This is a genomic window from Micromonospora sp. NPDC003241 (genome assembly GCF_053589795.1).
The window spans coordinates 115,343-169,905 of sequence record NZ_JBSFSO010000001.1; the positions used below are offsets into that span (position 1 = coordinate 115,343).

64 protein-coding genes, 3 tRNA genes and 2 pseudogenes (2 of these 69 running past the window's edge) are annotated in these 54,563 nt (G+C 68.4%); 4 read left to right on the forward strand and 65 right to left on the reverse strand.

The genetic code is table 11. From position 1 onward, the window contains the following. Positions 1–23 carry the start of a class I SAM-dependent methyltransferase gene (locus ACWDVW_RS00495; protein WP_449943021.1) on the reverse strand. 580 nt of this gene lie to the left of the window's left edge, so the window shows 23 of its 603 coding nt (coding positions 1–23); the start codon lies at positions 21–23; the stop codon falls past the left edge of the window. Positions 24–137: 114 nt separating this feature from the next. Between ACWDVW_RS00495 and ACWDVW_RS00500 the strand changes: the two genes are divergently transcribed. Continuing rightward, a complete protein-coding gene (locus ACWDVW_RS00500) occupies positions 138–1,334 on the forward strand; it encodes a hypothetical protein (RefSeq protein ID WP_449943024.1) in 1,197 nt (398 codons plus the stop codon). Positions 1,335–1,343: 9 nt separating this feature from the next. On the opposite strand, the gene truA is transcribed toward ACWDVW_RS00500, so the two are convergent. From truA to rplJ, 43 genes and pseudogenes are all read right to left on the reverse strand, one after another. Next, positions 1,344–2,174: a tRNA pseudouridine(38-40) synthase TruA gene (gene truA / locus ACWDVW_RS00505; protein WP_449943026.1), complete on the reverse strand. Its 831-nt coding sequence runs from the start codon at positions 2,172–2,174 to the stop codon at positions 1,344–1,346. A gap of 67 nt (positions 2,175–2,241) precedes the next feature. Continuing rightward, positions 2,242–2,802 (reverse strand): 50S ribosomal protein L17, encoded by a 561-nt coding sequence (gene rplQ, locus ACWDVW_RS00510; protein ID WP_449943028.1) that lies wholly within the window; start codon positions 2,800–2,802, stop codon positions 2,242–2,244. 34 nt (positions 2,803–2,836) lie between these two features. Beyond that, positions 2,837–3,859 (reverse strand): DNA-directed RNA polymerase subunit alpha, encoded by a 1,023-nt coding sequence (locus ACWDVW_RS00515; protein ID WP_074472529.1) that lies wholly within the window; start codon positions 3,857–3,859, stop codon positions 2,837–2,839. Positions 3,860–3,957: 98 nt separating this feature from the next. After that, positions 3,958–4,584 (reverse strand): 30S ribosomal protein S4, encoded by a 627-nt coding sequence (gene rpsD / locus ACWDVW_RS00520; protein ID WP_350692864.1) that lies wholly within the window; start codon positions 4,582–4,584, stop codon positions 3,958–3,960. A gap of 14 nt (positions 4,585–4,598) precedes the next feature. Next, on the reverse strand, positions 4,599–5,006 hold the full coding sequence (gene rpsK / locus ACWDVW_RS00525) for a 30S ribosomal protein S11 (protein ID WP_007073011.1): 408 nt from the start codon (positions 5,004–5,006) through the stop codon (positions 4,599–4,601). 132 nt (positions 5,007–5,138) lie between these two features. Continuing rightward, a complete protein-coding gene (gene rpsM, locus ACWDVW_RS00530; RefSeq protein WP_117226239.1) occupies positions 5,139–5,519 on the reverse strand; it encodes a 30S ribosomal protein S13 in 381 nt (126 codons plus the stop codon). Positions 5,520–5,733: 214 nt separating this feature from the next. After that, on the reverse strand, positions 5,734–5,847 hold the full coding sequence (gene rpmJ, locus ACWDVW_RS00535; protein ID WP_012184307.1) for a 50S ribosomal protein L36: 114 nt from the start codon (positions 5,845–5,847) through the stop codon (positions 5,734–5,736). A 91-nt stretch (positions 5,848–5,938) separates the two neighbouring features. Continuing rightward, positions 5,939–6,160 carry a translation initiation factor IF-1 gene (gene infA, locus ACWDVW_RS00540; RefSeq protein WP_007073013.1) on the reverse strand — a complete coding sequence of 74 codons (222 nt, stop codon included), beginning with the start codon at positions 6,158–6,160 and terminating at the stop codon, positions 5,939–5,941. A 414-nt stretch (positions 6,161–6,574) separates the two neighbouring features. Further along, positions 6,575–7,120, reverse strand: a pseudogene (locus ACWDVW_RS00545) (DUF1707 SHOCT-like domain-containing protein); the annotation flags it as partial. Positions 7,121–7,366: 246 nt separating this feature from the next. Then, a complete protein-coding gene (gene map, locus ACWDVW_RS00550) occupies positions 7,367–8,218 on the reverse strand; it encodes a type I methionyl aminopeptidase (protein ID WP_449943033.1) in 852 nt (283 codons plus the stop codon). Positions 8,219–8,307: 89 nt separating this feature from the next. Then, positions 8,308–8,961, reverse strand: a complete 654-nt coding sequence (locus ACWDVW_RS00555) for an adenylate kinase (protein ID WP_449943035.1) — start codon at positions 8,959–8,961, stop codon at positions 8,308–8,310. Further along, the gene (secY, locus tag ACWDVW_RS00560) at positions 8,962–10,287 is read right to left on the reverse strand and encodes a preprotein translocase subunit SecY (RefSeq protein WP_350692868.1); all 1,326 of its coding nucleotides are present in this window, start codon (positions 10,285–10,287) and stop codon (positions 8,962–8,964) included. It lies immediately after the preceding gene. A 232-nt stretch (positions 10,288–10,519) separates the two neighbouring features. Continuing rightward, a complete protein-coding gene (gene rplO / locus ACWDVW_RS00565) occupies positions 10,520–10,963 on the reverse strand; it encodes a 50S ribosomal protein L15 (protein ID WP_449943038.1) in 444 nt (147 codons plus the stop codon). Next, positions 10,963–11,145, reverse strand: coding sequence for a 50S ribosomal protein L30 (rpmD, locus tag ACWDVW_RS00570; RefSeq protein WP_117226245.1), 183 nt, complete (start codon positions 11,143–11,145; stop codon positions 10,963–10,965). Before rpmD ends, rplO begins: the two co-directional genes overlap by 1 nt. Further along, positions 11,145–11,759, reverse strand: a complete 615-nt coding sequence (gene rpsE / locus ACWDVW_RS00575) for a 30S ribosomal protein S5 (protein WP_093403623.1) — start codon at positions 11,757–11,759, stop codon at positions 11,145–11,147. Before rpsE ends, rpmD begins: the two co-directional genes overlap by 1 nt. Positions 11,760–11,793: 34 nt before the next feature. Continuing rightward, entirely contained in the window at positions 11,794–12,183 is a 390-nt protein-coding gene (gene rplR, locus ACWDVW_RS00580) for a 50S ribosomal protein L18 (RefSeq protein ID WP_350692870.1), read from the reverse strand. Beyond that, positions 12,180–12,722 carry a 50S ribosomal protein L6 gene (gene rplF / locus ACWDVW_RS00585; protein WP_449943042.1) on the reverse strand — a complete coding sequence of 181 codons (543 nt, stop codon included), beginning with the start codon at positions 12,720–12,722 and terminating at the stop codon, positions 12,180–12,182. Before rplF ends, rplR begins: the two co-directional genes overlap by 4 nt. 16 nt (positions 12,723–12,738) lie before the next feature. Beyond that, positions 12,739–13,146: a 30S ribosomal protein S8 gene (gene rpsH, locus ACWDVW_RS00590; protein WP_093403619.1), complete on the reverse strand. Its 408-nt coding sequence runs from the start codon at positions 13,144–13,146 to the stop codon at positions 12,739–12,741. A gap of 96 nt (positions 13,147–13,242) precedes the next feature. After that, complete coding sequence (locus tag ACWDVW_RS00595; RefSeq protein WP_007073023.1) at positions 13,243–13,428, reverse strand: type Z 30S ribosomal protein S14; 186 nt, start codon at positions 13,426–13,428, stop codon at positions 13,243–13,245. Between the two features lies 1 nt (position 13,429). Next, positions 13,430–13,999, reverse strand: coding sequence for a 50S ribosomal protein L5 (rplE, locus tag ACWDVW_RS00600; protein ID WP_350692874.1), 570 nt, complete (start codon positions 13,997–13,999; stop codon positions 13,430–13,432). Further along, a complete protein-coding gene (gene rplX, locus ACWDVW_RS00605) occupies positions 13,999–14,319 on the reverse strand; it encodes a 50S ribosomal protein L24 (RefSeq protein ID WP_350692876.1) in 321 nt (106 codons plus the stop codon). The genes rplE and rplX overlap by 1 nt, the downstream gene beginning before the upstream one ends. Further along, positions 14,316–14,684, reverse strand: a complete 369-nt coding sequence (gene rplN, locus ACWDVW_RS00610; protein ID WP_023358185.1) for a 50S ribosomal protein L14 — start codon at positions 14,682–14,684, stop codon at positions 14,316–14,318. Before rplN ends, rplX begins: the two co-directional genes overlap by 4 nt. 96 nt (positions 14,685–14,780) lie before the next feature. Then, entirely contained in the window at positions 14,781–15,059 is a 279-nt protein-coding gene (rpsQ, locus tag ACWDVW_RS00615) for a 30S ribosomal protein S17 (RefSeq protein WP_449943046.1), read from the reverse strand. After that, positions 15,056–15,292, reverse strand: coding sequence for a 50S ribosomal protein L29 (rpmC, locus tag ACWDVW_RS00620; protein WP_007073028.1), 237 nt, complete (start codon positions 15,290–15,292; stop codon positions 15,056–15,058). The genes rpsQ and rpmC overlap by 4 nt, the downstream gene beginning before the upstream one ends. Next, positions 15,292–15,717 (reverse strand): 50S ribosomal protein L16, encoded by a 426-nt coding sequence (gene rplP, locus ACWDVW_RS00625; protein ID WP_007465292.1) that lies wholly within the window; start codon positions 15,715–15,717, stop codon positions 15,292–15,294. Before rplP ends, rpmC begins: the two co-directional genes overlap by 1 nt. A gap of 3 nt (positions 15,718–15,720) precedes the next feature. After that, a complete protein-coding gene (rpsC, locus tag ACWDVW_RS00630; RefSeq protein WP_131052671.1) occupies positions 15,721–16,575 on the reverse strand; it encodes a 30S ribosomal protein S3 in 855 nt (284 codons plus the stop codon). Further along, positions 16,575–17,030: a 50S ribosomal protein L22 gene (gene rplV, locus ACWDVW_RS00635; protein WP_350692880.1), complete on the reverse strand. Its 456-nt coding sequence runs from the start codon at positions 17,028–17,030 to the stop codon at positions 16,575–16,577. The genes rpsC and rplV overlap by 1 nt, the downstream gene beginning before the upstream one ends. Before the next feature lie 40 nt (positions 17,031–17,070). Next, positions 17,071–17,352: a 30S ribosomal protein S19 gene (gene rpsS, locus ACWDVW_RS00640; protein WP_067359615.1), complete on the reverse strand. Its 282-nt coding sequence runs from the start codon at positions 17,350–17,352 to the stop codon at positions 17,071–17,073. Between the two features lie 12 nt (positions 17,353–17,364). Continuing rightward, positions 17,365–18,204, reverse strand: a complete 840-nt coding sequence (gene rplB, locus ACWDVW_RS00645; protein ID WP_117226254.1) for a 50S ribosomal protein L2 — start codon at positions 18,202–18,204, stop codon at positions 17,365–17,367. Between the two features lie 12 nt (positions 18,205–18,216). Next, positions 18,217–18,519: a 50S ribosomal protein L23 gene (gene rplW / locus ACWDVW_RS00650; protein WP_093403611.1), complete on the reverse strand. Its 303-nt coding sequence runs from the start codon at positions 18,517–18,519 to the stop codon at positions 18,217–18,219. Then, positions 18,516–19,166 carry a 50S ribosomal protein L4 gene (gene rplD, locus ACWDVW_RS00655; protein WP_449943054.1) on the reverse strand — a complete coding sequence of 217 codons (651 nt, stop codon included), beginning with the start codon at positions 19,164–19,166 and terminating at the stop codon, positions 18,516–18,518. The genes rplW and rplD overlap by 4 nt, the downstream gene beginning before the upstream one ends. Then, entirely contained in the window at positions 19,163–19,828 is a 666-nt protein-coding gene (gene rplC / locus ACWDVW_RS00660; protein ID WP_350692884.1) for a 50S ribosomal protein L3, read from the reverse strand. Before rplC ends, rplD begins: the two co-directional genes overlap by 4 nt. Positions 19,829–19,839: 11 nt before the next feature. Next, complete coding sequence (rpsJ, locus tag ACWDVW_RS00665; RefSeq protein WP_007073037.1) at positions 19,840–20,148, reverse strand: 30S ribosomal protein S10; 309 nt, start codon at positions 20,146–20,148, stop codon at positions 19,840–19,842. A 349-nt stretch (positions 20,149–20,497) separates the two neighbouring features. Continuing rightward, the gene (tuf, locus tag ACWDVW_RS00670; protein ID WP_117226257.1) at positions 20,498–21,691 is read right to left on the reverse strand and encodes an elongation factor Tu; all 1,194 of its coding nucleotides are present in this window, start codon (positions 21,689–21,691) and stop codon (positions 20,498–20,500) included. Positions 21,692–21,903: 212 nt separating this feature from the next. Beyond that, complete coding sequence (fusA, locus tag ACWDVW_RS00675) at positions 21,904–24,000, reverse strand: elongation factor G (RefSeq protein WP_396741700.1); 2,097 nt, start codon at positions 23,998–24,000, stop codon at positions 21,904–21,906. 75 nt (positions 24,001–24,075) lie between these two features. After that, complete coding sequence (gene rpsG, locus ACWDVW_RS00680; RefSeq protein ID WP_350692887.1) at positions 24,076–24,546, reverse strand: 30S ribosomal protein S7; 471 nt, start codon at positions 24,544–24,546, stop codon at positions 24,076–24,078. Between the two features lies 1 nt (position 24,547). After that, positions 24,548–24,922: a 30S ribosomal protein S12 gene (rpsL, locus tag ACWDVW_RS00685; RefSeq protein ID WP_014440718.1), complete on the reverse strand. Its 375-nt coding sequence runs from the start codon at positions 24,920–24,922 to the stop codon at positions 24,548–24,550. A 508-nt stretch (positions 24,923–25,430) separates the two neighbouring features. After that, the gene (locus tag ACWDVW_RS00690) at positions 25,431–25,805 is read right to left on the reverse strand and encodes a hypothetical protein (RefSeq protein WP_449943500.1); all 375 of its coding nucleotides are present in this window, start codon (positions 25,803–25,805) and stop codon (positions 25,431–25,433) included. A 572-nt stretch (positions 25,806–26,377) separates the two neighbouring features. Then, entirely contained in the window at positions 26,378–26,743 is a 366-nt protein-coding gene (locus ACWDVW_RS00695; RefSeq protein WP_396741704.1) for a hypothetical protein, read from the reverse strand. A gap of 102 nt (positions 26,744–26,845) precedes the next feature. After that, entirely contained in the window at positions 26,846–30,733 is a 3,888-nt protein-coding gene (locus ACWDVW_RS00700) for a DNA-directed RNA polymerase subunit beta' (protein ID WP_449943503.1), read from the reverse strand. Positions 30,734–30,835: 102 nt separating this feature from the next. Continuing rightward, positions 30,836–34,267 carry a DNA-directed RNA polymerase subunit beta gene (rpoB, locus tag ACWDVW_RS00705; protein ID WP_449943057.1) on the reverse strand — a complete coding sequence of 1,144 codons (3,432 nt, stop codon included), beginning with the start codon at positions 34,265–34,267 and terminating at the stop codon, positions 30,836–30,838. Between the two features lie 571 nt (positions 34,268–34,838). Further along, the gene (gene rplL, locus ACWDVW_RS00710) at positions 34,839–35,225 is read right to left on the reverse strand and encodes a 50S ribosomal protein L7/L12 (protein ID WP_449943060.1); all 387 of its coding nucleotides are present in this window, start codon (positions 35,223–35,225) and stop codon (positions 34,839–34,841) included. A 53-nt stretch (positions 35,226–35,278) separates the two neighbouring features. Then, positions 35,279–35,827: a 50S ribosomal protein L10 gene (rplJ, locus tag ACWDVW_RS00715; protein ID WP_131054310.1), complete on the reverse strand. Its 549-nt coding sequence runs from the start codon at positions 35,825–35,827 to the stop codon at positions 35,279–35,281. A 499-nt stretch (positions 35,828–36,326) separates the two neighbouring features. On the opposite strand from rplJ, the gene ACWDVW_RS00720 reads away from it, so the two are divergent. Continuing rightward, positions 36,327–36,464 carry a hypothetical protein gene (locus ACWDVW_RS00720; RefSeq protein ID WP_449943063.1) on the forward strand — a complete coding sequence of 46 codons (138 nt, stop codon included), beginning with the start codon at positions 36,327–36,329 and terminating at the stop codon, positions 36,462–36,464. A 132-nt stretch (positions 36,465–36,596) separates the two neighbouring features. Here ACWDVW_RS00720 and rplA read toward each other — a convergent pair whose 3' ends face one another. The 11 genes from rplA to ACWDVW_RS00775 all read right to left on the reverse strand — a co-directional run bounded on the left by rplA (position 36,597) and on the right by ACWDVW_RS00775 (position 43,672). Continuing rightward, positions 36,597–37,313 (reverse strand): 50S ribosomal protein L1, encoded by a 717-nt coding sequence (gene rplA / locus ACWDVW_RS00725; protein WP_131052803.1) that lies wholly within the window; start codon positions 37,311–37,313, stop codon positions 36,597–36,599. A gap of 83 nt (positions 37,314–37,396) precedes the next feature. Beyond that, complete coding sequence (rplK, locus tag ACWDVW_RS00730) at positions 37,397–37,828, reverse strand: 50S ribosomal protein L11 (RefSeq protein WP_131052802.1); 432 nt, start codon at positions 37,826–37,828, stop codon at positions 37,397–37,399. A gap of 214 nt (positions 37,829–38,042) precedes the next feature. Further along, the gene (gene nusG, locus ACWDVW_RS00735; protein WP_131052801.1) at positions 38,043–38,765 is read right to left on the reverse strand and encodes a transcription termination/antitermination protein NusG; all 723 of its coding nucleotides are present in this window, start codon (positions 38,763–38,765) and stop codon (positions 38,043–38,045) included. 38 nt (positions 38,766–38,803) lie between these two features. Further along, positions 38,804–39,202, reverse strand: coding sequence for a preprotein translocase subunit SecE (gene secE, locus ACWDVW_RS00740; protein ID WP_449943069.1), 399 nt, complete (start codon positions 39,200–39,202; stop codon positions 38,804–38,806). Positions 39,203–39,415: 213 nt separating this feature from the next. Next, positions 39,416–39,488: transfer RNA gene (locus tag ACWDVW_RS00745), tRNA-Trp, on the reverse strand. Positions 39,489–39,614: 126 nt separating this feature from the next. Beyond that, a complete protein-coding gene (locus tag ACWDVW_RS00750) occupies positions 39,615–40,007 on the reverse strand; it encodes a MaoC family dehydratase (RefSeq protein WP_449943072.1) in 393 nt (130 codons plus the stop codon). Position 40,008: 1 nt separating this feature from the next. Next, positions 40,009–40,455, reverse strand: a complete 447-nt coding sequence (locus ACWDVW_RS00755) for a MaoC family dehydratase N-terminal domain-containing protein (RefSeq protein WP_350692903.1) — start codon at positions 40,453–40,455, stop codon at positions 40,009–40,011. 123 nt (positions 40,456–40,578) lie between these two features. Further along, a complete protein-coding gene (gene rpmG / locus ACWDVW_RS00760; protein WP_007073056.1) occupies positions 40,579–40,746 on the reverse strand; it encodes a 50S ribosomal protein L33 in 168 nt (55 codons plus the stop codon). A 131-nt stretch (positions 40,747–40,877) separates the two neighbouring features. Then, positions 40,878–40,950, reverse strand: a tRNA-Met gene (locus ACWDVW_RS00765). A gap of 25 nt (positions 40,951–40,975) precedes the next feature. After that, a tRNA-Thr gene (locus ACWDVW_RS00770) sits at positions 40,976–41,048 on the reverse strand. Between the two features lie 92 nt (positions 41,049–41,140). Next, a complete protein-coding gene (locus ACWDVW_RS00775; protein ID WP_449943076.1) occupies positions 41,141–43,672 on the reverse strand; it encodes a putative bifunctional diguanylate cyclase/phosphodiesterase in 2,532 nt (843 codons plus the stop codon). 982 nt (positions 43,673–44,654) lie between these two features. Between ACWDVW_RS00775 and ACWDVW_RS00780 the strand changes: the two genes are divergently transcribed. Next, positions 44,655–45,161, forward strand: a complete 507-nt coding sequence (locus ACWDVW_RS00780) for a hypothetical protein (protein ID WP_449943078.1) — start codon at positions 44,655–44,657, stop codon at positions 45,159–45,161. A gap of 42 nt (positions 45,162–45,203) precedes the next feature. On the opposite strand, the gene ACWDVW_RS00785 is transcribed toward ACWDVW_RS00780, so the two are convergent. Next, positions 45,204–45,827 carry a hypothetical protein gene (locus ACWDVW_RS00785; protein ID WP_449943080.1) on the reverse strand — a complete coding sequence of 208 codons (624 nt, stop codon included), beginning with the start codon at positions 45,825–45,827 and terminating at the stop codon, positions 45,204–45,206. Positions 45,828–46,195: 368 nt separating this feature from the next. After that, complete coding sequence (locus ACWDVW_RS00790) at positions 46,196–46,891, reverse strand: hypothetical protein (RefSeq protein ID WP_449943083.1); 696 nt, start codon at positions 46,889–46,891, stop codon at positions 46,196–46,198. Positions 46,892–47,258: 367 nt separating this feature from the next. Between ACWDVW_RS00790 and ACWDVW_RS00795 the strand changes: the two are divergent. Further along, positions 47,259–48,080, forward strand: a pseudogene (locus ACWDVW_RS00795) (IS5 family transposase); the annotation flags it as partial. Positions 48,081–48,295: 215 nt separating this feature from the next. Here the strand turns inward: ACWDVW_RS00795 and ACWDVW_RS00800 are convergent. From ACWDVW_RS00800 to ACWDVW_RS00835, 8 genes are all read right to left on the reverse strand, one after another. After that, the gene (locus ACWDVW_RS00800) at positions 48,296–49,822 is read right to left on the reverse strand and encodes a PIN-like domain-containing protein (RefSeq protein ID WP_449943086.1); all 1,527 of its coding nucleotides are present in this window, start codon (positions 49,820–49,822) and stop codon (positions 48,296–48,298) included. A 137-nt stretch (positions 49,823–49,959) separates the two neighbouring features. Further along, the gene (locus ACWDVW_RS00805; RefSeq protein ID WP_449943089.1) at positions 49,960–51,396 is read right to left on the reverse strand and encodes a tyrosine-type recombinase/integrase; all 1,437 of its coding nucleotides are present in this window, start codon (positions 51,394–51,396) and stop codon (positions 49,960–49,962) included. Continuing rightward, positions 51,393–51,578 (reverse strand): helix-turn-helix transcriptional regulator, encoded by a 186-nt coding sequence (locus ACWDVW_RS00810; RefSeq protein ID WP_126711246.1) that lies wholly within the window; start codon positions 51,576–51,578, stop codon positions 51,393–51,395. The genes ACWDVW_RS00805 and ACWDVW_RS00810 overlap by 4 nt, the downstream gene beginning before the upstream one ends. Further along, entirely contained in the window at positions 51,575–53,332 is a 1,758-nt protein-coding gene (locus ACWDVW_RS00815; RefSeq protein ID WP_449943093.1) for a replication initiator, read from the reverse strand. Before ACWDVW_RS00815 ends, ACWDVW_RS00810 begins: the two co-directional genes overlap by 4 nt. Continuing rightward, positions 53,329–53,874, reverse strand: a complete 546-nt coding sequence (locus tag ACWDVW_RS00820) for a DUF2637 domain-containing protein (protein ID WP_449943095.1) — start codon at positions 53,872–53,874, stop codon at positions 53,329–53,331. The genes ACWDVW_RS00815 and ACWDVW_RS00820 overlap by 4 nt, the downstream gene beginning before the upstream one ends. Continuing rightward, positions 53,871–54,062, reverse strand: coding sequence for a hypothetical protein (locus tag ACWDVW_RS00825; protein WP_449943098.1), 192 nt, complete (start codon positions 54,060–54,062; stop codon positions 53,871–53,873). Before ACWDVW_RS00825 ends, ACWDVW_RS00820 begins: the two co-directional genes overlap by 4 nt. A 5-nt stretch (positions 54,063–54,067) precedes the next feature. Further along, positions 54,068–54,316: a hypothetical protein gene (locus ACWDVW_RS00830; protein ID WP_176094967.1), complete on the reverse strand. Its 249-nt coding sequence runs from the start codon at positions 54,314–54,316 to the stop codon at positions 54,068–54,070. Then, on the reverse strand, positions 54,313–54,563 hold the 3' end of the coding sequence (locus ACWDVW_RS00835) for an FtsK/SpoIIIE domain-containing protein (RefSeq protein WP_449943102.1). The gene runs 1,342 nt beyond the window's last position; only the last 251 of its 1,593 coding nucleotides appear in the window; its start codon lies off the right edge, out of view; its stop codon occupies positions 54,313–54,315. The genes ACWDVW_RS00830 and ACWDVW_RS00835 overlap by 4 nt, the downstream gene beginning before the upstream one ends.

Consider the following 54,563-nt stretch of genomic DNA (forward strand, 5'->3'; position numbering starts at 1 on the left):
GTGAAGTAGTGGTCCCCGGTCACGCCGGCCATTCTCGCACCGAGCCGGAACCGACCGGACCGACGGGAGTGGTCCGGGCCGTCGGCACATCCGGCAAAATGCCCACTAATGGGGTAAAAATCCTTACTCTGGTCACCATGTATCGGTACGACTCCGATGAGGACGCATACCTCCAGTACGGCGACGACGATGCCGAGTCAGTTCCGGCCGGCGACGCCCGCCGTCCGGGTGGTCCCTCCCCGTCGCGCTTCCCCACACCGTCGCTGACGCGCCCCAACCAGCTCCTGCTGCCCTCGGCGGCAGCGGCCCCCGACGCGGAACCCCCGCCTCCGCCGGAGCTGGCCACACCGCCCGAGCTGGCCACACCGCCCGAGCTGGCCACACCGCCGGAGCCGATCGGCCCGCGGGCGCCCCACCCGCCGGAGCCCGACCCGGTCCTGCCCCCCGGGGTGTACGCGTCGAGCACCGCCGCAGCGGCCTCGACGTCTCTCACCGGGTACGAGCAGACTGCCGCCACGCCACCGTCCACACCGGTGAGCCCGCCGCCGCGCGTCGGCGGCAACCGCACCTGGCAGGTGCTGATCGGCGGTGCCGCCGCGCTCGTGCTGCTCGGGCTCTGCGGCCTCACCGCCGGCGCCCTGATGGACGGTGGACAGTTCATCGGCCAGCAGGCGGCACCCACCGCCGAGCCGCAGGACACCCCGGGCAGCGAGCCCGCCGCCAGCGACCTGGACTCGCGGGACACCGACTCCACGCCGCTGTCCGCCCGCGAGGTCTTCCCGGCCAGCACCCTGACGATCGACGGCAGCAACGCCGACTACGAGGTCCTGCGGACCCAGTCCAGCGCGAGCTGCGCGGTCGCGGCCACCGGCGAGGTCGCCGAGTCCCTGACCCTGCTCGGCTGCAACCAGGTGGTCCGGGCCACGCTGCGCACGCCCGACGGTGAGCACCTGGTCACCACCGGGTTGTTCAACCTGACCGACCGGTCCAGCGCGGAACGGGCCCGGGACCGCATCCGGCAGGCGCTGGACGCACGGCAGGGCCGGTTCCGGGGCATGTCGGCCGGCGACGGGACCGACGTCATCACCTCCGCACCCGCCCGGGTCGGCTGGCAGGTACGCGGCCACTACCTCGGCTACGCGGTGGTGGCCCGCACGGACGGGGCGGCGGTCCGTTCCGGCGACACCACGGTCCGCGAGATCCTCTTCGACATGCTGGAGATGCACCTCAGCCGCGACGTGCTGGAGCGGCGGGCAGCCGGTGGAACGGCGACCCAGCCGAACCCGACGCCCACCGACGACACCGGCGACCAGGGCCCCGACAACGGAAACTGAGGAGGCGGCTCAGGCCTCGGCCGGCACCCGCAGCCGTCGGGTGGCCTCGGCACGGCGGGCGTACTCGGCCGGATCGTCCGGGTAGCCGACCGCCACCAGGGTCAGCCCGTGCGCCGGTGCCACCGTCACCTCGCTGGACCGCTCCCGCCGCGTGAGCAGGCCGGCCGGCCACTCGACCGGCCGGCGCCCGTCCCCGGCGACCAGCATCGCGCCGACCAGGCTGCGCACCATCGCCTGGCAGAACGCGTCGGCCTGCACGGTGGCGACCACGACGCCGTCGGCCTCGCGTCGCCAGTCCAGTCGGGTCACCTCCCGCAGCGTGGTGGCGTTCTCCTTCCGCCGGCAGTACGCGGCGAAGTCGTGCTCCCCCACCAACCCGGCCGCCGCGGCGGCGAGCCGGTCGACGTCGAGCGCGCGCGGCCAGGCCAGGATCTCGTGCCGGCGCAGTGGCTCGGCGCCCCAGGGCGCGTCGCTAACCCGGTACTCGTAGCGCCGGAAGGTCGCCGAGAAGCGGGCGTCGAAGCTCTCCGGCACCACGCTCATCGCGCGTACCCGCACGTCGCCCGGGAGCAGCCGGGCCAGCCGACGCAGCAGGCGCCCATCGTGCGCCCGCCACACCTCACCGGGCACGTCGACGTGGCAGACCTGCCCGGTGGCGTGCACCCCGGCGTCGGTGCGCCCGGCCACCGTCAGCCCGGCCGCGACACCGGCCCCGAGCACCAGGTCCAGCGCCTCCACCAGCACACCGGCGACGGTGCGCCGCTCCGGCTGGGCGGCCCACCCCGAGAAGCCGGTCCCGTCGTACGCGACGTCCAGCCGCAGCCGGGTGCGCTCCTCCACGTCGTACCTCCTCGACGAGTCGGGCCCGGCACCCCCGTGGGGATGCCGGGCCCGACGACGGCCTGACTCAGGCCTTGCCTTCCTCGGTGGCCAGGTCGCTGTCCTCGCGGGCAGCGGCGGTGTCACCGGACGCCGACACCGGCGGCTCGGCGTCCTGGTCGTCCGACCGGTTCGCCGGGGCCTCGTCGGTCGGGGCCAGCGCCTCGACCTTGTCCTGCTGCGCGGCCTTGCGGGCGGCGGTCTTCTGGTTCACCTTCGGCTCGGTGACCTGAAGCTCCTCGACCAGCTCGATGATCGCCATCGGCGCGGCGTCGCCCTTGCGCGGACCGGTCTTCACGATCCGGGTGTAGCCGCCGGGCCGGTTGGCGTACCGCGGCGCGATCTGGTCGAACAGGGCGTAGACCACGTCCTTGTCCTTGACCACGGTCAGCACCCGCCGACGCGACGCGAGGTCACCCCGCTTGGCCTTGGTGATGAGCTGCTCGGCGAGCGGACGCAGCCGCCGGGCCTTGGTCTCGGTGGTCTTGATCTTGCCGTGCTGGAACAGCGCGGTGGCCAGGTTGGCCAGCATCAGCCGCTCGTGCGCGGGGCTGCCGCCGAGGCGGGGGCCCTTGGTGGGCGTGGGCATGCTTGGTGCTCCTCAGGTGTGGCGGCAGCGCGGACTAGAGCTGCTCGGTCTCGCGATAGTCGTCGGTGTCGTAGTCGGCCTCGCCGAAGGTGTCCACGACATGCGCCGGGTCGAAGTTCGGAGCCGAGTCCTTCAGCCCCAGACCCATTCCGGCGAGCTTCATCTTGACCTCGTCGATCGACTTCTGGCCGAAGTTGCGGATGTCGAGGAGGTCCGCCTCGGTACGCCCGATGAGCTCACCAACGGAGTTGATGCCCTCGCGCTTGAGGCAGTTGTAGGAGCGGACGGTCAGGTCCAGCTCCTCGATCGGCAGGGCCAGGTCCGCCGCCAGCTGCGCGTCCTGCGGCGACGGGCCGATGTCGATGCCCTCCGCCGTCTCGTCCAGCTCCCGGGCCAGCCCGAACAGCTCCACCAGCGTCGAACCGGCCGAGGCCAGTGCGGTACGCGGGCCCATCGACGGCTTGGTCTCGACGTCGATGATCAGCCGGTCGAAGTCGGTCCGCTGCTCGACACGGGTCGCCTCGACGCGGTACGTCACCTTGAGCACCGGCGAGTAGATCGAGTCGACCGGGATCCGGCCGATCTCGGCACCCGCCTGCTTGTTCTGCGCCGCCGTGACGTAGCCCCGACCCCGCTCGACGGTCAGCTCCATGTCGAGCCGGCCCTTGCCGTTGAGGGTGGCGAGCTTCAGGTCCGGGTTGTGCACCGAGACACCGGCCGGGGGCTGGATGTCACCGGCGGTCACGTCGCCCGGGCCCTGCTTGCGCAGGTACATGCTGACCGGCTCGTCGTGCTCGGAGCTGACGCAGAGCTCCTTGATGTTCATGACGAGCTCGACCACGTCCTCCTTGACCCCGGGGATCGTGGTGAACTCGTGCAGCACACCATCGATCTTGATCGAGGTGACCGCAGCACCCGGGATGGACGACAGCAGCGTACGCCGCAGCGAGTTGCCCAGGGTGTAGCCGAAGCCCGGCTCCAGCGGCTCGATGGTGAACCGGGACCGGGTCTCGTTGATCGACTCTTCGGAGAGAGACGGTCGCTGGCTGATGAGCATGTTTTCTCTTCTCTTCCGGGACGCCCGCTATATGACGTCCACGACACAACGTGTTCCGGTGGCCCGCCCGTCGCCGGGCGGGCCACCGCAACGAGCCCTTACTTGGAGTAGAGCTCGACGATCAGCTGCTCCTGGACCTGGGTGTCGATCACCTGACGGGCCGGGAGCGAGTGCACGAGCACCTTCATCTGGCTGGGGATGGCCTCGAGCCACGCCGGGACCGTCTTGGAGCCGGCCTCGGCCTGCGCCACGATGAACGGGGTGAGCTCCTTGCTCTTCACCCGAACCTCGATGATGTCGTGCTCCTTGACGCGGTACGACGGGATGTCGACCTTCTTGCCGTTCACCGTGAAGTGACCGTGCTTGACCAGCTGACGGGCCATGTCCCGGGACTTGGCGTAGCCGGCCCGGTAGACCACGTTGTCCAGCCGCGACTCGAGGATCTGCAGGAGGACCTCACCGGTCTTGGCCTGCTTGGCCACGGCCTCCTCGTAGTAACCGCGGAACTGCTTCTCCAGCACGCCGTAGACCCGGCGAGCCTTCTGCTTCTCACGGAGCTGGAGCAGGTACTCCGTCTCCTTGGTGCGGCCGCGGCCGTGCTGCCCGGGCGGGAACGGCCGGGACTCGAACGGGCACTTCGGACCATCGCACTTGCTGCCCTTGAGGAACAGCTTCATCTTCTCCCGCCGGCAACGGCGGCAGTCAGCACCGGTGTAACGAGCCATCTCTCTCTAACCTCTCAGACCCGACGACGCTTCGGCGGACGGCACCCGTTGTGCGGCTGGGGGGTGACGTCGGAGATCTGCCCGACCTCCAGACCCACCGCCTGCAACGAACGGATGGCGGTCTCCCGGCCGGAACCGGGACCCTTGACGAACACGTCGACCTTGCGCATGCCGTGCTCCATGGCCCGACGCGCGGCGGCCTCGGCGGCCAGCTGCGCGGCGAACGGAGTCGACTTGCGCGAGCCCTTGAAGCCGACCTGGCCGGCGGAGGCCCACGAGATGACGGCACCGGTCGGGTCCGTGATGGACACGATGGTGTTGTTGAAGGTGCTCTTGATGTGCGCCTGCCCGTGGGCGACGTTCTTGCGTTCCTTGCGCCGGACCTTCTTGACTGCGGCTCCGGCACGAGCCTTCGGTGGCATAAGTCTGTGCGCTCCTGTTTTTGGTTCTCGATCGGTTCTGGCTCTTCGCCCCGTTGATCAGATAGACACCGGTTCCGGTGGGAGCCCGGCCTACCTCGACGGAGAACGACCAGAATTCCGGTTGAAGAACTACTACTTCTTGCCGGGCTTCTTCTTGCCGGCGACCGTCCGCTTCGGGCCCTTGCGGGTACGCGCGTTCGTGCGGGTCCGCTGGCCACGGACGGGCAGTCCCCGGCGGTGCCGGATACCCGCGTAGCAGCCGATCTCGACCTTGCGGCGGATGTCAGCGGCGACCTCGCGGCGCAGGTCGCCTTCTACCTTGTAGTTGGCCTCGATGTGGTCACGGAGCTGGACCAGCTCCTCGTCCGTGAGGTCCCGGGCGCGCTTGTCCGGCGAGATGCCGGTGGCGGCGAGCGTCTCCAGAGCGCGGGTACGACCCACGCCGAAGATGTAGGTGAGCGCAATCTCCAGCCGCTTCTCGCGGGGGAGATCCACGCCGACTAGACGTGCCATCTGCGGGCGTACTCCTTGTGGTCTTCTGCCGGAGGTGTGGTCCCGTCCCACCCCGCTACGCGGCCGTCCCGTCTTTCCGGCGCGGTACACGCCGGCGACCGGGATGGTCGCTGCCCGAGCGGGCCCCGGCCTCCGACCGGGGGTCAACCACGAGAAAGTACGCGCTGCGCACCGCTCGCGGCTGGGACGAGCATGTGTGATGTGTGGGCTGGGTTCAGCCCTGGCGCTGCTTGTGGCGCGGGTCGGTGCAGATCACCATGACCCGGCCGTGCCGGCGGATAACCCGGCACTTGTTGCAGATCCTCTTGACGCTCGGCTTGACCTTCACGGTTGCCTTACTTCCCATCTGGCCCGGCGCCACGAGGCGCGACACCGGACGTCGAAGACGGACACGGGACGATTTCCGGCCGCCGTCAGGCTTACTTGTAGCGGTAGACGATGCGCCCGCGAGTCAGGTCGTACGGCGAGAGCTCGACGACGACCCGGTCCTCCGGCAGGATGCGGATGTAGTGCTGCCGCATCTTGCCGCTGATGTGAGCCAGCACCTTGTGGCCGTTGGCGAGCTCCACCCGGAACATGGCGTTCGGCAGGGGCTCGATGACCCGACCTTCGATCTCGATGGCTCCGTCTTTTTTCGGCATGTCCTCCGCTGTCCTGACGTCGGTTACTCCGGACGGCCCACAACGTCTTACACGGGTGACTGATCAAGATCAGATTTCCCGCGCCAGCCGCGGCTCCGCGTCCCACCGAAGCGCTGGTGGGCATGGCGGAGTGGACGCTGTGCGCCGATCAGAAAGTGTACGCCCGCCTGCACGTCGTCGCCAAACCGACCGGCCAGAGTACGCCGATGGGATGGACAAACCCGGCGTTCAGCCCGCCGCGTCGCGCTCCGCACGGCGTACCCCACCGGTGGACTCAGGTTCGGCCGGCGTACCGCTGCGGGCCTCCGAGTCCTGCTCCTCGGCCTGCGGGTCCGCCCCCGGCCGCTCGCGCTCCGCGCCCGGTCCGGGGACTCCGGTCGGCCGGTCTCGCTCCGCGCCCGGCCCGGTGAACCCGGCCGCCGTGGCGGTGATCTCGTCGGGCTGCTCGGCGGCGAGCGCGGCACGCTCCCGCTTGCGGGCCTTCTTCTCTTTCCGACGCTGCCGACGGCGTTCCTGCTGCGCCGCCCACCGCTGCGGCTCGCCGGTGCTCAGCCCGGTGACGGTACGCACCACCTGCACCGCGCCCCACGGCCCGGCCACCCAGATGGGCCAGAAGTACACCAGATCGCGGGCGGCGAACGAGGTGACCGCCCAGATGGCGACCACGATGCCGACGGTCTTGAGCCACGGCTCCCACACGTCGACCAGCCAGCGGACGGTCACTCCACGCCCGGCGTCGGGGAGCACCGGCGCGTCGGGCTCCTGCCGTGCCGGCACCGCCCCGGGCAGGTCACCCGTCAGGGCGTCGAGTTCCGCGTACGTCCGTGCCGCGTAGGCCCGCTGCAACCGCTCGTCGTACTCGTGCAGGTCCAGCCGGCCCTCGTCGAGCGCCTCCCGGAGCCGTTCGGCGACGGCCTGCCGGTCGGAGTTCGCTGCCCGCATCCCGTCCTGCCCGTCCATGTCGGCAAGCATGCCATCGTGCTGCCAGTCCGGCTAACCTGCGCCCGCCCGTCGTCGCGCCAGGGCGACGACAGCCACCCGGCCGCGATCACGGAGAGTAAGCACGGTGAGCGGGTCGTGTCGAACGTCACAGGGCCGGCGACCGAGGCGGGGCCTCCTCGGCCCGCCGAGGGCCGGCTCGTCAGCGGCTCCGCGCCGATGCCCGGCCACGGTCGACCCCACGCCGAGCGCCGGAACAGTGTCGGTTCAGCCCGCCGGCGAGTCGGCGGGCTGGCGGGCGGTGACCAGATCACCGAGGCGGGCTCGGCCGCCGTCCTGGGCGGTCAGCACCCAGACCCCGTCCGGCAGCAGCGCCATGGTGTGCTCGACGTGTGCCGCACGCGACCCGTCCCGGGTGACCACGGTCCAGCCGTCGGCCAGTTCGGCGGTACGCGGCGAGCCCATCGTGATCATGGGCTCGATGGCCAGCGCCATGCCCGTCACCAGACGCGGCCCCTTGCCCGGCCGCCCGTGGTTGAGCACATGCGGATCCTGGTGCATCTCAGTGCCGATGCCGTGGCCGCCGTAGCCGTCGACGATGCCGTACCGGCCGCCCTTGCGGACCGCGTTCTCCACCGCGTGGGAGATGTCGGTCAGCCGGCCCTTGCCGCTGGCCGCACCCCGGGCGGCGGCGGCGATACCGGCCCACATCGCGTCCTCGGCGACGGTGGCCATCCGCAGCAGGGCCGGGTCGACGTCGCCCACCCCGACGGTGATGGCCGCGTCGCCGTGCCAGCCGTCCAGCACCGCGCCGCAGTCGATCGAGATCAGGTCGCCCTCGGCGAGGACCTGGTCCGGCGAGGGGATCGCGTGCACGATCTGCTCGTTGACCGACGAGCAGATCGACGCCGGGAAGCCGTGGTAGCCCTTGAACGAGGGGGTCCCGCCAGCCGCGCGGATCGTCGACTCGGCGATCGCGTCCAGGTCGGCGGTGCTCACCCCGGGGGCCACCGCCTCGCGCATCCGGCGTAACGCCTCGGCGACCACCAGCCCGGCGGCACGCATCTTCTCGATCTGCTCGGGGGTCTTCAGCTGGATGTCCAGCTGGGGACGACGCATCGGGGCGCTACCTTTCGTTGCCGAACCAGCGGGGCACGCCGGACGTACCCCGCTGTTCGCACTCTATCCGGCCGGCGACTACGCCGATCTCAGCCGCCGTAGGACCGCAGGGCGTCGATCGCGCGGACGGTGACGTCCTCCACCGGACCGGTGGCGTCGATCCCGACCAGCTTGCCCTGGGCGCCGTAGTAGTCCACCAGCGGCGCGGTCTTCTCCGCGTACTCGCGCAGGCGGGCGGCGATGGTCTCCGGCTTGTCGTCGTCGCGCTGGAACAGCTCGGCACCGCAGCGGTCGCAGATGCCGTCCCGACTGGTCGAGTCGAACTCGACGTGCCAGATCTTGCCGCAGCCCCGGCAGGTGCGCCGGCCGGAGAGCCGCCGGATCACCTCGTCGTCGTCGACCACCAACTCCAGGACGACGTCCAGCGCGGTGCCGAGGTCGGCCAGGAGCTTGTCCAGCGCGGCGGCCTGCGGAGTGGTCCGCGGGAACCCGTCGAGCAGGAAGCCCTCCGACGCGTCCGGCTCGGCGAGCCGGTCCCGCACCATGTTGATGGTGACCTCGTCCGGTACCAACTTGCCGGCGTCCATGTAGCGCTTGGCCTCGACCCCGAGGGGGGTGCCCTGCGACACGTTGGCACGGAAGATGTCACCGGTCGAGATCTTCGGCACGGAGACGTGCGCGGCGATGAACTCCGCCTGCGTTCCCTTGCCCGCCCCCGGCGGGCCAACCAGAACCAGTCTCATCTACCGCAGGAACCCTTCGTAGTTCCGCTGCATCAGTTGGCTCTCGATCTGCTTGCTGGTCTCGAGAGCCACACCGACCATGATCAGCACAGCGGTACCGCCGAACGGGAAGTTGAGGTACTGCTGCCGGTCCAGCCAGATGAAGAAGAAGTTCGGCAGGATCGAGATGATCGCGAGGTACAGCGCCCCGGGCAGCGTGATCCGGCTCAGGATGAAGTCCAGGTAGTCGGCGGTCGGCTTACCGGGGCGGATGCCCGGCACGAAGCCGCCGTACTTCTTCATGTTGTCCGCGACCTCGGTCGGGTTGAACGTGATCGAGACGTAGAAGTACGTGAAGAAGATGATCAGCAGGAAGTAGACCGCGATGTAGATCGGGCTGGTCGGGTCGACCAGGTTGTTCTGGATCCACGCCTGCGTCTGACCCGGGTCGTTCTGGTCGAAGAACTGCAGCGCCAGCTGGGGCAGGTAGAGCAGCGACGAACCGAAGATGACCGGGATGACACCCGCCTGGTTGACCTTCAGCGGGATGTAGGTCGACGTGCCGCCGTACATCCGCCGGCCGATCATGCGCTTGGCGTACTGCACCGGGATCCGGCGCTGGGCCTGCTCGATGAAGGTGACCGCGGTGATGACCACCAGGACCAGGGCGATGACGAGGAAGAACTTGGCCCAGCCCTGGCTCTCCTTGATCCGCCAGCCCTCGCTGGGGAGGCGGGCGGCGATCGAGGTGAAGATCAGCACGGACATGCCGTTGCCGACGCCGCGGTCGGTGATCAGCTCGCCCAGCCACATGACCACGCCGGTACCGGCGGTCATCGTCATCACCAGGATGGACAGGGTCAGCCAGTCCGGGATTCCGGTGCCCTCGGGGATGATCGGGAACTGGTCGCACTGGTTGTTGAAGAGCTGCCCGGAGCGGGCCAGCGCCACGAACGCGGACGCCTGCAGGACACCCAGGCCCAGGGTCAGGTACCGGGTGTACTGGGTGATCTTCGCCTGGCCGGCCTGGCCCTCCTTGCGGAGCTGCTCGAGCCGGGGGATCACCACTGTCAGCAGCTGCAGGATGATCGACGCGGTGATGTAGGGCATGATGCCCAGCGCGAAGACCGAGAGCTGGAGCAGCGCGCCACCGGAGAAGAGGTCGAGCAGGTTCAGTACCCCGGTCGAGCCGTCGATGGTGTCAAGGCACTGCTGGACGTTGCCGTACGACACGCCTGGGCTGGGCAGCGTCGCGCCGAGCCGATAGATCGCGATGATGCCTACTGTGAACAGCAGCTTCTTGCGCAGGTCAGGCGTACGGAACGCACTGAGAAAGGCGGACAGCAACTTCTTCCTCCTGCGCGAGGCGGGCCGCCGGTCGTCCCTGGCGGTTTGGGGTGGGTGCCGGGCAGGTGCCCGATATCCATGGCTGGGAAGGGACTCTAACAGCCCGATCCCCGTCCGGGCAGATGTGCCCGGCTACATAAACCGAATCCGATGTTACCGGGCGCACAGGCCCCGTGGAGACCATGGCGCCCGCCAGCTGGGATCAACTGGCGGGCGCCATCGTTCGTACTGCTTACAGCTCGGTGACCGAACCACCGGCGGCAGCGATCTTCTCCTTGGCCGACGCGCTGAACGCGTGCGCCGAGACCTGGAGCGACACGTTGCCGAGGTCCCCGGTGCCGAGGACCTTGACCGGGTGACCCTTGCGGACCGCACCGGATTCGACCAGCTCGGCCGGGCCGACCTGACCACCGTTGGGGAACAGCTCGGCCAGGCGGTCCAGGTTGACCACCTGGAAGACCACCTTGAACTTGTTCTTGAAGCCCTTCAGCTTCGGCAGGCGCATGTGGATGGGCATCTGCCCACCCTCGAACGCCGCCGGGATGTTCTTCCGGGCCTTCGAACCCTTGGTACCGCGACCGGCGGTCTTGCCCTTGGAGCCCTCACCGCGACCCACACGGGTCTTCGCGGTCTTGGCTCCCGGTGCCGGGCGCAGGTGATGGACCTTGATCGTCATTACTCGACCTCCTCGACCTTCACGAGGTGGCTCACCTTGAAGATCATCCCGCGAATCTCGGGCCGGTCCTCCTTGACCACCACGTCGTTGATCCGCTTGAGACCGAGCGACCGCAGCGACTCACGCTGGTTGTGCTTGGTCCCGATGTCGGACCGGAGCTGGGTGACCTTGAGACGCGCCATCAGGAGGCCACCTCCGCCCGCGAGGCGAGCATGGCGGCCGGAGCGACGTCCTCCACCGGCAGGCCCCGACGCGCCGCGACAGCCTCCGGGGACTCCAGCCCCTTCAGGGCCGCCACGGTGGCGTGCACGATGTTGATCGGGTTCGACGATCCGAGGCTCTTGGAGAGCACGTCGTGGATGCCCGCGCACTCCAACACGGCACGGACCGGACCACCGGCGATGACACCCGTACCGGCCGAGGCCGGCTTGAGCAGCACCACACCGGCGGCGTCCTCGCCCGTGACCGGGTGCGGGATCGACGAGCCGATCCGCGGCACCTTGAAGAAGTGCTTCTTGGCCTCCTCGACACCCTTGGCGATCGCCGCGGGCACCTCCTTGGCCTTTCCGTAGCCCACGCCCACGGTGCCGTCGCCGTCGCCGACGATCACGAGGGCGGTGAAGCTGAAGCGACGACCACCCTTCACGACCTTGGCGACGCGGTTGATCGCGACGACCCGCTCGAGGTGCGGGGTCTTCTCGGCGGGCGCGTTTCCGCGGCCGCCCTCACGGCGGTTGTCGCGGCGACCACCCTCGTTGCCACCGGACCCGCCGCCACGGCGCTGTTGACCTGGCATCAGCAGCCTTCCTTCTCTCTCGTGACGGGGATTGTCAGAACTCGAGCCCGGCTTCGCGGGCGGCGTCGGCAAGCGCGGCGACCCGCCCCGCGTACCGGTTGCCACCGCGGTCGAAGACGACCTTGGAGACGCCGGCGGCCTTGGCCCGCTCGGCGAGCAGGGAGCCGACCTTGCCGGCCAGGGCGCTCTTGTCGCCCTCGGTACCGCGCACCGAGGCGTCCAGCGTCGAGGCCGACGCCAGGGTGTGCCCCTTGGTGTCGTCCACGATCTGGGCCACGATGTGCCGCAGCGAACGGGTGACCACCAGGCGCGGACGCTCGGCGGTGCCACTGACGTTCTTGCGGACCCGGAAGTGCCGACGCGCACGCCCGACGGCACGCTTGGCGGCGACGCCGCGGCGGCGCTTGAGCAGCGTGGCGCTCACTTCTTACCTGCCTTTCCAGCCTTGCGACGGATGACCTCGCCCTGGTACTTCACGCCCTTGCCCTTGTAGGGCTCCGGCGGGCGGATCTTCCGGATGTTGGCGGCGACCTCACCGACGAGCTGCTTGTCGATACCGGCCACGTGGAACACCGTCGGCTTCTCCACCGTGAAGGTGATGCCCTCGGGCGCCTGCACCTGCACCGGGTGCGAGAACCCGAGCGCGAACTCCAGGTCCTTGCCCTTGGCGGTGACCCGGTAACCGGTACCGGCGATCTCCAGGCTCTTGCGGTAGCCCTCGGTGACCCCGACGATCATGTTGGCGACCAGGGTACGGCTCAGGCCGTGCAGTTCCTTGGCCTTGCGCTCGTCGTTCGGGCGGTTGACGCTCAGCTGCCCGTCCTCGGCCCGCTCGATCGTGATCGGCGCGGCCAGGGTGTGCGACAGCTCGCCCTTGGGGCCCTTGACCTTGACGGTCTGGCCGTCGATCGTCACGTCGACGCCGGAGGGCACCGGGATCGACTTACGTCCAATTCGCGACATTTCTACCTGTCTCCCGTTACCAGACGAAGGCGAGGACTTCCCCGCCAACGCTCCGCTTGCGGGCCTGCCGGTCGGTGAGCAGCCCCTGGGACGTCGAAATGATCGCCACGCCCAGCCCACCGAGCACCCGCGGGAGCCCGTCCGACTTGGCGTACACCCGCAGACCGGGCTTGGAGACGCGCTTGATACCGGCCAGGCTCCGCTCCCGGTTCTGGCCGTACTTCAGCTCGACGACCAGTCGCTTGCCGACGGCACCCTCTTCGGGCTCCTCGACCGCCCAGGTGGCGATGTAACCCTCGGACTTGAGGACCTCGGCGATGTTCGCCTTGATCTTCGAGTAGGGCATCGTCACCCGGTCGTGGTACGCCTGGTTGGCGTTACGCAGACGCGTGAGCATGTCTGCGATGGGGTCGGTCATCGTCATGAAAACTCGTCAACCTTTCTCGCCGGGGTTCCCGCGACTCGCGCAGGCCTACGGCGAAGAGACAGTCCAGCTGATACGCCGAAGCGCGCCGGGCTATTACCAGGAAGCCTTGGACACGCCGGGCAGCTCACCGCGGTGGGCCATCTCCCGGATGCACACCCGGCAGAGCCCGAACTTGCGGTAGACCGCCTTGGGACGCCCGCACCGCTGGCAGCGGGTGTAGGCGCGAACCGAGAACTTCGGCTTCGCGGCCGCCTTGAGGATCAGCGCCTTCTTGGCCATCTCAGTTCTCCTTGAACGGGAAGCCCAGGAGCTTCAGCAGCGCCCGGCCCTCGTCGTCGGTCGTGGCGGTGGTCACCACCGTGATGTCCATGCCCCGCTGGCGATCGATCTTGTCCTGGTCGATCTCGTGGAACACCGACTGCTCGGTCAGACCGAACGTGTAGTTGCCGTGCCCGTCGAGCTTGCGCCCGTCCAGGCCGCGGAAGTCACGGATACGCGGCAGCGCGATGGAGAGCAGCCGGTCCAGGAACTCCCACATCCGGTCGCCGCGCAGGGTCACCTTCGCGCCGATCGGCATGCCCTCGCGGAGCTTGAACTGCGCGATGGACTTGGTCGCCCGCCGGACCTGCGGCTTCTGGCCGGTGATGGTGGCCAGGTCGCGGACCGCGCCGTCGATGAGCTTGGCGTCCCGAGCGGCCTCGCCGACGCCCATGTTCACGACGATCTTGACGAGCCGCGGCACCTGCATCGGGTTGCCGTACTCGTGCTGCTCGCGCAGCTGGGCCACGATCTCGTTGCGGTACCGCTCCTTGAGGCGCGGCATGGTCTTGGTTTCGGTAGCCGTGGTCATCACAGGTCCTTACCAGTGCTACGCGCGACGCGGACCTTCTGGCCGTTGTCGTCGATCCGGTAGCCGACGCGGGTCGGCTTGCCGTCGGAGTCCACGACCATCACGTTCGAGACGTGGATCGGGGCCTCCTGAGTGACGATGCCACCGGTCTTGGCGCCACGCTGAGTGGTGCTGATGCGGGTGTGCTTCTTGACCCGGTTCACGCCCTCGACCAGGACCTTGTCCTGCCGCGGGTAGGCCGCGATGACCTTGCCCTTGGCACCCTTGTCCTTGCCGGCGATGACGACGACCGTGTCGCCCTTCTTGACCTTCACGGTCACAACACCTCCGGCGCGAGAGAAATGATCTTCATGAACCGCTTGTCCCGCAGCTCACGACCGACCGGGCCGAAGATACGGGTACCGCGCGGGTCCCCACCGTCCTTGATGATGACGGCGGCGTTCTCGTCGAAGCGGATGTACGACCCGTCCGGCCGCCGCCGCTCCTTGGCGGTACGGACGATGACGGCCTTGACCACGTCGCCCTTCTTGACACCGGCACCCGGGATCGCGTCCTTGACGGTCGCCACGATGACGTCGCCGATGCTCGCGTAGCGCCGACCGGAGCCACCGAGAACCCGGATGCACAGGATCTCCCGGGCACCCGTGTTGTCGGCGACGCGCAGTCGCGACTCCTGCTGAATCACGTCTATCTCCTATGTCTGCCGGTTCTCCGGCCGCCGGGGCGGCCGGAGCCTGGCGGAACCTGCGCCCGACCGATCTCGGCCGAGCTCGAGCCTTCGCTACTTGGCCTTCTCGAGGATCTCCACGATTCGCCACCGCTTGGTGGCGGACAGCGGCCGGGTCTCCATGATCAGGACGCGGTCGCCGACACCGGCGGAGTTCTGCTCGTCGTGGACCTTCAGCTTGCTGGTACGGCGCATGATCTTGCCGTACAGCGCGTGCTTGACCCGGTCCTCGACCTCGACCACGACGGTCTTGTCCATCTTGTCGCTGACCACGAGGCCCTCGCGGACCTTCCGGCGGCCACGCTGCTGGGTGGCGGTCGTGTTCTCGCTCATGAAGCAGTCACCTCAGTCGGCGCGGCCGAGAGCCCCAGCTCGCGCTCACGCATGATCGTGTAGATCCGGGCGATCTCCCGACGGATGACCTGCAGCCGCCGGTTGTTGTCCAGCTGACCGGTTGCGGCCTGCACGCGGAGGTTGAACAGCTCCGCCTTGGCCTCGCGCAGCTTCGTGACCAGCTCCTCCTCGGAGAGCTCACGCAGCTCGGAGGCCTTAACGCCCGCTGCCATCAGGATTCACCCACTTCGCGCGTCACAATGCGGCACTTCATCGGGAGCTTGTGGATCGCGCGACGCATCGCCTCTCGCGCGATCTGCTCGTTGGGGAAGGACATCTCGAAGAGGACCCGCCCCGGCTTGACGTTGGCGACCCACCACTCCGGCGAGCCCTTACCGGAACCCATCCGGGTTTCGGCCGGCTTCTTGGTGAGGGCCTGGTCCGGGAAGATGGTGATCCAGACCTTGCCGCCACGCTTGATGTGGCGGGTCATCGCGATACGCGCCGACTCGATCTGCCGGTTGGTCACGTACGCCGGCTCGAGAGCCTGGATTCCGAACTCGCCGAACACCACCCGGTTGCCGCCCTTGGACGCGCCGCTGCGGTCCGGGTGGTGCGGCTTGCGGAAGCCCTTCGGGGGCTTGCGCGGCATCAGCATCTGTCAGCCCTCCTGCTGCGTTTCTGCCGCGGCGGCGACGGCGGACGCGTCCACCGGCTCGCCGCTCGGCGTCTCGGCCTGCTGCGCGACGGTCGTCGCGGCAGCGCGGCCGGCCTCGGTGCCACCGGAGGTCGTGCCGGACGAACCGGACCGACCACGACGCGGCCGCTCGGGGCGGTCACCGCGCTCCCGGCGCGGGCGCGACGGAGCCTCGGTCGGGGTCTCCCGACCCGGCACCGCGTCGCCCTTGTAGATCCAGACCTTCACGCCGATGCGGCCGAAGGTGGTACGGGCCTCGAAGAAGCCGTACTCGATGTTGGCCCGCAGCGTGTGCAGCGGAACCCGACCCTCGCGGTAGAACTCCGTGCGGCTCATCTCGGCGCCGCCGAGGCGACCCGAGACCTGCACCCGGATGCCCTTGCACATCGGGTTCTTCATCGCCGACTGCATCGCCTTGCGCATCGCGCGGCGGAAGCTGACCCGGCTGGAGAGCTGCTCGGCGACGCCCTGGGCGACCAGCTGCGCGTCCGACTCGGGGTTCTTCACCTCGATGATGTTGAGCTGCACCTGCTTGCCGGTGAGCTTCTCCAGCTCGCCGCGGATCCGGTCGGCCTCCGCACCCTTACGGCCGATGACGATGCCCGGCCGGGCGGTGTGGATGTCGACGCGGACCCGGTCGCGGGTGCGCTCGATGTCGACCTTGGAAATGCCGGCGCGCTCCAGGCCCTTGGACATCATCCGGCGGATCTTGACGTCCTCGCCGATGTAGTCCTTGTAGAGCTTGTCCGCGAACCAGCGGGACTTCCAGTCGGTCGAGATGCCGAGCCGGAACCCGTGCGGGTGAACCTTCTGACCCATTACTCGGCGCCCTCCGTGTTGCTCTGCGTCTCGGCCGGCTCGGTCTGCTTGGCCGGGGCCGACTTCTTCGCCGACTTCTTCGGCGCGGCCGGCGCGACCGCCTCGACCGCCACCGTGATGTGGCAGGTGCGCTTGCGGATCCGGTACGCCCGGCCCTGGGCCCGAGGCTGGAACCGCTTCATCGTCGGGCCCTCGTCCACGAACGCCTCGCTGACGAGCAACGCGTCGGGGTCCAGCCGCTCGTTGTTCTCCGCGTTGGCGATCGCGCTCGCGAGCACCTTGTACACCTGCTCGCTCGCCGCCTGCGGCGCGAACTGCAGCACCGTGAGCGCCTCCTTCGCGGGCAGGCCGCGGACGAGGTTGACCACCCGGCGCGCCTTCATCGGCGAGATGCGCACGTGTCGCGCAATCGCCCGCGCGCCCGGAAGCACCGGAGCGTCGCCCTTTCCTGGCATCGCTGTAACCCCTTGATCCTCTATCCGTATGCCCGCGGCGTCAGCGCCGGCGGCTCTTCCGGTCGTCCTTCTCGTGACCCTTGAACGTACGGGTCAACGCGAACTCGCCGAGCTTGTGCCCGACCATCGCCTCGGTCACGAACACGGGGACGTGCTTGCGTCCGTCGTGCACCGCGATCGTGTGCCCGAGCATGTCCGGGATGATCGTGGAGCGGCGCGACCAGGTCTTGATGACGTTCTTCGAGCCCTTCTCGTTCTGCGTCTCCACCTTCTTGAGCAGGTGGTCGTCGATGAACGGGCCCTTCTTCAGGCTGCGAGGCATGTCTTATCTCCCTCAGCCGCGCTTACGCGTGGCGTAGCGACGGCGGACGATCAGCCGGTCACTCGGCTGGCCCTTACGACGGGTGCGGCCCTCGGGCTTACCCTGCGGGTTGACCGGGTGGCGACCACCGGAGGTCTTGCCCTCGCCACCACCGTGCGGGTGGTCGACCGGGTTCATGGCCACACCACGGACGGTCGGGCGCTTGCCCTTCCACCGCATCCGGCCGGCCTTGCCCCAGTTGATGTTTGACTGGTCGGCGTTGCCGATCTCGCCGACGCTGGCGCGGCAGCGCACGTCGACACGGCGGATCTCACCCGACGGCATACGCAGGGTCGCGTACGCGCCCTCCCGGCCGAGGAGCTGGATGCCGACGCCGGCCGAGCGGGCCAGCTTGGCGCCGCCGCCCGGACGCAGCTCCACGTTGTGGATCGTGGTACCGACCGGGATGTTGCGCAGCGGCAGGTTGTTGCCGGGCTTGATGTCCGCGCCCGGCCCCGACTCCACCGCGTCGCCCTGCTTGAGGTCCTTCGGCGCGAGGATGTACCGCTTCTCGCCGTCGGCGTAGTGCAGCAGCGCGATGCGCGCGGTGCGGTTCGGGTCGTACTCGATGTGCGCGACCTTGGCCGGCACGCCGTCCTTGTCGACCCGCTTGAAGTCGATCAGCCGGTACTGGCGCTTGTGGCCGCCACCCTGGTGCCGGGCGGTGATCCGCCCGTGGGCGTTCCGGCCGCCCTTCTTCGGCAGCGGAGCCAGCAGCGACTTCTCCGGCGTCGACCGGGTGATCTCGGCGAAGTCGGCGACGCTCGAGCCACGCCGGCCCGGCGTCGTCGGCTTGTACTTACGGATAGCCATTGTCTACACCCCTCAGCTGACCGGGCCGCCGAAGGCCTCGATGCGGTCTCCCTCAGCCAGCTTCACCATCGCCCGCTTGGTGTCCTTGCGCTTGCCGAACCCAGTACGGGTCCGCTTGCGCTTGCCCTCGCGGTTGAGCGTGTTGACCGTCAGGACGCGGACGTTGAAGATCTGCTCGATGGCGATCTTGATCGCGGTCTTGTTCGCGTCCGGGTGCACCAGGAAGGTGTACCAGTTCCGGTTCAGCTCGCTGTAGCTCTTCTCCGAGACGACCGGCGCCACGATGATGTCGCGCGGGTCGGCGATCGTGCTCACTTGCCACCCTCCTCGGTGGTCTCGGCGGGAACGCCCAGGAACTCGTCCAGGGCCTCCTTGGTGAAGACCACGTCGTCGGCCACCAGCACGTCGTACGTGTTGAGCTGGCCGGCCTCGATCAGGTGCACCCGCGGCTCGTTGCGCAGCGACACCCAGTTCAGCTCGTCGGTGCTGCTCAGCACGACCAGCACCCGACGGGCCTCGCTCAGCTTCGCGAGCGTGGCCAGCGCGGCCTTGGTCGACGGCTTCTCACCCGAGACGAACGCCTCGACGACGTGCACCTGCCCGGCGCGCGCCCGGTCGGAGAGGGCACCACGCAGCGCGGCGGCCTTCATCTTCTTGGGGGTGCGCTGGCTGTAGTCGCGCGGCACCGGGCCGTGCACCACGCCACCGCCGGCGAACTGCGGCGCGCGGATCGAGCCCTGCCGGGCCCGACCGGTGCCCTTCTGCTTGTACGGCTTCTTGCCGCCACCGGCGACCTCGCCGCGGGTCTTGGTCTTGTGCGTGCCCTGCCGGGCCGCCGCCAGCTGCGCCACCACGACCTGGTGCATCAGCGGGACGTTGGCCTGGACGTCGAAGATGTCGGCGGGCAGCTCGACCGAGCCGCTCTTGGCGCCTTCGGAGTTCAGGACGTCAACGGTGGTCACTTGGCCACACCGCCCTTCTTCGCCTTGGTCTTGGCCGCGGTGCGGACCAGGACCAGCGCGCCCTTCGGGCCGGGGATGGCGCCGCGGACGAGCAGGAGGTTGTTCTCGGTGTCGACCGCCTGGACGGTCAGGTTCTGCACGGTGTAGCGCACGCCACCCATGCGGCCCGCCATCCGGGTGCCCTTGAAGACGCGACCCGGGGTGGCGCAGGCCCCGATGGAGCCCGGGGAGCGGTGCTTGCGCTCGACACCGTGGCTGGCGCGCAGGCCGTGGAAGCCGTGTCGCTTCATCGGGCCGGCGTAGCCCTTGCCCTTGGTCTTGCCGGTGACGTCGATGGAGACGCCGACCGGGAACTCCTCGACCGTGACCTCCTGGCCGAGCGAGTAGTCGCCGGCGTCGGCGGTGCGCAGCTCGACGATGTGCCGGCGCGGCGCCACGTCGGCCTTGGCGTAGTGCCCACGCAGCGGCTTCTTGGCCTTGCGCGGGTCGATCGTCCCGTACGCCAGCTGGACCGCGGAGTAACCGTCCTTGTCGGCGTCACGAACCTGGGTGATGACGCAGGGGCCGGCCTGAACCACGGTCACCGGGACAACCTTGTTGTTGTCCCAGACCTGGGTCATGCCGAGCTTTGCGCCCAGGATCCCCTTAACTTGCCTGTCCATGTGTCCGGTCCCTACAGCTTGATCTCGATGTCGACGCCAGCCGGCAGGTCGAGGCGCATGAGCGAGTCGACCGTCTTCGGGGTCGGGTCGATGATGTCGATCAGCCGCTTGTGCGTACGCATCTCGAAGTGCTCGCGCGAGTCCTTGTACTTGTGCGGCGAGCGGATGACGCAGAAACGGTTGATCTCCGTGGGCAGCGGCACCGGGCCAGCGACCTGCGCCCCGGTACGCGTCACCGTCTCGACGATCTTCCGAGCCGAGGAGTCGACGACCTCGTGGTCATAGGCCTTGAGCCGGATGCGGATCTTCTGTCCCGCCATGGTGGCTTCTGTTCCTTCTCTCGATGCCGCTGTGTTGCGGGTGCCTGTACCGGCTGGTACAGGCCCTCTTCGCCCACCCCCGCGGTCGGGCGTGTCGCGCCCTGTGGCCAGGCTCCGCCCCGAGATTCCGGAGCGATCCTGACCGCGGTGGGTCTAGGCGCCGATCGCGCTACCGCGACCTGAACGCCGCGCGAGGGTGGTTGGCGGCCGGGCCGCCAACCACCCCACGCCCGACTGTTCTGCCTACCCGGAGGTTCGGCGCGAGCCGAACACAGGCAGCGAACTGTCGTTACGCAACCTGACTAGTATGCCGCACGACCGGCGGCGGGTCTAATCGGGGTTACCCAGCTCACTTGATGATCTTGGTGACGCGACCCGCGCCGACCGTACGGCCACCCTCCCGGATCGCGAACTTGAGGTTGTCCTCCATCGCGATGGGCTGGATCAGCTTCACGGTCATCGTGGTGTTGTCGCCAGGCATGACCATCTCGGTGCCCTCGGGGAGGGTGACGACACCGGTGACGTCCGTGGTCCGGAAGTAGAACTGCGGACGGTAGTTCTGGAAGAACGGGGTGTGCCGGCCACCCTCCTCCTTGGAGAGGATGTAGACGGTCGCCTCGAACTCCGTGTGCGGGGTGCTGCTGCCCGGCTTGACGACCACCATGCCGCGCTCGACGTCCTCGCGCTTGGTGCCGCGGAGCAGCAGACCGACGTTCTCGCCTGCGCGGGCGTCGTCCAGGGTCTTCCGGAACATCTCGATCGCGGTGACCTTGGTCTTGAAGCCCTTCTCGCGGATGCCGACGACCTCGACGTCCTCGTTCGGGAGCAGCACGCCACGCTCGACACGACCGGTGACCACGGTACCCCGACCGGTGATGGTGAAGACGTCCTCGACGGGCATGAGGAACGGCTTCTCGGTCTCGCGCTCCGGCTGCGGGATCGCGGTGTCGACCGCGCTCATCAGCTCGAGCAGCTTCTCGGTCCAGACCGGGTCGCCCTCGAGGGCCTTCAGCGCGGAGACCTGGACGACCGGCAGGTCGTCACCCGGGTACTCCTGAGCCGAGAGCAGCTCGCGGACCTCGAGCTCGACGAGCTCCAGGAGCTCCTCGTCGTCGACCATGTCGCTCTTGTTCAGCGCCACGACGATGTACGGCACGCCGACCTGGCGGGCCAGCAGCACGTGCTCGCGGGTCTGCGGCATCGGGCCGTCGGTCGCCGCGACCACCAGGATCGCGCCGTCCATCTGGGCGGCACCGGTGATCATGTTCTTGATGTAGTCGGCGTGACCGGGGCAGTCGACGTGCGCGTAGTGCCGCGCCTCGGTCTGGTACTCGACGTGCGCGATCGAGATCGTGATGCCGCGGGCCTTCTCCTCCGGCGCCTTGTCGATCTCGTCGAACGGCGTGTACGGGTTCAGGTCCGGGTACTGGTCGTGCAGGACCTTGGTGATGGCCGCCGTCAGCGTCGTCTTACCGTGGTCGATGTGACCAATGGTGCCGATGTTGACGTGCGGCTTAGTCCGCTCGAACTTCGCCTTCGCCACTGGTGTCCTCCTGTGGACTTCTTGGTTCGTTCGCCCCGGTGCGCCAGGTCGGCGCTTAGGACTCTGTCGACAGCCTTTCCGACCTGACGGCCGGAGAGCTTTGTGGGTTCTGCGGCGATGAAGCCTACAGGCCCGGAATTCACACAATCCGACCGAGGTGGTCGCAGTCGGGGAATCCTCCCGCGACCACCTCGGATCAGCTCAGGTGAGCGTCACTCACCCGTCGCCTTGGCGATGATCTCCTTGGCGACCGAGGACGGGACCTCGGCGTAGGAGTCGAACTGCATGCTGTAGCTAGCCCGGCCCTGGGTCTTCGACCGCAGGTCGCCGACGTAGCCGAACATCTCCGACAACGGCACCAGAGCACGGACGACGCGGGCGCCACTGCGCTCCTCCATCGCCTGAATGATGCCGCGGCGGGAGTTGAGGTCGCCGATGACGTCACCCATGTTCTCCTCAGGAGTGGTGACCTCAACAGCCATCATCGGCTCGAGCAGTGCGGGGTCGGCCTTGCGGGCCGCGTCCTTCATCACCATCGAGCCGGCGATCTTGAATGCCATTTCCGACGAGTCGACCTCGTGGTACTGGCCGTCCAGCAGGGTGAGCTTGATGCCCACCAGCGGGAAGCCGGCGAGGATGCCGTACTGCATGGCGTCCTGCGCACCCGCGTCCACCGACGGGATGAACTCCCGGGGGATACGGCCACCGGTCACGCCGTTGGCGAACTCGTAGGTCGGCGCGTCGTTGCCCAGCGGCAGCGGCTCCAGGCTGACGATCACCCGGGCGTACTGGCCGGAGCCACCGGTCTGCTTCTTGTGGGTGTACTCGACCTTGTCCACCTTGCGGCGGATGGTCTCGCGGTACGCCACCTGCGGCTTTCCGATGTTCGCCTCGACGTTGAACTCGCGGCGCATCCGGTCGACCAGGATGTCCAGGTGCAGCTCGCCCATACCGGAGATGACCGTCTGACCGGTCTGGTCGTCCAGCTTGACGCGGAAGGTCGGGTCCTCCTCGGCCAGCCGCTGGATGGCGGTGCTGAGCTTCTCCTGGTCAGCCTTGGTCTTCGGCTCGATGGCGACCTCGATGACCGGCTCCGGGAAGGTCATCGACTCCAGGATGACCGGGTTCGCCGGGTCACACAGGGTGTCACCGGTGGTGGTCTGCTTGAGACCCTGCACCGCGATGATGTCGCCAGCCTGGGCCGAGCCGCGCTCTTCCCGCTTGTTGGCGTGCATCTGGTAGATCTTGCCGATCCGCTCCTTGCGGTCCTTGGTGGAGTTGACCACCTGGGAGCCGGACTCGAGCGTGCCGGAGTAGATCCGCACGTAGGTGAGCTTGCCGAGGTGCTTGTCCGTCTGGATCTTGAAGGCCAGACCGGAGAACGGCTCGGACACCGCCGGCTTGCGCAGCAGCGGGGTCTCACCGTCGGTGGCGGTGCCCTCGATCGCCGGGATGTCCAGCGGCGACGGCAGGTACGCGACGACCGCGTCCAGCATCGGCTGGATGCCCTTGTTCTTGAACGCGGTGCCGGTGAGGACCGGGTTGGCCTTGCCGCCGATGGTGGCCCGACGGATGGCGGCCTTGATCTCCTCGACGGAGATCTCCTCGCCCTCCAGGTACTTCTCCATCACCGAGTCGTCGACGTCGGCGAGGGTCTCCATCAGCTTCTCGCGCCACTCGGCGGCGGAGTCGGCGAGGTCGGCCGGGATCTCCTCGACCGCGTAGTCCTCACCCTTCTGGGTCTCGCCACGCCAGGTGAGGGCGCGCATCTCGACCAGGTCGACCACGCCGATGAAGTCGCTCTCGGCACCGATCGGGATCTGGAGCACCAGCGGGGTGGCGTTCAGCCGGTCGATCATCATCTGGACGCAGCGGAAGAAGTCCGCGCCGGTACGGTCCAGCTTGTTGACGAAACACATCCGGGGGACGTTGTACTTGTCCGCCTGACGCCAGACGTTCTCCGTCTGCGGCTCCACGCCGGCCACGCCGTCGTAGACCGCGACCGCACCGTCCAGGACACGCAGCGACCGCTCCACCTCGACCGTGAAGTCGACGTGGCCGGGCGTGTCGATGATCTGGATCGTGTGGCCCTTCCACTCGCACTTCGTGGCGGCGGAGGTGATGGTGATACCGCGCTCCTGCTCCTGCTCCATCCAGTCCATGACGGCAGCGCCCTCGTGGACCTCACCGATCTTGTACGTGATACCGGTGTAGAACAGGATTCGCTCGGTGGTAGTGGTCTTACCGGCATCGATGTGCGCCATGATGCCGATGTTGCGTACGTTGGCGAGCGCGTCTGCGGCGGCCACTTCAATCCCTACTTATCGTCGTCTCGACACAACTGGTGGCGGTCCCGGCGCCGGGTGGGCACCGGGACCAAGCTGTTACCAGCGGTAGTGCGCGAAGGCCTTGTTGGACTCCGCCATCTTGTGCGTGTCCTCGCGCCGCTTGACGGCGGCACCGAGGCCGTTGCTCGCGTCCAGCAGCTCGTTCATCAGCCGCTCGACCATGGTCTTCTCGCGCCGGGCGCGGGAGTACGTGACCAGCCAGCGCAGGCCCAGCGTGGTCGCCCGAGCCGGACGGACCTCGACCGGCACCTGGTAGGTCGCGCCACCGACACGGCGGCTGCGGACTTCCAGAGTCGGCTTGACGTTGTCCATCGCGCGCTTGAGCGTGACGACCGGGTCGGTGCCGGACTTCTCCCGGCAGCCCTCCAGGGCCGCGTACACCACGCGCTCGGCGAGCTGACGCTTGCCGCGCAGGAGGATCTTGTTCACCAGCTGGGTGACCAACGGCGAGTTGTACACCGGGTCAGCGACCAGCGGCTTCCGCGGAGCGGGTCCCTTACGCGGCATGTCAGCTCTTCTCCTTCTTCGCGCCGTAGCGGCTGCGCGCCTGCTTGCGGTTACGGACACCCTGGGTGTCCAGCGAACCGCGGACGATCTTGTAACGCACGCCGGGGAGGTCCTTCACCCGGCCGCCACGGACGAGCACGATCGAGTGCTCCTGCAGGTTGTGACCCACGCCCGGGATGTAGGCGGTCACCTCGATCTGGCTGCTGAGCTTCACACGAGCGACCTTGCGCAGCGCGGAGTTCGGCTTCTTGGGAGTGGTGGTGTACACGCGGGTGCACACGCCGCGCCGCTGAGGGGAACCCTTCAGCGCCGGGGTCTTGGTCTTACTCGTCTTGGCCTGGCGGCCCTTGCGGACCAGCTGCTGGATCGTGGGCACCGGGTTTCTCCGCTCCCTTCGGCCGCTCACGCGGCCGCGCTCGCTCGGTCGGCCTGATGACCGACCCTCCTACATTCCGACCAGGTCCACCTCGCGGCGGTCCCGGCACCCGCGGTCGGGCGTGTCGCCCGAACACGGTCCCGGTTCCGACGCTCGCGCGGTGGCTCCGGGTTTGTCACCGGCACGCGGATCTCCGCCGCCGGGTCTTCTGGCTCAGTCGTGCCGCTGTTCGGATGCCGGTATCACCGGATCCCGCGCACGCACGAGTTGCCCGGGCAAGCCCGGGCGCAAGGGGAAAGAGTACCTACCACAGCCGTGCAGGTCAAAACGGATGACCCGCCGGACTTCTCACTGCTCGCCGGCTGGACTCGTCACGCCTCACGCCTGTGATGGGCACCTACGACGACAAGTGTACCGGCTCCGCCGGAAACCGGACCGGTAGCCCCTGGGCGGGACCGATCGGTATCCGGCGCTCGCTCGCTCGTTCCGATCCGACGTGGGCCGGATCTCAGGCCAGCGTCAGCAGCAGCGCCAGCCCCAGGCCCGACAGGCAGAGCAGGAGACCGGCGCCACCGCAGCTGATCCCGGCGATCGCCACGCCACGGCCGGTGAACCGGACCGCCGGCGGAGCGGCCGGGCGGCGGATCTGCCGGAGGCCGAGCAGGCCGGCCACCACGGCACCGGCACCGGTCAGGCTGCCCAGTACGGCGAAGGCACCGGCTGCCCAGGCTCCCCCACCCGCGCCTCCCCCGACCGCGCCGATGCAGATGGTGAGGAACGAGATCAGGATCGAGGTGATGCCGGCCACCAGCGAGCCGACCGCCAGCCCCGACGTGACCGGGGGAACGTCCAGGTGCACCGTCGCGAACGGGGTGCCAGGCACCGGCTCGACCCGCTTGGGCGGCCGGGGGCGGTCCTGCGGCGGCGGCACGGACGCTGGCGCACCCCAGCCCATTCCAGGGCCGCCGGGAACGGGCGGCGCGCCATATCCCGGGCCTCCGCCCGGCGGCCCGGACGGCGGCGGGCCGTGGGGCGGCCCGAAGCCCGGAGGCGTTGCGGGCGGACCGTACGGAGCACCGATGGCAGGCGGGCCGGACGGCGGACTCGCCGGAGATGGACCGGGGCCGGCACCGCCAGGTGGCCGGCCCGGCGGCACACCGAAGCCGGGCGGCGGACCCGGCGGCGGGGCGTATGCCGACGCGTACCCGGACGGTGGGGGCGGCGCGGGCGGCTCCGGCGCGGGTCCGGGCCCTAGCTGCTCCCCCGGTTGCGCCCCGGCCGCGTCGTCCGGGCGCCCGGACGTGGGCTGGGCGGACTCGCCGCCCTCGGGGCGCGCCGGTTCCGTCACGGGATCTCCTCCTCATCGGCCGCGTCCACCGCGGTGCGACGGACACCGTCAGGCTACCGTCGCGGGTCAGCCCACCGTGCCCGGCGCGATGCCCGCGGCGACCCGGGTCAGTCGACGGTGGGGGCGAAGTCCTGCCCGTAGGGTGCCTCGGCGAGCCGGACCACGCCGATCACCAGCAGCGCCACCACACTCACCGCGACCAGCGCCAGCCCCGTCCAGGCCAACCGTTCGCCGCGACGCAGCCAGGCCGCGCCGGTCAGGAAACCGCCCGAGGCGTACGCCTCCCGGCGCGCCTGCCGCGCCAGGTGCAGCGCGACCGTCGCGGGGATCACCCCACCCAGCAGCAGGCCGGTCATCGCCCCCATCAACCCGAGCGCGAACACCGCGCGGGCCTTGGTCGCCCGGACCGGATCGGGGTCGAGCGGATGACGTGGCGCCGACGCGGTCGGCGTCGGTCCGGGTGCGATCGTCATGAGCACATGATGCCTGTCCGGGTCGCGCCGCGCGCCGGAGCGGCGGGTACGGACACGAGGAGGCCCCCGGCAGATGCCGGGGGCCTCCCACGTCACACGGTCCTAGCGGTACGACCCGAAGTCGAAGTCGTCCAGCGGAACCGCCGCGCCACTGGCCGGCCCGAAACCGTAGTCGGTCTCCGGGTAGCCGGTCATCGAGTAGACCTTGGCCTTCGCCTCCTCGGTCGGCTCGACCCGGACGTTGCGGTACTTGCTGATGCCGGTACCGGCCGGGATGAGCTTACCGATGATCACGTTCTCCTTGAGACCGATCAGCGAGTCGCTGCGGGCGTGGATCGCCGCGTCGGTCAGCACCCGGGTGGTCTCCTGGAAGGAGGCCGCCGAGAGCCAGGAGTCGGTGGCCAGCGAGGCCTTGGTGATACCCATCAGCACCGGACGACCGGCTGCGGGCTCGCCGCCCTCGCCGACGAGCCGGCGGTTCTCCGACTCGAAGAGCGCCCGGTCGACCAGCACACCCGGCAGGAACTCGGTCGAGCCGGAGTCGATGACCGTCACCCGCTTGAGCATCTGGCGGATGATGATCTCGATGTGCTTGTCGTGGATGAGCACACCCTGCGAGCGGTAGACCTCCTGGACCTCCTGGGTCAGGTGGACCTGGACCGCGCGCGGGCCGAGAATGCGCAGCAGCTCGTGCGGGTCGATGGTGCCCTCGGTGAGCTTCTCGCCGACCTCGACGTGGTCACCGTCGTGCGCCCGCAGCCGGACCCGCTTCGAGATCTTGTCGTACACGATCTCTTCGCTGCCGTCGTCGGGGATCACGACGATCTTGCGTGACCGCTCGCCGTCCTCGATCCGGATCCGGCCGGGGGTGTCGGCGATCGGCGCCTTGCCCTTCGGGATCCGGGCCTCGAAGATCTCCTGGACACGCGGCAGACCCTGGGTGATGTCCTCACCCGCGACACCACCGGTGTGGAAGGTCCGCATCGTCAGCTGCGTACCCGGCTCACCGATCGACTGGGCGGCGATGATGCCGACCGCCTCGCCGACGTCCACGATCTTGCCGGTCGGCAGCGAGCGGCCGTAGCACGCACCGCAGACGCCCAGCTTCGACTCGCAGGTGAGCACGCTGCGCACCCGGACGTTGTCGACCCCGGCGGCGACGATCTTGTCGACCAGGATCGAGTTGATGTCCGAGCCGCGCTCGGCGACGACGGTGCCGTCCGGCCCCTTGATGTCGTCGGCGAGGGTACGGGCGTGCACGCTCGTCTCGGCGTGCTCGTGCACCACGAGCCGGCCGTCGAGCTGCTGACCGATCTGCATCGGGATGGCCCGGTCGGTGCCGCAGTCCTCCTCGCGGATGATGACGTCCTGCGAGACGTCCACCAGACGCCGGGTCAGGTAACCCGAGTCGGCGGTACGCAGGGCGGTGTCCGCGAGCCCCTTACGAGCACCGTGCGTGGAGATGAAGTACTCCAGCACGGACAGACCCTCCCGGTAGCTGGCCTTGATCGGCCGCGGGATGATCTCGCCCTTCGGGTTGGCCACCAGACCACGGATCGCCGCGATCTGCCGGAGCTGGAGCAGGTTACCGCGAGCACCCGAGTTGATCATCTTCCACAGCGGGTTCTCCTGCGGCAGCGCGGTGTCCATCTCCTTGGCGACCTCGTTGGTCGCCTTGGTCCAGATCTCGATGAGCTCGCCGCGACGCTCCTCGGCGGTCATCAGACCACGCTGGTACTGCTTGTCGATCCGGTCGGCTTCCTTCTCGTACCGCTCCAGGATCTCCCGCTTGCGCGGCGGAGCGATGACGTCCTCCATGCCGATGGTCACGCCGGACCAGGTGGCCCAGTGGAAACCGGCCTCCTTGAGCCCGTCCAGGGTGGCCGCCAGGGCCACCTTCGGGAACCGCTCGGCGAGGTCGTTGACGATCGCGGAGAGCTGACCCTTGCGGATCTCGTAGTTCACGAACCGGTAGCCCTGCGGCAGGGTCTCGTTGAACAGCACCCGGCCGAGCGTGGTCTCCACGGTCAGCGGCTCACCGGGGACCCAGCCCTCGGGCGCGGTCCACGGCTGCCCACCGGCGCCGTTGTCGACCTCGACGACGTCCCGCAGCCGGATCTTGACCGGCGCCTGCAGGTGCAGCTCGCCGTTGTCGTACGCCATCCGCGTCTCGGCGTCCGAGCTGAACGCCCGGCCCTCCCCGCGCTCACCGGTGGTGAGGTGGGTCAGGTGGTAGAGCCCGATGACCATGTCCTGGGTGGGCATGGTGACCGGCTTGCCGTCGGCCGGCTTGAGGATGTTGTTCGACGACAGCATCAGGATCCGCGCCTCGGCCTGGGCCTCGGCGGACAGCGGCACGTGCACCGCCATCTGGTCGCCGTCGAAGTCGGCGTTGAACGCGGTGCAGACCAGCGGGTGGATCTGGATGGCCTTGCCCTCGACCAGCTGCGGCTCGAAGGCCTGGATGCCGAGTCGGTGCAGGGTGGGCGCCCGGTTGAGCAGCACCGGGTGCTCGCCGATGACCTCTTCCAGCACGTCCCACACGACCGGCCGCTGCCGCTCGACCATTCGCTTGGCGGACTTGATGTTCTGTGCGTGGTTCAGGTCGACCAGCCGCTTCATCACGAACGGCTTGAACAGCTCCAGCGCCATCTGCTTGGGCAGGCCGCACTGGTGCAGCTTGAGCTTCGGGCCGACCACGATGACCGAACGGCCGGAGTAGTCGACGCGCTTGCCCAGCAGGTTCTGACGGAACCGGCCCTGCTTGCCCTTGAGCATGTCGGACAGCGACTTCAGCGGGCGGTTACCCGGGCCGGTGACCGGCCGACCGCGGCGGCCGTTGTCGAACAGCGCGTCGACGGCCTCCTGCAGCATCCGCTTCTCGTTGTTGACGATGATCTCGGGCGCGCCGAGGTCGATCAGCCGCTTGAGCCGGTTGTTCCGGTTGATCACGCGGCGGTACAGGTCGTTCAGGTCGCTGGTCGCGAAGCGGCCACCGTCGAGCTGCACCATCGGGCGCAGGTCCGGCGGGATGACCGGTACGCAGTCCAGCACCATGCCGAGCGGCGAGTTGCGGGTGTTCTGGAACGCCGCGACGACCTTGAGCCGCTTGAGCGCCCGGATCTTCCGCTGCCCCTTGCCGGTGCGGATGGTCTCCCGCAGGTGCTCCGCCTCGGCGGCGAGGTCCATGTTCTGCACCAGGGCCTTGATCGCCTCGGCGCCCATGCCCCCGGTGAAGTACTCGCCGAACCGGTCACGCAGCTCGCGGTAGAGCAGCTCGTCGGTGACCAGCTGCTTCGAGTCGAGCTTGCGGAAGGTGTCCAGCACCTCGTCCAGGCGGTCGATCTCGCGCTGGGCCCGGTCGCGGATCTGGCGCATCTCGCGCTCTCCGCCCTCCTTGACCTTGCGCCGAACGTCCGCCTTCGCGCCCTCGGCCTCCAGCTCGGCCAGGTCGGCCTCGAGCTTGGCGGCCCGCTTCTCGATCTCCGAGTCGCGGCTGTTCTCGGACTGCCGCTTCTCGGCCAGGATCTCGTTCTCGATGGTCGAGAGGTCACGGTGACGCGCCTCGGCGTCAACGCTCGTCACGACGTACGAGGCGAAGTAGATGATCTTTTCGAGGTCCTTCGGGGCGAGGTCCAGCAGGTAACCCAGCCGGCTCGGCACGCCCTTGAAGTACCAGATGTGGGTCACCGGCGCGGCGAGCTCGATGTGGCCCATCCGCTCACGGCGGACCTTCGAGCGGGTCACCTCGACGCCGCAGCGCTCACAGATGATGCCCTTGAACCGGACCCGCTTGTACTTGCCGCAGTAGCACTCCCAGTCCCGCTGCGGACCGAAGATCTTCTCGCAGAAGAGGCCGTCCTTCTCCGGCTTGAGAGTGCGGTAGTTGATCGTCTCGGGCTTCTTGACCTCGCCGTGCGACCACTGACGGATGTCGTCGGCGGTCGCCAGCCCAATTCGCAACTCGTCGAAAAAGTTGACGTCGAGCACGTTCATTCCCTCACACGTCGCTTGTTGCGCTAGCAGCTGACCGGGTCCGGGCCCGGGACGGGGTGACCCCGAGAGGGGCCGCCCCGTCACCGGACCGCAACGTCACACTTCCTCGACCGAGCTCGGCTCGCGCCGGGAAAGATCGATACCCAGCTCCTCCGCGGCCCGGAAGACCTCGTCGTCGGTCTCGCGCATCTCCAGGGCCACACCGTCGCTGGAGAGCACCTCGACATTGAGGCACAGCGACTGCAGCTCCTTGAGCAGCACCTTGAACGACTCGGGGATGCCCGGCTCGGGGATGTTCTCGCCCTTGACGATCGCCTCGTAGACCTTGACCCGGCCCAGGACGTCGTCGGACTTGATCGTCAGCAGCTCCTGCAGGGCGTACGCGGCACCGTAGGCCTGCATCGCCCAGCACTCCATCTCACCGAAGCGCTGGCCACCGAACTGCGCCTTACCACCCAGCGGCTGCTGCGTGATCATCGAGTACGGACCGGTCGACCGTGCGTGGATCTTGTCGTCGACCAGGTGGTTGAGCTTCAGGATGTAGATGTAGCCGACCGCGATCGGGTCCGGCAGCGGCTCGCCGGAGCGACCGTCGAACAGCTGTGCCTTGCCGCTGGCACCGATCAGCTGCTTGCCGTCCCGGTTGGGCAGGGTCGACGCGAGCAGACCGGAGATCTCCTCCTCGCGGGCACCGTCGAAGACCGGCGTGGCCACGTTGGTGTCCGGGTCGGACACGTCCGCACCGATCCCCTGGAGCTGACGCTTCCACTCCGCGTCGTCGCCGTCGACCTTCCAACCGGTCTTGGCAACCCAGCCCAGGTGGGTCTCGAGTACCTGGCCGATGTTCATCCGGCTCGGCACACCCAGCGGGTTCAGCACGATGTCGACCGGGGTGCCGTCCTCCAGGAACGGCATGTCCTCGACCGGCAGGATCTTGGAGATGACGCCCTTGTTGCCGTGTCGGCCGGCGAGCTTGTCGCCGTCCTGGATCTTCCGCTTCTGGGCGACGTAGACCCGGACCAGCTCGTTGACGCCCGGCGGCAACTCGTCGCCGTCCTCGCGGGAGAAGGTACGCACGCCGATGACCGTGCCGGTCTCACCGTGCGGCACCTTCAGCGAGGTGTCCCGGACCTCACGCGCCTTCTCACCGAAGATCGCGCGGAGCAGACGCTCCTCCGGAGTCAGCTCGGTCTCGCCCTTGGGGGTGACCTTGCCGACCAGGATGTCGCCGGGTACGACCTCGGCACCGATCCGGATGATCCCGCGCTCGTCGAGGTCGGCGAGCATCTCCTCGCTGACGTTCGGGATGTCGCGGGTGATCTCCTCCGGGCCGAGCTTGGTGTCCCGCGCGTCGACCTCGTGCTCCTCGATGTGGATCGAGGTGAGCACGTCCTGCTGCACGAGGCGCTGCGACAGGATGATCGCGTCCTCGTAGTTGTGACCCTCCCAGCACATGAACGCCACGAGCAGGTTGCGCCCGAGCGCCATCTCGCCTTCGTCGGTGCACGGCCCGTCGGCGACGACCTGGCCGGCCTCGACCCGGTCACCCTCGAAGACCACCGGCTTCTGGTTCACGCAGGAGCCGGCGTTGGAGCGACGGAACTTGTGCAGCAGGTAGGTCCGGCGGTGGCCGTCGTCCTGGTGGACGGTGATGTAGTCGGCGCAGAGGTCCTCGACCACGCCACCGACCTCGGCCACCACTACGTCACCGGCGTCGACCGCGGCACGGTACTCCATGCCGGTGCCGACCAGCGGCGACTCCGCCTTGACCAGCGGGACCGCCTGACGCTGCATGTTGGCGCCCATCAGGGCCCGGTTCGCGTCGTCGTGCTCCAGGAACGGGATCATCGCGGTCGCGACCGAGGTCATCTGCCGCGGCGACACGTCCATGTAGTCCACCGCGCCCGGCGCGACGTCCTCGGTCTCGCCGCCCTTACGGCGGACCAGGACGCGGTCCTCGGCGAACGTGCCGTCGGCCCGCAGCGGCGCGTTGGCCTGCGCCTTGACGAACCGGTCCTCCTCGTCCGCGGTCAGGTAGTCGATCTGGTCGGTGACCCGACCGTCGACGACCTTCCGGTACGGCGTCTCGATGAAGCCGAACGGGTTGACCCGGGCGAAGGTGGACAGCGCGCCGATCAGACCGATGTTCGGGCCTTCCGGCGTCTCGATCGGGCACATCCGGCCGTAGTGGGACGGGTGCACGTCGCGGACCTCGAAGCCGGCCCGCTCCCGGGACAGACCACCCGGACCGAGCGCGCTCAGCCGCCGCCGGTGGGTCAGGCCCGCCAGCGGGTTGGTCTGGTCCATGAACTGGGACAGCTGCGAGGTGCCGAAGAACTCCCGGATCGCGGCGACCACCGGGCGGATGTTGATCAGGGTCTGCGGCGTGATCGCCTCGACGTCCTGAGTCGTCATCCGCTCGCGGACGACCCGCTCCATCCGGGACAGACCGACCCGAACCTGGTTCTGGATCAGCTCGCCCACGGTACGCAGGCGCCGGTTGCCGAAGTGGTCGATGTCGTCGGCCTCGTAGCCCTCCTCACCGGCGTGCAGCCGGCAGAGGTACTCCACGGTGGCGACGATGTCGTCCTCGGTCAGCGTGCCGGTGGTGATCGGCACGCTCACTTCGAGCTTCTTGTTGAACTTGTACCGACCGACCTTGGCGACGTCGTACCGCTTCGGGTTGAAGAAGAGGTTGTCGAGCAGGGTCTGGGCGTTCTCGCGGGTCGGCGGCTCGCCAGGGCGCAACTTCCGGTAGATGTCGAGTAGCGCCTCGTCCTGACCGGCGATGTGGTCCTTCTCGAGCGTGGTCATCATCAGCTCGGACCAGCCGAACTTCTCGCGGATCCGCTCGGCCGACCATCCGACGGCCTTGAGCAGGACCGTGACGGCCTGCCGACGCTTACGGTCGATGCGTACGCCGACCGTGTCGCGCTTGTCGATGTCGAACTCCAGCCAGGCACCCCGGCTGGGGATGACCTTGACGCTGGAGAGGTCGCGGTCGGAGGTCTTGTCCGGCTGCTTGTCGAAGTAGACGCCCGGCGAGCGGACGAGCTGGCTGACCACGACGCGCTCGGTGCCGTTGATGATGAAGGTGCCCTTCGGCGTCATCATCGGGAAGTCACCCATGAACACCGTCTGGCTCTTGATCTCGCCGGTGGTGTTGTTGGTGAACTCCGCGGTCACGAAGAGCGGCGCGCAGTAGGTCAGGTCCTTCTCCTTGCACTCCTCGATCGAGGCCTTGACCTCGTCGAAGCGCGGTGCCGAGAAGGAAAGCGACATGGTGCCAGAAAAGTCCTCAATGGGACTGATCTCGTCGAGGATTTCCGCGAGACCCGAGCGTGCGTGCGGGTCGTCCGCCGACCGGCCCTGCCAACCCTCGTTGCCGACGAGCCAGTCGAAGGACTCGTTCTGAATGGCAAGGAGGTTGGGGACCTCGAGGTGTTCGGTGATCCGACCGAAGGAAACTCGGCGGGGAGCGAATGCGCTCGACGTACGACTGGTCTTCGCAGGGCGGGAAGCTGCCAAGATGCGTCCTTCCGAGGACCGGTGCTGCAGAACGGCTGGTACGCGTGCACTCCAATGACCCCACCAGAAAATATCCACAAACGGACATTTCCGAGCAGGGGTCAAATCGGAAGGCAGCGCAAACTAGCAGTGTAGCCGAGAGGCTAACCGCTGTCCAGCCCACCCCGCAAGAAGTTGCGGAACGAGCCTCGGGACCCCGGAAAGGGGTCACACCGGGCCGCTCGGAACGCAACGTTCCTGCCGGGCCGCCCAGATGTCTGCGGCGGTGGTGCTGCCGCTTCATACCCAGCCGGTGGCCGTCGCAAGCGCGGAAGGTCTTGCTGATGTCAGCGTGCCTGGGAGGCCATGGTCGCGTCAAGGCCCGGTGCCGCCATCCGACGGTCTTTCCCACCCACGGGCGAAACCACTGCCGTTCGGGCCCGCGCCCGCCGCGATGCGCACGCCCTGCTCATGACCGGTTCCGGGCAGTTAAACCACACAGCGGGCGCCGATCCGGGATCCGGATCGTCGCCCGCCGCGATGTGGGTGTGCGCCGGCTCACGTGAGCCGGGACGCCCGGGTGAGGCTCAGGTCACTTGAGGGTGACCTTGGCGCCCTCGCCCTCCAGCTTGGCCTTGGCCTTGTCGGCGGCCTCCTTGTTGACCTTCTCGAGGATCGCCTTCGGCGCGGCCTCGACCAGGTCCTTGGCCTCCTTGAGGCCCAGGCCGGTCAGCTCACGCACGACCTTGATGACCTGGATCTTCTTGCCACCGTCGGCGTCGAGGATGACGTCGAACTCGTCCTTCTCCGGCTCGGCCTCGGCGGCAGCGCCACCCTGGGCCGGGCCCGCAGCCACCGCGACCGGGGCGGCGGCGGTGACCTCGAAGGTCTCCTCGAACTGCTTCACGAACTCGGAGAGCTCGATCAGCGTCATCTCCTTGAACGCGTCGAGCAGCTCTTCGGTGCTGAGCTTCGCCATATCTGGCGTCCTTTCTGAATGGTTAACTAAGAACGTGGGTGCGCCGCGCGGCCTCAGGCCGCCTCGGCGCCCTCCTGCTCACGCTTCTTGTCCTGCAGGGCGGCCGCCAGACGGGCGGTCTTCGACAGCGGGGCCTGGAACAGGGCCGCGGCCTTGCTCAGGTTGCCCTTCATCGCGCCGGCCAGCTTGGCCAGCAGCACCTCACGGGACTCCAGGTCGGCGAGCTTCGTGACCTCGGCCGCGGAAATGGCCTTGCCCTCGAAGACGCCGCCCTTGATGACGAGCTTCGGGTTGGACTTCGCGAAGTCGCGAAGCCCCTTCGCCGCCTCGACGACGTCGCCCGAAACGAAAGTCAGCGCGGTAGGACCGGTGAACAGCTCGTCGAGGCCGGAGATACCCGCGTCTGCCGCAGCACGCTTGGCAAGCGTGTTCTTGGCGACGGTGTAGGTGGTCTCCTTGCCGAGCGAGCGCCGCAGCTGGGTGAGCTGGGAAACCGTCAGACCGCGGTACTCGGTCAGCACGGTGGCACCCGCGCTGCGGAAGTTCTCCGTCAGCTCAGCAACGGCCGAGGCCTTGTCGGCCCGGATCGGCTTGTCCGCCATGTCCCTCCTCTCTCGTTACTCGAGGCTGGTCACCGTCGCAGACAGGCGCCTGCGACGGGGACGGAGGCATCGCGGCAACAGAAAAGCCCCGGCGCAGGGCGCACGGGGCGAGGTCGGCGGAGATCATCGCAGTCGGCGGACCACGGGACACAGCCAGTTTTCGCTTGCCGCCCTACGCGGGTCGCCCGTCTTCGCGGACCTTCGACCGTGCCGGAGCACGGTGACCAGCGGTCTCTGGGTGGAACTTCGCGGCCAAGGTTACGCCCTACTCCCGGTAGCCGCCAAATCGCCCCGGAGTGCGCTCGGTCACCACGGACGGTGAACGTCGGCTCGGCGCGGCCACCGCCGTAGCGGATGCCCCACGCGAGCAGGCCGGCCAGGACCGGTGCCAGCGCCCGTCCGGTACGCAGGAAGCCCGCAAGCCGGAACCGGACCAACGCGATCACCGCACCCCGGACGCCGCCCCGGCCACAGGTCCGGTGACCGGCGTCGAGGCGTCGTGTCCGCGTACCCGGAGGACGCGGTGACCGTCGGCGCGCAGCCGGCGCACGGCGTCGGCGACGCCGGCAGCCGGGACCGTCACCTCCACCACGACGGTGGCCTCCGCACCGGCCCACGGCCCTCGGTCACCGTCTGAGCGTCGACGGTCCACTGCCGGGCACCAGGAAGTCGGGCCGCCTCACCACGATGGTCGGTGACTTGCCACGTCGGTCACGGCGAAGGGGCCCCGCCACGACCGTGGCGGGGCCCCTTCGAGGCGTCGTCCTGCTCAGCTGTCGGCCGAGCCCTCCTGCAGGTTCTTCACCAGGTTCGGGTCGATCGGCACACCCGGGCCCATGGTCGTGGTGAGGGTGACCTTCTTGAGGTACTTACCCTTCGCCGCGGACGGCTTGGCCCGCAGCACCTCGTCCAGGACCGCCACGTAGTTGTCCACCAGCTGGGTCTCCGAGAACGAGGCCTTGCCGATGATCAGGTGCAGGTTGGAGTGCTTGTCCACCCGGAAGGTGATCTTGCCGCCCTTGATGTCCGCGACCGCCTTGGTGACGTCCATGGTCACCGTGCCGGTCTTCGGGTTCGGCATCAGACCGCGCGGGCCCAGGATCCGCGCGATCCGGCCGATCTTGGCCATCTGGTCCGGCGTGGCGATGGCCGCGTCGAAGTCCAACCAACCGCCCTGGATCCGGGCGACCAGCTCGTCGGTACCCACCTCGTCGGCACCGGCGGCGACGGCCTCCTCGGCCTTCGCGCCGGCGGCGAAGACGATCACGCGGGCGGTCTTACCGGTGCCGTGCGGCAGGTTGACCGTGCCGCGGACCATCTGGTCCGCCTTGCGGGGGTCGACGCCGAGGCGCATGGCGACCTCGACCGTGGCGTCGAACTTGACGTTGGTCGTCTCCTTGGCCAGCTTCACGGCCTCGGCGGGGGTGTAGAGCTTGGACCGGTCGATGACCTCGGCGGCCTTGCGGTAGCTCTTGCTGCGCTGCATTTCTGTCTACTCCTGTGGTTTCTGGCGGGCCCGCGGTGCTCGCGCGCCCTCCCACGATCCGTACGGGTCGCTGGTGACCGAGATCAGTCGGTGACGTTCAGGCCCATCGACCGGGCGGTGCCGGCGATGATCTTCTCAGCCTGGTCGAGGTCGTTGGCGTTGAGGTCGGCCATCTTCTTCTCGGCGATCTCACGCAGCTGGGCGCGGGTCACCGAGCCGACCTTCTGGGTGTGCGGGACGCCCGAGCCCTTCGCCACACCAGCGGCCTTGATCAGCAGCCGGGCGGCGGGCGGGGTCTTCAGCACGAAGGTGAAGGACCGGTCCTCGTACACGCTGATCTCGGCGGGGACGACATCGCCCCGCTGCGACTCGGTCTGCGCGTTGTAGGACTTGCAGAACTCCATGATGTTCACGCCGTGCTGACCGAGCGCGGGGCCCACCGGCGGCGCCGGGGTGGCCTGGCCCGCCGGCAGCTGAAGCGTGAACGTCTTGACGAGCTTCTTCTTCGGAGGCATGTCACTTCCTGGGGCTTGGAACTGGGAATTGTTCGCACCGACGTCGCCGTCGAGCGCGCACGGTCAGCGCGTGTGGGACGGCGGCGACGTTCTAGGGTAGCGCAGGTCGGAATCCACCCGCCCACAGAGGTTCCCCGACGGGACGGGACGGACCAGATGAACGACGTCGACCGTCGGCGACGACCCCCTGGGCCGTCGCCGACGGTCGATGCGATCAGATCTTGGCGACCTGGTTGAAGTTCAGCTCCACCGGCGTCTCCCGGCCGAAGATCGACACCAGCACCTTGAGCTTCTGCTGGTCGGCGTTGATCTCACTGATCGTGGCCGGCAGCGACGCGAAGGCGCCGTCGGTGACCGTCACCGAGTCGCCGACCTCGAAGTCGAGGACCTTGATCTCCGGCTTGGCCTTCTTCTGCTCGGTCTCGACGGACGGCGCCAGCCACTTCAGCACCTCGTCGAGGCTCAACGGGGCCGGACGGTCGGCCCGGTCCGTGGCACCCACGAAGCCGGTCACCCCCGGCGTGTTGCGCACGCAGGAGTAGGACTCGGCGGTCAGCTCCATCCGGACCAGGATGTAGCCCGGGAAGACCTTGGCCTGGACCTGGGACCGCTTGCCGTTCTTGACCTCGACCTCTTCCCGGGTCGGCACCTCGACCTGGTAGATGTAGTCCTCCATGTCGAGGGACGTGATCCGGGTCTCGAGGTTGGTCTTGACCTTGTTCTCATAGCCGGCGTACGAGTGCACCACGTACCAGTCGCCCGGCGCGTAGCGCAGCTTCTGCCGCAGCTCCGCGACCGGGTCGTAGTCCTCGTCGGGTGCGGGCTCCGTGGTCGCGAACTCCGGCTCGCTGGCGGCCTCGACCGACTCGTCGTTCGCCGCCGTCGCCACCGTGGACTGCTCGTCCGGGGTCTCGGCGGTCTCGTCGTACTCAGGCACGCTTGCTCACTTCCGTCACTATCGGCACAGTCAGCCGGTCAGCTGGGGTTGCCGAAGACCCACAACACGCCCTTCGCGAAGGCGTAGTCAAGGCCGGCCACGATCGTCAGCATCATCGCGACGAATGCGACCACCACGGCCGTGTAGGTCAGCAGCTCCTTGCGCGTCGGCCAGATGACCTTACGCAGTTCGGCCACGACCTCGCGGACGAAACGCGCGACGCGGCCGAACAGGCCCACCTTCTCGGCATCGGCCCGCGTCTTCGACCGGCTGTCGGCGGAATCCGCCTTGGCCCGCTCACGGGTGGCGGTGCCGCCCCGCGTTACCGGCTCGTCCGCGTCGGTGGCGTCGTCGTCGGCACCGTCACCGTCGTTGACCACCTCGTCGTTCAGGCGGTCGTCGTCGGCGTCCTCGCCGCGCCGCTTGTTGTCGGCCACTTCGCCCTCCGTCGCGGGATGTCGGGGTCGCACGCGGTACGCGCGTACGCGGCGCTGGTCACGCCGGCCGGACCAACCGTCCCGGGACGGGCCGCGGCCGGCGGATCAACCGGAGGGGCCCCGATGCCTCGGAACCTCTCCATCGATGCCACCACCACGGGCCGCACGCCACCGATTGATGACGCGACCCACGGAACGGTCAGGCCTGAGGCGCAGGGGTGACAGGACTTGAACCTGCAGCCTGCGGTTTTGGAGACCGCTGCTCTGCCAATTGAGCTACACCCCTGTACGGCAACGCTCGTCCCACCAGGTCACACGACCAGGCAGGAGTCACTTGCCCCACGGCGGACCAGTGTACGGGTACCGACCCGACTTTCCCAACCGGTCTGCCGATCGTGGTGGGCGGTGCCGATCAGCCGGCCGTCCGCACGATTGCCCGGGCCTGCGACAACACCTTCTCGCCCTGACAGGTGGCGGTGATGTCGAGCCTGGTCAGGCCCTCCTCGGTGACCTCGCGGACCACCGCGGTCACCACGATCTCGGTGCCCTGCTCGTCGTCCGGCACCACCACCGGGCGGGTGAACCGGACGTTGTAGTCGACCACCGCGTCGGGTCCACCGGCCCAGGCGGTGACGGCCCGGCCGACCAGCGCCATGGTGAACATGCCGTGCGCGATCACCCCCGGCAGTCCCACCTTGGTGGCGAACCGGTCGTTCCAGTGGATCGGATTGAAGTCGCCCGAGGCGCCGGCGTAGCGGACCAGGTCCGCCCGGGTCACTCGGAACGTCTGGGTGGTCAGCTCCATGTCAGGCCTCCCCGCGTACGACGAGCTTGGACCAGACCGTGACCACCGGCTCGCCGGCGGTCGTGCTGACCTCGGTCCGGGTGGTCAGGAACTCGTGGCCACCCCGGCTGGTGATGTCCTCCACGAAGTTGACGCAGACCAGCTCGTCGCCGGCCGCGACCGGGCGGGTGTACGCGAACCGCTGGTCGCCGTGGACGACCCGGCTGTAGTCGACGCCGAGGGCCGGGTCCTCGACGATCTGGCGGCTGGCGGCCATGGTGATCACCACGGGGAAGGTCGGTGGCGCGACCACGTCGGGATGGCCGAGGGCTCGGGCCGCCTCCGGGTCGTGGTAGGCGGGATCGGTGGCCCCGATCGCCGTCGCGAACTCACGGATCTTCTCGCGGCCCACCTGGTAGGGGGCGGTCGGCGGGAAACTGCGGCCGACGAAGGAGTGGTCCAGGGACATGCCGCGAACCTACACGCAACGCACGATCGCCGATCCGAGCGGTCGACGTCGGCCCAGGGCCGCGCCGCCGCACGAACCGGCGATCGTGGTACGCGTCGATCCGGGCCGAGTAGCCCGGACGGATCAGCGGGTCTCGCGGTGGACGGTGTGCCGACCGTCCCGGGGGCAGAACTTCTTCAGCTCGATGCGGTCCGGGTCGTTACGGCGGTTCTTGCGCGTGATGTAGTTGCGCTCCTTGCACTCCACACACGCCAAAGTGATCTTCGGCCGGACATCGGTCGCCTTCGCCACGGCGGAGTGCCTTCCTCGCTAACGGATACAACTACAGCGCTACAGCGTACGCGCCACCAGGGCGGACACGCAAAGCGGGCGCCCATGGCGCCCGTTCCACCGACCGCCGGAATGCTCCGGACGGACGAGAGTAGCGGTGGCCGGACTTGAACCGGCGACACAGCGATTATGAGCCGCTTGCTCTACCATCTGAGCTACACCGCCGTGGTGGGCCCAGCCGGACCCTCTGAGCCCCCTTACGGAATCGAACCGTAGACCTTCTCCTTACCATGGAGACGCTCTGCCGACTGAGCTAAGGGGGCCTGCGCGATCACTCGGTGGCCGCGCAGAGGTAAGAGTACACGGCCCCACCGCGCTGGTGAAATCGGATCCCCAGGGACGTCGCACACCCAGCTCAGGGCACCACTCGCAGGCGCGGCAGCTCGTTGTCGGTGATCGATTCCGGGTCGACCTGGGCGCCGAACCAGGCCTCCAGCCGCTCGTACGGCAACGGGCGGCTGAACAGGAATCCCTGGCCGATCTCGCAGCCGATGTCCTGGAGCAGTTCCAGGGTCAGTTCGCTCTCCACCCCCTCGGCCACCACGGTCAGGCCGAACTGTTGGGAGAGGGTCACCACGGCGTTGACGATGGCCAGGTCGCCGGGATCGGTCGCCATGCCCTGGACGAAGGAGTGGTCCACCTTCACCTCGTGCACCGGCAACCGGCGCAGGTGGGCCAGCGAGGAACTGCCGGTGCCGAAGTCGTCGACCGAGAGCCGTACGCCGAGGTCCCGCAGGCGGCGCAGGGTCGGGATGGGCCGGTCGGTGCCGTCCAGCACCCCGGCCTCCTCGATCTCCAGGGTCAGCAACTGCGCCGGTACGTCGTACTCGGCCAGCAGCTCGCGTACCCGCTCCGGGAAGTGCTGGTCGTTCAGCGTACGCGCGGAGATGTTGACCGCGACGGCGAGCGACTGGCCGCCGTGCGCCCAGTCGCGGCTGTGGCGCAGCCCCTCCCGCAGCACGAACTCGGTGAGCCGGCCGAGCTGGCCGGTGTGCTCGGCCACCGCGACGAAGTCCTGCGGGGCGACCGTGCCGTGGGTGGGGTGTTCCCACCGGGCCAGGCACTCCACCCCCACCAGGCGCCGGTCGCGCAGCGTCACCTTCGGCTGGTAATAGATCTCCAGGTCGCCGTTGTCCAGGGCGCTCCGCAGGTCACCGGCGAGACCCAGCCGGTGCAGCGCACGCGACTCCAGGGCCGGCGTGTAGAGCTGCACGCTGCCCGGGACCGACTTCGCGGCCGACGCCGCCACATCCACCCGTTGCAGCAGCGTCGCCGGGTCGCTGCCGTGATCCGGATGCACCACCACGCCGACGGCGGTGTCCACGTCCAGCGTGAGGGCGTCGAAGACCATCTCGTCCCGGATCTGCTCGCGCAGTTGGCCGGCGAGTTCCACCGCCGCCTCGGCGCTCTCCAGACGCAGCGTCACCAGGAACTCGTCGCCGCCGGCCCGACCGACCAGGGCCGCCGAGGGTACGCATCCACGCAGCCGGTCGGCGACCTCGACCAGGACCTTGTCCCCCGCGGCGTGCCCGAGGGACTCGTTGACCTGGCGCAGGCGGTCGACGTCGAAGAGCAGCAGCGCCACCACCTCGCCGGGCGCCCGGATCCGGACCGCCTCGGTCAGCGCCCCGAGGATCCGGCGACGGTTGGGCAGCTTGGTGAGCCCGTCGTGGTACGCGTCGTGCCGCAGCCGGTCGACCAAGCGCGAGTTCTCCAGCGCGACCGCCGCATGCGCGGCGACCGTCTCGAAGACCGTCACGTCCGCAGCCCGGAACGAGTTGGTGTCGCCGAGCCGGTTGGTCACCTCAAGGGTGCCGATGACCGCCTTGCCGGAGCGCAGCGGCACCACGATCACGTCCTTGACCGAGGTCGACTCCAGCGTGTCGCGCAGCTCCGGGTCGTCGCCGCCCAGCCGACTGCTGACCGCCACGGTCTCCTGCCGGGCCACCGCGACGTCCCGCAACGCGGCCGGGCTGTGCGTGGAGTCCAACAGGCCGGGCTTGCCCTCCTGGGCGGTCAGCAGCACCTCCGGGTGGCGGCCCTGAGCCGGCAACCAGAGGGTGGCGGACTCCGCCTGCATCAGGCTGCGGATCCGGACCAGCAGGGCGTCGATGAGGTTGCCGTCCGGGCCGCTCTCGGTGATCCCCTTGGTGAACTCGTACATCTCGGCGACCGTGCGGTGCTGCCGGAAGAACTGCGCGTACGAGCCGTAGACCAGGGCGAAGGCGATGCCCAGACCGGCGAAGAGGAACACCGCCCAGGGTGTGCCCTCCAGCGCGATGATGATCACCAAGCCGATGGCGAGGTTGATCGTGACCGCGAGCAGCATCGGCGGCGCTGCCCGCAGCATCTCCCGCCCGGCCTGCCAGCCCTGCACCACGGAGACCACCGCGACCACGGCGGCCAGCGCGACGAGGGTGTGCGTACCCACGGCGGCGGTCAGCACCGCCCAGGTACCCGGGCCGACGCCACCCGGTTGCGGCAACACGTGGTAGACCACGGTCGCCAACGATGTCGCTATCGCCGCGAGCGCGACGTTGAACCAGAACTTCGCCGGCAGCAGCTTGCGCCGGATCTGCACCACGATGGCGGCGGCCGTGTACGCCAGCACCACCGACAGCGGTGGCAGCAGATAGAGGGCGACGACCAGCGGGATCTCGGTCGGCGTGGCGGCGAGCGCCTGACGCCGCACCACGACGTTGATGGTCGGCAGCGCGGCGGCCACCATCGCCGCCGTGAGCAGCAACGTCATCGGCCAGTCCCCCAGGGCGGGGGACGTCGTCAGCCCGAGGATCAGCGAGAAGACGACAGCACCGAGCGCCAACGGCCCGGTGACCAGCCAGGCGTACTCCGTCCGCCGTCGGATGGGGCGGGGGCGAGGCGTCATGGCTCCCCTAGCGGCCTGAACTCAGCGGATCCCGGAGGTGCCCGGACGCGGGAAGTCCCGTCAGGGGATCAGCGACCCTAGAGTCGGCATGTTCCACTCGAGACCATTCGCCCTGACATCGAACTCCGCGACCGTGCTCGTCGCGAGAACCAGGCCGGTAACCAGCAAGAGGGAGCCGAGTAGCCGGCCCAAACGTCGAGCAGACATCTGTGCTCCTGAGTGGGGTGATGGGAACGCGATGGAGGTCCCACGATGGTGCCACAGCGAGTCCGCCGGTGGAAAGTTCACAGACCTGATGTTGGTCCGGTTGTCGTCCGGCACGGCACGTACGTACCCGTGCCGTACAACGTCCGGGCAGGTCAGCGCTGGCAGTGCCGTTGCCACTAGAGAAGAAGACACCAACCACCCATTCCCTACTTAGGCGGCGTAGCGGATCTAGTGGACAATGGCGAAGAATACTTTTGACCGGATAATGCGGAATGGCGGAAGACCTCCAATCACGCCATCGTGAGCGATCAGTCACCCCGCGTCTGTGACCGCTCTTCCGCCCTGCGCCGGTCCGCGTCCTCCATCGCGTGCCGGACAGCCAGCCGGATCACCAGGTAGAGCACCGCCAGCCCGCCGCCCACCCGGCGAGGGCGAACGGCACGCTGTCGAGCTGCACGAACCCAGAGTAGGCCGAACACACCATCGCAGTCACCCCCATGGATGGCCGAATCGTGCCAACCTGCACGAAGGTGCTGCTCACCGGCGCGGCGAAGAGGGGTGTCGGGTATCCGCTGCCGCTGTCGAGGACATTCGGGGTCCTCATCGACCTGGCAGCGGACGGAAATTCCGCCTGCCCTGACACCGCCAACCGACCCTGGTCCGGCGGACTCGGGGCCCATTGAACGACTCCTGCACTATTGAGCGGATTCGGTGCGCCTATTCCGTACTTCGATAAGGCGTGGACTCGCGTACGGGTCGGCACGACCATGAAGCGATGCGCGCCGAGGACGCACGTGCCAACCTCCAGGAGGCCGCCACCTTCTGGAGCGTCGGATCCCGCACCGCCGCCGAGGTGATCGAGGCCGCCTGCGACTGCCTCGTGGCAGGCGTGGACAGCCCGACCCTCCGGATCCTGGCGGGGCTCTCCTCGACCAGGGGCGGCGACAACGACGACGTACGACGTTGGCTGCCGGGCGCACTGGAGGAACTCGGGTTGGCCGTTTACCCGGAGCACAGCCCGCAGGGCGAAGAGGCCGCCGCTCGGGTCATGGCGCGACGGCTCCTCGCCGCAACGATCACGCCCTCGGAGCTGACCGGGTGGGCGCACCAATGCGTCACCCTCGACGGGGCGCCGCTCATGCACCGACTGGTCCGCCTCGACGACGCGTACGAGATCGCCCAGTTCACCGGAAGCGACGTGACGCCGGTCGACGCCGAGGTACGTGCCGAAGCGCGCCGCCTCGTCGAGAGCGAGGCCGGCTCGGCCGACATCGGGCCCTGAGCGACAGTGCCCTCACCCCGTCTTCCGGCGTCGAAATGGCCGTCAGGGCGATGACGTGTCGAGCGGAACCGGCCCGTTCTCGTCCTCGTGTTGGCACTGCACGGTCGCGGGCGCACAGACCGCCATGTAGCTGGGCAGAAAGACGTGCCGCTGCTGGCCGTTGAGTTCGTAGGCGACGTTCATTCCGCGACGCACCGTGCGGCCTGCACCGACGAACTCGTAGCCGACCAGGATCTCGATATAGACCCTGCCGTCGGGATGGTCGACCCGATCCGCGGTGCCAGGGGCAGGAACGACAAGCCGCTCCAGGTCCTCCGCACCGTCGAGGTCAGGATGCTTCGGCGGCCAGCCTTCGGAGTCGACCACCGGGGCTCCTCGGGAGGCGCTAAGTACCCGCCCCTGGACACCAAGGAGACGGACCGAGTCACCCTGCATGACCGGTTCGATGCTGTTGATCGTCACTGGCCCCTGCTCGATCCGCACGATCGTGACGCCGTCGGTGAGCCGATGGCCGACATCGAAGGAGCCGCCCCAACCGTAGCTGCCCGGCTGGACGAACACGTCGTCGCCGAGTTGGTCAGAAGCCGCGAAGAGGGTGCTGCAGCCGGTGATGGCAAGGACCCCGACAAGGGCACCCGCCATCGCCCGGATGAGCCGAGTGGTCACGCAGCCCCCTGAATGCGGGCCTGGTGGCCTGCCCAACTGACCGGGCCAGTTGAGGCTTCTCGGTGGCCTTCGCACATGCGGCCGACACTGTACTGCGGGCTATCAAAGTGCCCGTCGTCTCTGATCAACGAGAACGGCCCCTGATCAGCATCTCTGCTGGTCAGGGGCCGTTGTCGCACCTGGTGGCGGGTAGAGGATTCGAACCTCTGAAGCTTTCGCGACGGACTTACAGGGCATCCGTGATCTTGCCGGGCGCAGCTGGCCTGAGCTGGGGTTTCACCCCGACGGCCAGCCCTGTGGCGCTCGACCGCCCACCATCTGCCCACGCCCACAATGGGCCGCCCTCGGAGCGTGTTCGATAGGCACGCCTACGCGTCCGGGCAGTCGTAGGTGCCCTCGGATACTGGTTGCCATGCTCCGTGGTCCTCGCGCGCGCTCAACCGGTCCGCCTCACGGGCGGCTTGCACCAGTTGATCGGTGGTGCGGGGGACGGCGGCCAGGAATACCGCGCCGACGTGGTTACAGAACATCGGACCGTATTCGAGGGGTTGCAGCGGCTCGCCAGCCAAGGTGGCCAGGTCTTCCGTGCTCCAGCCCAGTGGACCGGCCACGGCCCGCAGCTGGGAGAGCCGGTGCCATGCTCCGCCCAGCATGCCTCTGATGGTGCTGGTCGACAGACCGACGAACGGGAACTCCCGCACCCCGAAGCCGCGGTTACGCATAAGACCGTGCAGGACGGCCGGGAACGGGTCCGGGTCGGCCGGATCGCGAGCCGGCCGAGGCTCGGGCGCCGCGCCTTCATCCGGCATGGCGAGCAGGAACTCACGCAGCGCCGCCAGCTGAGGGTGGTCGCAGTAGGTCACACGGTAGGCGAACGCCCGCATGACGGTCTTATCGCGGTCAGGCGGCAGCAGGTCCCCCGGTACCGGGTGGCCCGCGACCACGAGGACGTCAGCCACGGGTAGGACGAGTTCGGCGGCGATCGCCTCCAGCCGTGGGGGGTCGCAGTCCCGGCCGTTTTTAAGCAGATCACGCAGAGCGGCGGTCCGCGTCATGTCGGTCACCGTACGGCACCGCGAGGTCGTCGAGGGTCCAGGCGTGCTGACGGCGAAGACGTTGCCATATGCCCACGGCGAGTTGCTACGGGCTGGACTCAGCCGGGACTCGGCTAGATCAACGACAACGGCCCCTGATCAGCATCTCTGCTGGTCAGGGACCGTTCTCCCACCTGGTGGCGGGTAGAGGATTCGAACCTCTGAAGCTTTCGCGACGGATTTACAGGGCGTCCGGAATCTAGAGCCGATGCAGGCCGCGACCTGCGGCTCTCCTCTAAGAGACTGTCGGGTAACCGGTCTGATTCGATGGGTGATGGCGAGACGTGTCGATGTGGGGTGCTCGACAAATAGGTCATCCCCGCCATGATCTTGATGTGTGTGCAACAAAGATCGCGGCGGGGATGACGTCCGCTCATGCTATCCGTCGAGTCTGACCGATGCGATGTGGGCGGTCCTCGCGCCGCTGATGCCGGTGCGTGACCTGCGTAAAGGCGGCCGTCCTCGGGTGTATGACGATCGGTTGGTCCTGGACTCGATCTTCTACGTGCTGCGGTCGGGTTGTCCGTGGCGGATGATGCCGCGTGATCTGGCACCTGCGGACGCGGCGCATCGCTGGTTCACGACGTGGCGGAAGAACGGCACGTGGGACCGGGTTCACGACGAGCTTCGCCAGCGGGTGAGAGTGGCGGCCGGTCGGGAGCCGGAGCCGACCGCCGCAGTGCTGGACGCCCAGTCGATCAAATCCAGTGAGGGTGGCGAGTCTCGCGGGTTTGACATGGGCAAGAAGACCACCGGCCGTAAGCGGCACCTGGTCGTCGACACGATGGGGCTGATCCTGGTCGTGGTGGTCACCTCCGCCTCCGTCAACGACCGCCCCGGTGGCCGGCGGATCCTGACGCGGCTGGCCGAGGCGTTCACCACCATCGCTCTCGTGTGGGCCGACGGCGGCTACGCCAACAGCATCGACTCCACCCTGCTGACCTGGGCGAAGAACCAGCTCGGCATCCTGCTGGAGATCGTCAAACGCACCGACGACGTCAAGGGCTTCAAGGTCCTACCGCGCCGATGGGTCGTGGAGAGGACGCTCGGCTGGCTGGTACGCAACCGGCGCCTGGCCCGCGACTACGAACGACTGACGCCCAACTCCGAAGCCATGATCAAGGTCGCGATGATTCGACTCATGACGATACGTCTGGCCGGGCAGGCGGTCCGCTGGACCAATGCCACCGACCGCTCAACCGCCCGACGCATCAACGCCGAACGACTTATCACCACGTAGCGATCCGGTTACCCGACAGTCTCTAAGCAGATCGCTCCAGCACGTTAAGCGCCCACCATACGCCCACATCCGCTCCTCGCGTCCCTCGGGAACTCGGCCAGCGCCGCGTGGGACATGGTCTCGCTTCTGCTCCGTCACTCCGATGTCTCGGGACCGGAGTATCCATCAGCACGCAGCTCGCCGCACTTCACCCACGCTGTGGTCCCATCGGGGAAGAGCAGTTCGACCTGCGCTTCATCACCCTCATCGCCTGGTTGCCGGATATCGGCCACTCTTGCCCTGCCGTGCTCGCTATGAACAACCCAGGACCCGACGGATACAGCCCCACCGCTCGCTTCGACCACTCCGCGAGTGACGGCACTAGCCAGCCCCAGGGACCAGTCTTGAAGCATCTCAACTTGACGCTTTGCGGACTTTGCAAGCGACAGCATGCGGGTTCGAGAAGGCCGCCCGCGCCAGCTCAAACGGACCGAGTCCTTCAGTGTTGAATGACTATTTGAACGCAAAACAACCATCGCCGCTTGAAGATCCGCTAGCTCTACCGCCACCTCCTCGGCCTGTGCACGCAGATCCTCAAGGCGCCGCTGGTGCAACTCCCTACCTTTGCCCTCTTTATATCGGCCCTCCAACTCGTACACGAACATATCGATCGCCCGCTGCAAGCGCTCGCTTTCGGAACGGAGATCATCAATCTGGCGAGACGCTAGTTCGGCCATAGTTTCTAATAACGGCGCCTGGACAAAGATTGCCCGGGTGGCAGCCCTCGACGCCTGAACGGCAGAATCTTCGGCCTGGCGAATAGTTTCCTCGCTGACATCCGTCTCGAGAAAGGACCGCGCATGATGTAACAGCGATTGGGTCTGCATGATGATCGCGGGAACTCCCGCCACCTCCCGCGCTTCAGCGATCAAGCTCGGGTGACCGCAGATCGTCTGCCCTTTCAAGCGGAGAAACCAATCTTCCTTCGCGTCTCTCGTCACGAAGAGCAGAGGCAGCTTACGCATCGCCGCCTCTTGTAAGGTTTGATACCAGACAAGATAATCGCCAGCGGGATCGCTTTTCCCGCCATCTTTATAACCCGGAGGCTCCTGCGCTTCGACTCGCCGCACGGCTTCTTCGCGGACAGCGTCCAACTCTCCTGGCTCCAGCGGCTCTCCAACACGTCCAGCAAAGAGACGTTGCAGCCTTTCAAGAATCGGGTCCTGAGCAAAGCCGCTCGACGAACCGTGCGCCGAGCGCAGTTCTGTCATTACCCGCTCAGCGTCATCCAACCCTCGCGAGACCAGTTGCAGCAACTCATCGCGCGCCTCAGTAGGAAGGAGAACTCGCTTAGCCAACTCCCTAATCCTTGAAACCACAGCAGACTGAGACTGGCGCACCTCGTCAATCGTCTTTAATACTTCTTGGTAACTCTCCTCTTGATTTGACATGACATTGAGCCGATTCCTGTGGAATTCGAGGCGGACTTGGTGCGGAATCCAAAGCCGTTCACCAATCCGCTCGAGCACATCAAAGAGATCGTTCCTCGCCGGCGCCGCGAATCGGTACAGTTCGAGCAGAACATTACTGTCGAGCACGACGAGCCCTTTGGTGATGGTGAACTTGACCGCCTCGGCGTCCGGAACAAGATAATGCTCGAAGCCGTCACTTAGACCAGGCATTTGGAATCCACCCATAATCGCGGAACGCCACACGAAGGACGCACAACGTTACGACAATCCGGCTTGCGCCGCCAGTTGGATAAAGCGGCACATTGGGACAATAGGGGTTCAGGGTGGCATCGAAGCAAGGAGCCAGATCATCGGAGCGCGTCGCCGATCTTGTCGTTTATGGTGTCGTCGCCGCCGTCGATGCAGTTGGCGTAGACGCGGAGCAGGACGGCTACGCCGTGGCCCAGGCGTCTGGCGACCTCGGTCGGTGGGACGCCAGCGTTCAACCAGAGTGAGGCCGCCGCGTGGCGGAGGTCGTACGGACGGCGGGCGAGGGGCGAGGCGGCCTGGGCTTCGGTCAGGGCCTTGTCACGGGCGAGCTTCCACCACCGGTCATAGACCGACTCGGAGAGCGGGCCGCCGTGTAGGCCCCGGAAGAAGCGACCATCCGGACCAACGCCGTGATTCTCGACGTGAGCGCAGAGCAGCTCGACGAGGCGAGGCGGGATCGGGACCGTACGAGTCTCGGCCCTCCCCCGGTGCTTGAGTCCGCGCCGCTCGTGGGAGCCGCCGTCATCGGTCCAGTGGGAGCCGGCGCGCGGGGAGGTACCGGCGAGGACCAGGCGGCCCCAGCGGTATTCGATCTTCTGGTGATCGCAGGATCGGGAGGGCTTGACGGCTGCCAGGTCGTCAAAGTCGTTACCGCAGTCGGCGCAGCGGCCGGAGAGGTCGCAGTCGTCGCGCCGGAGGTCGGCGGCCTCGGAGGGGCGCATGCCCGCGTAGTAGAGGCAGCCGAAGAAGGCGGTGACCTTGTCGGCGCGTTTGCCGAGAGATTTCACCGCCTCCAGCAGCGCGGCGACCTGGGCAGGGCTCGCCACCACCCGGCGGTCGATGGACTGCGCGACCTCGGGGGCGGTCCACTGGACGCGGTCGACCGGGTTGGAGTCGATCAGCTCCAGTTCGACGGCGTATCCGAGGGCGTTGTAGAAGGTCGCGCGCTTGCGCTGGACGGTGGAGGCAGCAGCGGGCTTGCCGTCGAGGCGTACGCAGAGGCTGTCGAGGACGCGGCGGACCACGGCGGGTGAGTCCAGCTCGACGACGGGGAGGGAGGCGGTGTCGAGCCAGGAGAGCGCCGCCGCGTGGTCGGCCGGGATCTCGTCGGACCAGCGGCGCGGGTTGAGGCCGTAGAGGTAGAGCGCTTCGCGGAGCAGGGCGCCATCGGGTCGGCCCCGCTTCGCTGGGCGAGTGAGGGTGACCGTGATCGAGGTAAGCGCTTCGACGATCGACCGCCGGGTCTTGGCCGCCGCCCGAGGCCACTTCATCTCGACGTACGCGCGGCTGTGCGCGTACCAGGTGGTGGGGTTCTTGGTTCTGGCCTCGGAGACCGGGCGGCCGGTGGCCGGGTCGAAGGGCTCCCCCGCGTTGGCCGCCTGGACCAGCTCGGCGCGGAACGAGTGCGCCAGCGCCTTGGTACGGAACATGTCCTCGAAGCGCTGGCCGCTGACTGCCCAGCGCACCCGCCAGGGTCGAGACTTCCGGTCGGCGCGTTTGGTGATCTCCCAGATCTGGACCTCGTAACTCTTCACGCGGCGTCCTGCTCCAGGTCACCGAGCCACCGACCGAGCGCCGACCGGCGGACCCGCAGCTGACCGTTCGGGAGCTTGATCACCCGTGGTCCCTTGCCCGTCTGTCGCCAGTAGAACCAGGTGGAGCGCGACACGCGCAGTTCGGCGAGCACTTCCGGCACGGTCAACAGTTCCTCATTCATCGCGACTCCTCCCCCATGTGCTGCGCGTCCTGCTGAGTTGCCGAAAGGTCTGGCGGCCCCTGGGCGGCCCGGTCCTTGGCGGCGAGGAGTTCGGAGCGCCAGCGGGCACGTTCGCCGATGGCCCGCAGGAGCCGGTGCGACAGCGGACCCACGTCGGGATCGTCGGGACGGGCGAGTTCCCAGGCGTGGTGGACGGGTTCGACGGTGGCGCCCTGGTCGTCGACGCCATCGAGGCCGACGCTGACGCCGAGTAGTGCGCGTACCCAGGCGCGTACGTCATGTTTGTGGTCGCTCAGGGTTTTGCCGGACCAGTCGCGGGAGATGAGGATGCGTCGGCCGCCGACGCCGAGGGTGTCTCGTTGGTGGACTTTGCCCTTGCAGCGGCCGGGCTTGAGTTTCGCGTTCGCCTTGCGGGGCTGGATGCCGTAGAGCAGCCAGTTCGCGCAGCGTTCGGTGCACGGGGTGACCTGGAGTTCCTGCCACAGTCGGTCCAGGTGTGTGCGCTGCCTGCTGCTGGTGATCTTGTGGACGTCGCCGGTGTGTTTGGTGATGTACTTCGTGACGTAGCGGATGGTGCGTTCGGCGTCGTCGGTGCCGGGCATGACGCCGCGTGCGTCGACCTGTGAGCCGAAGCGCACGACGTGCACCGGTTCCGCGTCGTGGTCGGCGTCGATGGCGTCGAGGGCTTCCGTCCAGGTGGTCAGCGGCGCGCGGGTCTCCGGGTCGACCCACGTCGAAGCCTGCTCGTCCCAGACCGGGAGCCGGTCGAGGGTGTACCGCTGCACGTCGACCGAGGGCCACCACACCTGGTGGTACGTCGCCGCCGCCACGGTGCGGAGCACGTCGCGGGGGATGGTGCCTCGGATGGCGAAGTGGGCGTGTGGGGCGAGTCGGCGTTGGGGCTCGACGCAGCCGGCGTACTGGACGTTCCAGCCCTCACAGCGGCGCAGGTTCTGCCAGAACCGGTCCAGCAGCCGGGGGAAGTGGACGGCGTCCCAGGCGGCGCGGCGGTAGTCGTACCGGTCGGGGTTGAGCGGGGTGCCGTCGGGGCGGACCGGGCCGTAGGAGTCGAGGGTGAGCGTGAGCCACATCGACGGCCGGTAGGCGGTGCCGTCCGGCGCAGTGTAGGTGCGGCCGACGGTGCGCCGCTCGACCTTGCGCCGAGGTAGCTCGGGGGCATCCTGTCGACGGCGGGTAGAGCGCTTCCGGCGGCGGCCGGTGTCCTCGTCGCCCTGGTCGTCGTCGCCGGTCGAGTGCGGTGGGGCGACTCGGCCCCGGAGTCCTTCGGCCGTGATCGCTTCTTCGACTTCGCGGATGGCCTCGTCGAGGTCGTCGACCTGGTCCCACTGGCTGGCTCGGGATGCCTCGTCGCGGGAGAACTCCAGGTGCCCGCGCAGCAGGATCAGCGCCTTCTGTTCCTCGGTCGCCGGTTCCGGTGGGGGTAGGGGTTCGTCGTCGCGGTGCCAGCCTTCCCGGATCTGTGCCTGCCGCAGGCGGCGGTTCTTCTTCGCGCACGGCCCGCACTTGTCTTCGCGGGTCGCGCCGCAGGGCAGGTCGATGACCTCGGTCAGGCCGGTGTTCAGATCGGTGCGCCGCATCGCGAGGGGGCGGACGCAGACGCCGTACTCGGCGGCGATCTCTTTGAGCACGTCGACCGAGCGGGGCAGTGCCATGCGGGCCGCCCGCGACCCCGGCCGAGGTGGTGCAGCCGGGGTCGGGGCGGATTCGAGGCCGGGCAGGGTCGCAGCGGTCATCGGATGATCCCGACGACATGCGGGCGGTTGGGCTGGACGGCACGGGGCGGCAGCACCGCCGGAACGACGGACGGCGTCGGGTCGGCCGGGCGGGCCGGTTCGACGTCGGCGGTCTGCTCAGGTTCCCCGGACCGGTACGCGGTCGGCTGGTGCTGCTCGACGGTCGGTGGGGTGATCGGGGCGTTGGAGAGGACGACCTTCACCAGGGCGAGGAAGGCCAGCGATGGCACCGCCGCCACGATCCAGCCCCACACCGACGGTTCGGCTTCGGCGACCTGGGCGGCGAGGGAGAGCAGCGCGAACGCCACCAGGAGCGAGCCGACCAGGCCGACGGGACGGCCGTTACGCCGTCGGGCGCGGATCTCTAGGCCGAGGTAGATGGCCATCAGCTCGACCGCTACGGCGTTGGCCCAGCCGATCCAGTGTGGTTGGCCGTGGGCGACGGACAGGTCGTGGACGTGGGTGAAGGCGGCGGCGCCGGCCATGGTGCCGATGGCGAGCAGGATCACCAGGCGTACCGCGGATTCGATGCGGGCGGTCATCGCCATTCCTCCAGCGGCGTCTCGCGGATGGTCAGGTCGATGCGGATGCGCCGGCCGTCCATGTCGGGGCGGCGGTCGACCATCTGCGCGACGCCGTGCAGGGCGGCGGCGGTCTGGTGGGCGGGGCCGACAAGCCGGATGTGCAGCGGACGCCGGAGCCGGTTGAGGACGCGGGTGAGGGTGTTCACGGCGGTTACCTCCGGGCGGGTCGGATGTCGGTGCGGATGTAGTCAGGTGGAGTGCCGAGGGACGCGACCGCTTCGGAGAGGCAGCGCCACAGCGCCCACGCCTCGTCGGGCGTCAGGGACATGCGGCGGCGGCCCGCACCGACCGCGAGATAGACCGGGTACGGATCGGGCCGCTCCGGGTCGACGCGCACGGACACGGCGGTGACCGGGTCGGGGGTACGCAGCCGGTAGAAGCGGCGACCGGGCGCGGTCATCGGCCCTCACCGCCGGTGTCGCGGTCGAGAAGGTTGCGCAGCGATTCGGGCAGCAGCGGCCCCGATGGCGTGCGCGGCAGCGGGGGCCGGGCCGGTTCGGGGGCGGTTTCCCGGCCGACCTGGGCGAGGATGTCCGCCGCGTGAGCGGGTGCTGGGTACTGGCGGGCCATGTCGCGGATGTCGTCGTCGGAGACGTACGAGAAGCGGACCCGCATCGGGTCGGGGGTGCCGTCGAGGATCACGTACC

Excerpts from the sequence above, each read along its gene's own strand:
- rpmC (WP_007073028.1), bottom strand. The coding sequence starts at position 15,292 with ATGGCAGCGGGCGTTAAGGCCTCCGAGCTGCGTGAGCTCTCCGAGGAG.
- ACWDVW_RS00810 (WP_126711246.1), bottom strand. The coding sequence starts at position 51,578 with ATGAATGAGGAACTGTTGACCGTGCCGGAAGTGCTCGCCGAACTGCGC.
- rpsJ (WP_007073037.1), bottom strand. The coding sequence starts at position 20,148 with ATGGCGGGACAGAAGATCCGCATCCGGCTCAAGGCCTATGACCACGAG.
- ACWDVW_RS00750 (WP_449943072.1), bottom strand. The coding sequence starts at position 40,007 with ATGGAGCTGACCACCCAGACGTTCCGAGTGACCCGGGCGGACCTGGTC.
- rplJ (WP_131054310.1), bottom strand. The coding sequence starts at position 35,827 with ATGGCGGACAAGCCGATCCGGGCCGACAAGGCCTCGGCCGTTGCTGAG.
- ACWDVW_RS00800 (WP_449943086.1), bottom strand. The coding sequence starts at position 49,822 with ATGCCTGGTCTAAGTGACGGCTTCGAGCATTATCTTGTTCCGGACGCC.
- rpsM (WP_117226239.1), bottom strand. The coding sequence starts at position 5,519 with ATGGCACGTCTAGTCGGCGTGGATCTCCCCCGCGAGAAGCGGCTGGAG.
- rplF (WP_449943042.1), bottom strand. The coding sequence starts at position 12,722 with ATGTCGCGAATTGGACGTAAGTCGATCCCGGTGCCCTCCGGCGTCGAC.
- ACWDVW_RS00780 (WP_449943078.1), top strand. The coding sequence starts at position 44,655 with ATGCGCGCCGAGGACGCACGTGCCAACCTCCAGGAGGCCGCCACCTTC.
- rpsE (WP_093403623.1), bottom strand. The coding sequence starts at position 11,759 with ATGCCAGGTCAACAGCGCCGTGGCGGCGGGTCCGGTGGCAACGAGGGT.
- rplE (WP_350692874.1), bottom strand. The coding sequence starts at position 13,999 with ATGACCACGGCTACCGAAACCAAGACCATGCCGCGCCTCAAGGAGCGG.
- map (WP_449943033.1), bottom strand. The coding sequence starts at position 8,218 with ATGCGTCGTCCCCAGCTGGACATCCAGCTGAAGACCCCCGAGCAGATC.
- ACWDVW_RS00775 (WP_449943076.1), bottom strand. The coding sequence starts at position 43,672 with ATGACGCCTCGCCCCCGCCCCATCCGACGGCGGACGGAGTACGCCTGG.
- rpsS (WP_067359615.1), bottom strand. The coding sequence starts at position 17,352 with ATGCCTCGCAGCCTGAAGAAGGGCCCGTTCATCGACGACCACCTGCTC.
- rpsK (WP_007073011.1), bottom strand. The coding sequence starts at position 5,006 with ATGCCACCGAAGGCTCGTGCCGGAGCCGCAGTCAAGAAGGTCCGGCGC.
- rpsQ (WP_449943046.1), bottom strand. The coding sequence starts at position 15,059 with ATGAGCGAGAACACGACCGCCACCCAGCAGCGTGGCCGCCGGAAGGTC.
- ACWDVW_RS00820 (WP_449943095.1), bottom strand. The coding sequence starts at position 53,874 with ATGACCGCCCGCATCGAATCCGCGGTACGCCTGGTGATCCTGCTCGCC.
- rplL (WP_449943060.1), bottom strand. The coding sequence starts at position 35,225 with ATGGCGAAGCTCAGCACCGAAGAGCTGCTCGACGCGTTCAAGGAGATG.
- rpsH (WP_093403619.1), bottom strand. The coding sequence starts at position 13,146 with ATGACGATGACCGACCCCATCGCAGACATGCTCACGCGTCTGCGTAAC.
- ACWDVW_RS00555 (WP_449943035.1), bottom strand. The coding sequence starts at position 8,961 with ATGAGACTGGTTCTGGTTGGCCCGCCGGGGGCGGGCAAGGGAACGCAG.
- rpsC (WP_131052671.1), bottom strand. The coding sequence starts at position 16,575 with ATGGGTCAGAAGGTTCACCCGCACGGGTTCCGGCTCGGCATCTCGACC.
- rplK (WP_131052802.1), bottom strand. The coding sequence starts at position 37,828 with ATGCCTCCGAAGAAGAAGCTCGTCAAGACGTTCACGCTTCAGCTGCCG.
- ACWDVW_RS00500 (WP_449943024.1), top strand. The coding sequence starts at position 138 with ATGTATCGGTACGACTCCGATGAGGACGCATACCTCCAGTACGGCGAC.
- rplQ (WP_449943028.1), bottom strand. The coding sequence starts at position 2,802 with ATGCCCACGCCCACCAAGGGCCCCCGCCTCGGCGGCAGCCCCGCGCAC.
- rplO (WP_449943038.1), bottom strand. The coding sequence starts at position 10,963 with ATGACGATCAAGGTCCATCACCTGCGCCCGGCACCGGGAGCCAAGACC.
- rplA (WP_131052803.1), bottom strand. The coding sequence starts at position 37,313 with ATGCAGCGCAGCAAGAGCTACCGCAAGGCCGCCGAGGTCATCGACCGG.
- ACWDVW_RS00755 (WP_350692903.1), bottom strand. The coding sequence starts at position 40,455 with ATGTCCCTGGACCACTCCTTCGTCGGCCGCAGTTTCCCGCCGACCGCC.
- infA (WP_007073013.1), bottom strand. The coding sequence starts at position 6,160 with ATGCCGAAAAAAGACGGAGCCATCGAGATCGAAGGTCGGGTCATCGAG.
- rplB (WP_117226254.1), bottom strand. The coding sequence starts at position 18,204 with ATGGCTATCCGTAAGTACAAGCCGACGACGCCGGGCCGGCGTGGCTCG.
- ACWDVW_RS00830 (WP_176094967.1), bottom strand. The coding sequence starts at position 54,316 with ATGACCGCGCCCGGTCGCCGCTTCTACCGGCTGCGTACCCCCGACCCG.
- rpsD (WP_350692864.1), bottom strand. The coding sequence starts at position 4,584 with ATGGCTCGTTACACCGGTGCTGACTGCCGCCGTTGCCGGCGGGAGAAG.
- ACWDVW_RS00515 (WP_074472529.1), bottom strand. The coding sequence starts at position 3,859 with ATGCTCATCAGCCAGCGACCGTCTCTCTCCGAAGAGTCGATCAACGAG.
- rpmD (WP_117226245.1), bottom strand. The coding sequence starts at position 11,145 with ATGGCGCGTCTCAAGGTCACCCAGCTCCGGTCCGACATCGGGACCAAG.
- ACWDVW_RS00595 (WP_007073023.1), bottom strand. The coding sequence starts at position 13,428 with ATGGCCAAGAAGGCGCTGATCCTCAAGGCGGCCGCGAAGCCGAAGTTC.
- rplP (WP_007465292.1), bottom strand. The coding sequence starts at position 15,717 with ATGCTGATGCCGCGCAAGCCCCCGAAGGGCTTCCGCAAGCCGCACCAC.
- rpsG (WP_350692887.1), bottom strand. The coding sequence starts at position 24,546 with ATGCCGCGTAAGGGACCCGCTCCGCGGAAGCCGCTGGTCGCTGACCCG.
- ACWDVW_RS00695 (WP_396741704.1), bottom strand. The coding sequence starts at position 26,743 with ATGACGATCGCACCCGGACCGACGCCGACCGCGTCGGCGCCACGTCAT.
- rplC (WP_350692884.1), bottom strand. The coding sequence starts at position 19,828 with ATGGACAGGCAAGTTAAGGGGATCCTGGGCGCAAAGCTCGGCATGACC.
- ACWDVW_RS00815 (WP_449943093.1), bottom strand. The coding sequence starts at position 53,332 with ATGACCGCTGCGACCCTGCCCGGCCTCGAATCCGCCCCGACCCCGGCT.
- rplV (WP_350692880.1), bottom strand. The coding sequence starts at position 17,030 with ATGCCAGGAAAGGGCGACGCTCCGGTGCTTCCGGGCGCGCGGGCGATT.